The sequence below is a fragment of the uncultured Phascolarctobacterium sp. genome, assembly GCF_934190775.1.
GTDB lineage: Bacteria > Bacillota > Negativicutes > Acidaminococcales > Acidaminococcaceae > Phascolarctobacterium_A.
On sequence record NZ_CAKPTG010000009.1, the window covers coordinates 1 to 56,290 of the forward strand.

58 protein-coding genes, 1 tRNA gene, 1 CRISPR repeat array and 1 riboswitch (1 of these 61 cut by a window edge) are annotated in these 56,290 nt (G+C 45.8%); of the genes, 42 read left to right on the top strand and 17 right to left on the bottom strand.

Annotated elements, in window-relative coordinates; all coding sequences use genetic code 11:
* Positions 1-60: 60 nt before the first annotated feature.
* From Q0G26_RS06205 to Q0G26_RS06270, 14 genes are all read right to left on the bottom strand, one after another.
* The gene (locus Q0G26_RS06205) at positions 61-840 is read right to left on the bottom strand and encodes an Rpn family recombination-promoting nuclease/putative transposase (RefSeq protein ID WP_293829200.1); all 780 of its coding nucleotides are present in this window, start codon (positions 838-840) and stop codon (positions 61-63) included.
* 335 nt (positions 841-1,175) lie between these two features.
* Positions 1,176-2,201: a CRISPR direct-repeat array (repeat unit 36 nt; unit sequence GTTGTAGTTCCCCGGTGGTTCTTGGTATGGTATAAT).
* A 99-nt stretch (positions 2,202-2,300) separates the two neighbouring features.
* Positions 2,301-2,621, bottom strand: a complete 321-nt coding sequence (gene cas2 / locus Q0G26_RS06210) for a CRISPR-associated endonuclease Cas2 (protein ID WP_293829201.1) — start codon at positions 2,619-2,621, stop codon at positions 2,301-2,303.
* A complete protein-coding gene (gene cas1 / locus Q0G26_RS06215) occupies positions 2,614-3,516 on the bottom strand; it encodes a type II CRISPR-associated endonuclease Cas1 (RefSeq protein ID WP_293829202.1) in 903 nt (300 codons plus the stop codon). Before cas1 ends, cas2 begins: the two co-directional genes overlap by 8 nt.
* Positions 3,517-3,529: 13 nt before the next feature.
* Positions 3,530-6,784: a type II CRISPR RNA-guided endonuclease Cas9 gene (gene cas9 / locus Q0G26_RS06220; protein ID WP_293829203.1), complete on the bottom strand. Its 3,255-nt coding sequence runs from the start codon at positions 6,782-6,784 to the stop codon at positions 3,530-3,532.
* Positions 6,785-7,149: 365 nt separating this feature from the next.
* Entirely contained in the window at positions 7,150-8,349 is a 1,200-nt protein-coding gene (locus Q0G26_RS06225) for a 2-hydroxyacyl-CoA dehydratase (RefSeq protein ID WP_293829204.1), read from the bottom strand.
* Between the two features lie 58 nt (positions 8,350-8,407).
* Positions 8,408-11,347, bottom strand: a complete 2,940-nt coding sequence (locus tag Q0G26_RS06230) for an acyl-CoA dehydratase activase-related protein (RefSeq protein WP_293829205.1) — start codon at positions 11,345-11,347, stop codon at positions 8,408-8,410.
* A gap of 381 nt (positions 11,348-11,728) precedes the next feature.
* Positions 11,729-13,336: a Na/Pi cotransporter family protein gene (locus Q0G26_RS06235; RefSeq protein WP_293829206.1), complete on the bottom strand. Its 1,608-nt coding sequence runs from the start codon at positions 13,334-13,336 to the stop codon at positions 11,729-11,731.
* A gap of 220 nt (positions 13,337-13,556) precedes the next feature.
* Positions 13,557-13,796 (bottom strand): thioredoxin family protein, encoded by a 240-nt coding sequence (locus tag Q0G26_RS06240; protein ID WP_009146386.1) that lies wholly within the window; start codon positions 13,794-13,796, stop codon positions 13,557-13,559.
* 123 nt (positions 13,797-13,919) lie between these two features.
* A complete protein-coding gene (locus tag Q0G26_RS06245) occupies positions 13,920-14,681 on the bottom strand; it encodes an amino acid ABC transporter ATP-binding protein (RefSeq protein ID WP_293829207.1) in 762 nt (253 codons plus the stop codon).
* 14 nt (positions 14,682-14,695) lie between these two features.
* Complete coding sequence (locus tag Q0G26_RS06250) at positions 14,696-15,340, bottom strand: amino acid ABC transporter permease (protein ID WP_293692675.1); 645 nt, start codon at positions 15,338-15,340, stop codon at positions 14,696-14,698.
* Positions 15,341-15,410: 70 nt separating this feature from the next.
* Positions 15,411-16,187 (bottom strand): amino acid ABC transporter substrate-binding protein, encoded by a 777-nt coding sequence (locus Q0G26_RS06255; protein WP_293829208.1) that lies wholly within the window; start codon positions 16,185-16,187, stop codon positions 15,411-15,413.
* 165 nt (positions 16,188-16,352) lie between these two features.
* Positions 16,353-17,183 (bottom strand): MetQ/NlpA family ABC transporter substrate-binding protein, encoded by an 831-nt coding sequence (locus tag Q0G26_RS06260; protein WP_293829209.1) that lies wholly within the window; start codon positions 17,181-17,183, stop codon positions 16,353-16,355.
* 113 nt (positions 17,184-17,296) lie between these two features.
* Entirely contained in the window at positions 17,297-17,956 is a 660-nt protein-coding gene (locus tag Q0G26_RS06265; protein WP_293829210.1) for a methionine ABC transporter permease, read from the bottom strand.
* Complete coding sequence (locus tag Q0G26_RS06270) at positions 17,946-18,983, bottom strand: methionine ABC transporter ATP-binding protein (protein ID WP_293829211.1); 1,038 nt, start codon at positions 18,981-18,983, stop codon at positions 17,946-17,948. Before Q0G26_RS06270 ends, Q0G26_RS06265 begins: the two co-directional genes overlap by 11 nt.
* Positions 18,984-19,176: 193 nt before the next feature.
* Positions 19,177-19,276: riboswitch (SAM riboswitch) on the bottom strand.
* 309 nt (positions 19,277-19,585) lie between these two features.
* On the opposite strand from Q0G26_RS06270, the gene Q0G26_RS06275 reads away from it, so the two are divergent.
* The 16 genes from Q0G26_RS06275 (at position 19,586) to Q0G26_RS06350 (ending at position 31,603) form a co-directional block, all read left to right on the top strand.
* The gene (locus tag Q0G26_RS06275; protein ID WP_021719150.1) at positions 19,586-19,891 is read left to right on the top strand and encodes a YerC/YecD family TrpR-related protein; all 306 of its coding nucleotides are present in this window, start codon (positions 19,586-19,588) and stop codon (positions 19,889-19,891) included.
* Complete coding sequence (gene hisZ, locus Q0G26_RS06280) at positions 19,884-21,053, top strand: ATP phosphoribosyltransferase regulatory subunit (RefSeq protein WP_293829212.1); 1,170 nt, start codon at positions 19,884-19,886, stop codon at positions 21,051-21,053. Before Q0G26_RS06275 ends, hisZ begins: the two co-directional genes overlap by 8 nt.
* A gap of 62 nt (positions 21,054-21,115) precedes the next feature.
* A complete protein-coding gene (gene hisG, locus Q0G26_RS06285; RefSeq protein ID WP_293829213.1) occupies positions 21,116-21,766 on the top strand; it encodes an ATP phosphoribosyltransferase in 651 nt (216 codons plus the stop codon).
* A gap of 1 nt (position 21,767) precedes the next feature.
* A complete protein-coding gene (gene hisD / locus Q0G26_RS06290; RefSeq protein WP_293829214.1) occupies positions 21,768-23,111 on the top strand; it encodes a histidinol dehydrogenase in 1,344 nt (447 codons plus the stop codon).
* 11 nt (positions 23,112-23,122) lie between these two features.
* Complete coding sequence (locus tag Q0G26_RS06295; protein ID WP_293829215.1) at positions 23,123-24,319, top strand: aminotransferase class I/II-fold pyridoxal phosphate-dependent enzyme; 1,197 nt, start codon at positions 23,123-23,125, stop codon at positions 24,317-24,319.
* A complete protein-coding gene (gene hisB / locus Q0G26_RS06300; RefSeq protein WP_210685388.1) occupies positions 24,316-24,900 on the top strand; it encodes an imidazoleglycerol-phosphate dehydratase HisB in 585 nt (194 codons plus the stop codon). Before Q0G26_RS06295 ends, hisB begins: the two co-directional genes overlap by 4 nt.
* A gap of 59 nt (positions 24,901-24,959) precedes the next feature.
* Positions 24,960-25,565 carry an imidazole glycerol phosphate synthase subunit HisH gene (hisH, locus tag Q0G26_RS06305; protein WP_293829216.1) on the top strand — a complete coding sequence of 202 codons (606 nt, stop codon included), beginning with the start codon at positions 24,960-24,962 and terminating at the stop codon, positions 25,563-25,565.
* A gap of 10 nt (positions 25,566-25,575) precedes the next feature.
* Positions 25,576-26,310: a 1-(5-phosphoribosyl)-5-[(5-phosphoribosylamino)methylideneamino]imidazole-4-carboxamide isomerase gene (hisA, locus tag Q0G26_RS06310; protein WP_293829217.1), complete on the top strand. Its 735-nt coding sequence runs from the start codon at positions 25,576-25,578 to the stop codon at positions 26,308-26,310.
* Between the two features lies 1 nt (position 26,311).
* Complete coding sequence (hisF, locus tag Q0G26_RS06315) at positions 26,312-27,070, top strand: imidazole glycerol phosphate synthase subunit HisF (RefSeq protein WP_021719142.1); 759 nt, start codon at positions 26,312-26,314, stop codon at positions 27,068-27,070.
* Positions 27,070-27,702 (top strand): bifunctional phosphoribosyl-AMP cyclohydrolase/phosphoribosyl-ATP diphosphatase HisIE, encoded by a 633-nt coding sequence (hisIE, locus tag Q0G26_RS06320; protein ID WP_293829218.1) that lies wholly within the window; start codon positions 27,070-27,072, stop codon positions 27,700-27,702. Before hisF ends, hisIE begins: the two co-directional genes overlap by 1 nt.
* Positions 27,703-27,881: 179 nt before the next feature.
* Positions 27,882-28,124 carry a type II toxin-antitoxin system HicA family toxin gene (locus Q0G26_RS06325; RefSeq protein ID WP_293389878.1) on the top strand — a complete coding sequence of 81 codons (243 nt, stop codon included), beginning with the start codon at positions 27,882-27,884 and terminating at the stop codon, positions 28,122-28,124.
* Complete coding sequence (locus Q0G26_RS06330; protein ID WP_293829219.1) at positions 28,121-28,483, top strand: toxin-antitoxin system HicB family antitoxin; 363 nt, start codon at positions 28,121-28,123, stop codon at positions 28,481-28,483. Before Q0G26_RS06325 ends, Q0G26_RS06330 begins: the two co-directional genes overlap by 4 nt.
* A gap of 204 nt (positions 28,484-28,687) precedes the next feature.
* Complete coding sequence (locus Q0G26_RS06335) at positions 28,688-29,263, top strand: tryptophan transporter (protein ID WP_293692665.1); 576 nt, start codon at positions 28,688-28,690, stop codon at positions 29,261-29,263.
* On the top strand, positions 29,263-30,132 hold the full coding sequence (locus Q0G26_RS06340; RefSeq protein WP_293829220.1) for an ABC transporter ATP-binding protein: 870 nt from the start codon (positions 29,263-29,265) through the stop codon (positions 30,130-30,132). Before Q0G26_RS06335 ends, Q0G26_RS06340 begins: the two co-directional genes overlap by 1 nt.
* On the top strand, positions 30,132-30,938 hold the full coding sequence (locus Q0G26_RS06345) for an energy-coupling factor ABC transporter ATP-binding protein (protein WP_021719138.1): 807 nt from the start codon (positions 30,132-30,134) through the stop codon (positions 30,936-30,938). Before Q0G26_RS06340 ends, Q0G26_RS06345 begins: the two co-directional genes overlap by 1 nt.
* A complete protein-coding gene (locus Q0G26_RS06350; protein WP_293692662.1) occupies positions 30,935-31,603 on the top strand; it encodes an energy-coupling factor transporter transmembrane component T in 669 nt (222 codons plus the stop codon). The genes Q0G26_RS06345 and Q0G26_RS06350 overlap by 4 nt, the downstream gene beginning before the upstream one ends.
* An 82-nt stretch (positions 31,604-31,685) precedes the next feature.
* On the opposite strand, the gene Q0G26_RS06355 is transcribed toward Q0G26_RS06350, so the two are convergent.
* Both Q0G26_RS06355 and Q0G26_RS06360 read right to left on the bottom strand, forming a co-directional pair.
* Complete coding sequence (locus Q0G26_RS06355) at positions 31,686-32,273, bottom strand: TetR/AcrR family transcriptional regulator (protein WP_293829221.1); 588 nt, start codon at positions 32,271-32,273, stop codon at positions 31,686-31,688.
* A gap of 411 nt (positions 32,274-32,684) precedes the next feature.
* Complete coding sequence (locus Q0G26_RS06360) at positions 32,685-33,266, bottom strand: hypothetical protein (RefSeq protein ID WP_293829222.1); 582 nt, start codon at positions 33,264-33,266, stop codon at positions 32,685-32,687.
* Positions 33,267-33,497: 231 nt separating this feature from the next.
* On the opposite strand from Q0G26_RS06360, the gene Q0G26_RS06365 reads away from it, so the two are divergent.
* The 19 genes from Q0G26_RS06365 to Q0G26_RS06455 all read left to right on the top strand — a co-directional run bounded on the left by Q0G26_RS06365 (position 33,498) and on the right by Q0G26_RS06455 (position 48,322).
* Complete coding sequence (locus Q0G26_RS06365; RefSeq protein ID WP_293829223.1) at positions 33,498-34,196, top strand: response regulator transcription factor; 699 nt, start codon at positions 33,498-33,500, stop codon at positions 34,194-34,196.
* A complete protein-coding gene (locus tag Q0G26_RS06370) occupies positions 34,189-35,751 on the top strand; it encodes an ATP-binding protein (RefSeq protein WP_293829224.1) in 1,563 nt (520 codons plus the stop codon). Before Q0G26_RS06365 ends, Q0G26_RS06370 begins: the two co-directional genes overlap by 8 nt.
* Positions 35,744-36,523, top strand: coding sequence for an SDR family oxidoreductase (locus Q0G26_RS06375; protein ID WP_293829225.1), 780 nt, complete (start codon positions 35,744-35,746; stop codon positions 36,521-36,523). The genes Q0G26_RS06370 and Q0G26_RS06375 overlap by 8 nt, the downstream gene beginning before the upstream one ends.
* Positions 36,524-36,643: 120 nt before the next feature.
* Positions 36,644-37,447 (top strand): glutamate racemase, encoded by an 804-nt coding sequence (gene murI, locus Q0G26_RS06380; RefSeq protein ID WP_293829226.1) that lies wholly within the window; start codon positions 36,644-36,646, stop codon positions 37,445-37,447.
* A gap of 264 nt (positions 37,448-37,711) precedes the next feature.
* Positions 37,712-38,287 carry a Na+/H+ antiporter subunit E gene (locus tag Q0G26_RS06385; protein WP_293829227.1) on the top strand — a complete coding sequence of 192 codons (576 nt, stop codon included), beginning with the start codon at positions 37,712-37,714 and terminating at the stop codon, positions 38,285-38,287.
* Between the two features lie 2 nt (positions 38,288-38,289).
* Positions 38,290-38,553 (top strand): monovalent cation/H+ antiporter complex subunit F, encoded by a 264-nt coding sequence (locus tag Q0G26_RS06390; protein ID WP_021720122.1) that lies wholly within the window; start codon positions 38,290-38,292, stop codon positions 38,551-38,553.
* A complete protein-coding gene (gene mnhG / locus Q0G26_RS06395; RefSeq protein WP_293829228.1) occupies positions 38,550-39,011 on the top strand; it encodes a monovalent cation/H(+) antiporter subunit G in 462 nt (153 codons plus the stop codon). Before Q0G26_RS06390 ends, mnhG begins: the two co-directional genes overlap by 4 nt.
* Position 39,012: 1 nt before the next feature.
* Positions 39,013-39,255 (top strand): hydrogenase subunit MbhD domain-containing protein, encoded by a 243-nt coding sequence (locus Q0G26_RS06400; protein WP_009146418.1) that lies wholly within the window; start codon positions 39,013-39,015, stop codon positions 39,253-39,255.
* Positions 39,255-39,581 carry a hydrogen gas-evolving membrane-bound hydrogenase subunit E gene (gene mbhE / locus Q0G26_RS06405; protein WP_009146419.1) on the top strand — a complete coding sequence of 109 codons (327 nt, stop codon included), beginning with the start codon at positions 39,255-39,257 and terminating at the stop codon, positions 39,579-39,581. The genes Q0G26_RS06400 and mbhE overlap by 1 nt, the downstream gene beginning before the upstream one ends.
* Positions 39,578-40,030, top strand: a complete 453-nt coding sequence (locus Q0G26_RS06410) for an MnhB domain-containing protein (protein WP_021720124.1) — start codon at positions 39,578-39,580, stop codon at positions 40,028-40,030. The genes mbhE and Q0G26_RS06410 overlap by 4 nt, the downstream gene beginning before the upstream one ends.
* Positions 40,014-40,388 (top strand): cation:proton antiporter subunit C, encoded by a 375-nt coding sequence (locus tag Q0G26_RS06415; protein WP_009146421.1) that lies wholly within the window; start codon positions 40,014-40,016, stop codon positions 40,386-40,388. The genes Q0G26_RS06410 and Q0G26_RS06415 overlap by 17 nt, the downstream gene beginning before the upstream one ends.
* Positions 40,385-41,878 carry a monovalent cation/H+ antiporter subunit D family protein gene (locus tag Q0G26_RS06420; protein WP_293723653.1) on the top strand — a complete coding sequence of 498 codons (1,494 nt, stop codon included), beginning with the start codon at positions 40,385-40,387 and terminating at the stop codon, positions 41,876-41,878. The genes Q0G26_RS06415 and Q0G26_RS06420 overlap by 4 nt, the downstream gene beginning before the upstream one ends.
* The gene (locus Q0G26_RS06425) at positions 41,875-43,380 is read left to right on the top strand and encodes a monovalent cation/H+ antiporter subunit D family protein (RefSeq protein WP_293692320.1); all 1,506 of its coding nucleotides are present in this window, start codon (positions 41,875-41,877) and stop codon (positions 43,378-43,380) included. Before Q0G26_RS06420 ends, Q0G26_RS06425 begins: the two co-directional genes overlap by 4 nt.
* Positions 43,380-43,622, top strand: a complete 243-nt coding sequence (locus tag Q0G26_RS06430) for a hypothetical protein (RefSeq protein ID WP_293692322.1) — start codon at positions 43,380-43,382, stop codon at positions 43,620-43,622. Before Q0G26_RS06425 ends, Q0G26_RS06430 begins: the two co-directional genes overlap by 1 nt.
* On the top strand, positions 43,615-45,354 hold the full coding sequence (locus tag Q0G26_RS06435; RefSeq protein WP_293829229.1) for a Na(+)/H(+) antiporter subunit D: 1,740 nt from the start codon (positions 43,615-43,617) through the stop codon (positions 45,352-45,354). Before Q0G26_RS06430 ends, Q0G26_RS06435 begins: the two co-directional genes overlap by 8 nt.
* A 139-nt stretch (positions 45,355-45,493) precedes the next feature.
* Complete coding sequence (locus Q0G26_RS06440) at positions 45,494-46,366, top strand: DMT family transporter (RefSeq protein ID WP_293829230.1); 873 nt, start codon at positions 45,494-45,496, stop codon at positions 46,364-46,366.
* Between the two features lie 73 nt (positions 46,367-46,439).
* Complete coding sequence (gene larA, locus Q0G26_RS06445; protein WP_293829231.1) at positions 46,440-47,711, top strand: nickel-dependent lactate racemase; 1,272 nt, start codon at positions 46,440-46,442, stop codon at positions 47,709-47,711.
* A gap of 98 nt (positions 47,712-47,809) precedes the next feature.
* Entirely contained in the window at positions 47,810-48,235 is a 426-nt protein-coding gene (locus Q0G26_RS06450) for a helix-turn-helix transcriptional regulator (RefSeq protein ID WP_293829232.1), read from the top strand.
* A gap of 11 nt (positions 48,236-48,246) precedes the next feature.
* A tRNA-Thr gene (locus Q0G26_RS06455) sits at positions 48,247-48,322 on the top strand.
* Between the two features lie 216 nt (positions 48,323-48,538).
* Here the strand turns inward: Q0G26_RS06455 and Q0G26_RS06460 are convergent.
* On the bottom strand, positions 48,539-49,159 hold the full coding sequence (locus Q0G26_RS06460) for a helix-turn-helix transcriptional regulator (RefSeq protein ID WP_293829233.1): 621 nt from the start codon (positions 49,157-49,159) through the stop codon (positions 48,539-48,541).
* A 184-nt stretch (positions 49,160-49,343) separates the two neighbouring features.
* On the opposite strand from Q0G26_RS06460, the gene Q0G26_RS06465 reads away from it, so the two are divergent.
* The 7 genes from Q0G26_RS06465 to Q0G26_RS06495 form a co-directional block, all read left to right on the top strand.
* Entirely contained in the window at positions 49,344-49,547 is a 204-nt protein-coding gene (locus Q0G26_RS06465) for a helix-turn-helix domain-containing protein (protein WP_293829234.1), read from the top strand.
* Positions 49,548-49,630: 83 nt separating this feature from the next.
* The gene (locus Q0G26_RS06470) at positions 49,631-50,770 is read left to right on the top strand and encodes a site-specific integrase (RefSeq protein WP_293829235.1); all 1,140 of its coding nucleotides are present in this window, start codon (positions 49,631-49,633) and stop codon (positions 50,768-50,770) included.
* Between the two features lie 131 nt (positions 50,771-50,901).
* Positions 50,902-51,798 (top strand): phage replisome organizer N-terminal domain-containing protein, encoded by an 897-nt coding sequence (locus Q0G26_RS06475; RefSeq protein ID WP_293829236.1) that lies wholly within the window; start codon positions 50,902-50,904, stop codon positions 51,796-51,798.
* Positions 51,799-52,121: 323 nt separating this feature from the next.
* Positions 52,122-52,373 carry a hypothetical protein gene (locus Q0G26_RS06480; protein ID WP_293829237.1) on the top strand — a complete coding sequence of 84 codons (252 nt, stop codon included), beginning with the start codon at positions 52,122-52,124 and terminating at the stop codon, positions 52,371-52,373.
* A gap of 18 nt (positions 52,374-52,391) precedes the next feature.
* The gene (locus Q0G26_RS06485; protein ID WP_293829238.1) at positions 52,392-52,565 is read left to right on the top strand and encodes a DUF6290 family protein; all 174 of its coding nucleotides are present in this window, start codon (positions 52,392-52,394) and stop codon (positions 52,563-52,565) included.
* Between the two features lie 658 nt (positions 52,566-53,223).
* On the top strand, positions 53,224-53,844 hold the full coding sequence (locus Q0G26_RS06490; RefSeq protein ID WP_293829239.1) for a recombinase family protein: 621 nt from the start codon (positions 53,224-53,226) through the stop codon (positions 53,842-53,844).
* Positions 53,841-56,290 carry the 5' portion of a DUF499 domain-containing protein gene (locus Q0G26_RS06495; RefSeq protein ID WP_293829240.1) on the top strand. It continues 820 nt past the right edge of the window, so 2,450 of the gene's 3,270 nt are visible here — the first part of the coding sequence; its start codon is at positions 53,841-53,843; the stop codon falls past the right edge of the window. Before Q0G26_RS06490 ends, Q0G26_RS06495 begins: the two co-directional genes overlap by 4 nt.

Consider the following 56,290-nt stretch of genomic DNA (forward strand, 5'->3'; position numbering starts at 1 on the left):
GTTTTTATCCCTTCTTCTTATGTCCATTTTTTAGGAACCCTTCTTCTTATTATGTCCACTTTATGGGGTATATTTTACAGTGTTGGCATTAGTAATGCCCATAGCTTCGCCTTCAACAAGACCGATGTCCTTGCCCTTAACAAAACCAACAGCTTCGCCTTCACGCCGTTCGTCTAACAAACGAGCCTCCATAAGCATATATTCTCGCCTCACTTTCGTATCAAGTTTCAAGTAACTGATTTCATCGTCAATCTGCTTGGTAAAATCAGTAGTTACAATGTGATTATTGACGTAATCATAAAAACTTTTAAGATCCTTAGAGATTTCGCCATGCGTACCTTTGGTGTTCAAAAGCATCGTAGTTGCTTCATCAGGAAGCTCCAGCTCCAGGTTTTCCAGGCAACGCTTTTTAAAGGTGTAGACATAGTTACCCTTTTCAAAGAAATCAAAAACACAGATGAAGATGATAAATGTTGGCAGTAGCAAATCATAAGGCTGTCCCGCCTGCAGCAAATCAAAATCAAGCAGCGCCTGATAATAGCGCGAGCGTTTGGGCAGAACGTGAGTGTTCGTATTGGGATTCTTATTGTTCTTTACCTGCATCTCCAGATTATAATGCGTATTCTTGTCGTCTGCTACAATGATATCCAGGCGGATGCCGTGGCTCGTGTAGTTAGGGTCAATAGTTTTTTCTGCCTCAATGTAGTTGATGTCCGCAATCTCAATCTGCAGCAGCTCCTCCAGCAGATGCTTGCAGATGCGCTTGCGCGACATAACCTTCTTGAAGATGAAGTCGCTTTGGATTGTCAGGTTTGCAAATTTTGTTGCCAGGTCTTGCATGGTTTCTCTCCTTTCATTTTAACACAGATGTTATAAAAAATACATAAGCAGTGCAAAAACAAAAAAGAGTAGTACCCTGGCGATTAAAAAATCGTCAGTTCGTACTACTCTTAGAATGTACCAGATAAATATAAATGGCCTTGCTTAAGCTTCTGCAGAAAAGTTAGATCTGCAGGATATACTGCTTATTTTTTTGTCCGTAGGTAAGGTAGCTGGAAGCGTAATGTTACCTGCAGTTTTGGAAGAACATGGTTTAAGTTTACTTGAAATTTTGGGAAATGTCAAGAAGATATACTTTTTATGAGAGCTTCTGTTGATATGTTGAGATTTTTTGAGTATGATATAATATTTCCAGATACATATGGTATAATGCTTACACCGAAAATATTACAGAGTGTGTAGTTGTAGTTCCCCGGTGGTTCTTGGTATGGTATAATAACTGCCACCTGCTGAATATAAGTATCAAAGTTGTAGTTCCCCGGTGGTTCTTGGTATGGTATAATAAAAGAGAAATCAGCGTTATTGCAACGCAGGTTGTAGTTCCCCGGTGGTTCTTGGTATGGTATAATTTCATCAAGCTTTGGAACTCCATAAGTTAAGTTGTAGTTCCCCGGTGGTTCTTGGTATGGTATAATGAAAAAATCCAACTGTTAGAAAAACTGTTAGTTGTAGTTCCCCGGTGGTTCTTGGTATGGTATAATAATATATAATCAAAAAAAAACGGAATTACAGTTGTAGTTCCCCGGTGGTTCTTGGTATGGTATAATACAGTACAGGCGGTATAGGCTTGCATGTTGAGTTGTAGTTCCCCGGTGGTTCTTGGTATGGTATAATCCATGAATTCATCAAGGTGGAGGCGACGACGTTGTAGTTCCCCGGTGGTTCTTGGTATGGTATAATTTGCGCCGAAGACAATACATAATAAGGGAGGTTGTAGTTCCCCGGTGGTTCTTGGTATGGTATAATAATCGGCTGCTGCAGGAACAACTTGCTACGGTTGTAGTTCCCCGGTGGTTCTTGGTATGGTATAATAACAGAGTGTTACATTTAGGAGGAACTAAAGTTGTAGTTCCCCGGTGGTTCTTGGTATGGTATAATTACGTAGCAAAGTATAGTTTAAAGAAGCAAGTTGTAGTTCCCCGGTGGTTCTTGGTATGGTATAATCTTACCTCACTTTCTGATATTATTATACCTGTTGTAGTTCCCCGGTGGTTCTTGGTATGGTATAATCGTATTCTTGTTTCTGATACTATCATTGTTGTTGTAGTTCCCCGGTGGTTCTTGGTATGGTATAATGACGAATTCATATTTAATTGCTATAATATGTTGTAGTTCCCCGGTGGTTCTTGGTATGGTATAATAGACCACTGCAAAAAGCCCTTGAAGCTTGGCTTCAAGGGCTTTTTGGTATTGAGAAAAAATAATGAAAAAAGCATTAAATGAGCAGTAAAGTTAGTTTTTTAGAAAATTGAAAGCTGTTCGCAGACAAATGGTGTATCATCTTCGTGATAGTTACCAACCAATATTTCAATAGTTTCATATTGCTTTTCTGTTATGACTAATAAGCGTACAGAGCCATTATCAGGCAAAGCTGTATTTAATCTGCTGCGATGTTTTTGTACTGCATCCATGCCGTTGCAGACACGAGCATAAACCGAATATTGTACCATATGGTAGCCGTCCTTAAGCAAAAAATTACGAAACGCTGTAGCAATGCGTCTTTCTCTTTTGGTTTTGACAGGGATATCAAAAAATACCAGCATTCGCATAAATTTATTCATATGTGTGCTGCCTCAAGGCTACTAAGGTAGGAAGCAGCAGTTCCTTGGATGTTTTTTGGCAACAGCGGCTGAAGCTTTGAATCATTTTTTCAGCTGCATATGCCACAGAATGATTTTGCTGTGCTATTTTGATATCCATGTTCAAAAGATTATAGAGCTTTTGCTTAAGCTGTGGTGTTAATGCTTCAAGGGCTTGTGCTTCTTGTGCTACAAACAGGTCAACTACAGGACGGAATGGTTCTATGAAATCATCTGCCAGATTATATGCATTTAATTCGCTTTTGTGATGAATACCTTTCATGGGCAAAAAGCCATAGCTGGCAATCAGTCGTGCAATATGTCCGCGTATAATAGCATATCCGTAATTTAAGGCTGCGTTACGCAGGTCATCGTCATTGCTTCTGATAAAGTCTGGGCCAAATAGAGCTTTGAAATAAACAGCGGCAGCAACGGCTTCTGTGTTATTGCTATCTCCGCTTGTTACCTTTTTTGCCAATGAACGAAGCTGCTGTGCGACATTGTCTTGCTTATTGAATTCCAGACAACTGGCCTGATTGTTTATTTTGTACTTCACAATCTGTTGCCAGAGCTGTTTTTGTAGAGGCAGAGATAGGCTTTCCTGCAATTTAACAACACCGTATTGTCTGGCATTTTGCGCAAAAGGCATCATAATAGCGCAAGGAGTATGCTTTTCGTCGCAGACAAAAATTGTTACGCCGTCTTGCGCTAATTTGGCTAAGGTGGCAATGGTTATCGTGCTCTGATGGTTTTCAACGAGTACGGAATTAATATCTTCAATGGGAACACTGTGAGTAGTATCTGTTTTGATCAGAAGCTGCTCATTTTTTATTTTTAATTGCGCATTGCTGGCAATCATCAGATTACGATAAGCCATTTTTTATCACCTCTTAACGAAAAGGCTTGCGTACTTCCTTTTTTACTTTGGTATAGTTACCGAGAATATCGACTTGATATTTTTCAAGTTTGGAGAGTGTTTTTACTCCTAATCCTTTAACTATATATGTATTATCGTTTGTGATTATTCCGATAGCGCCGGTAGTTATATTGCTCGTCTTATAATAAACAAATTCGCTGTTTGAAGAATATATTTCAGCAAGACTGCTCTCTTTATTTACTTTGGCAAACTTAACGCTGTTTTTGTGTTCGAATTTTATTAAATCATTAGGATACAACGAGAAAATAAAGTTGTTGTCATCCATTACAGGCCAATCAGTATAGGGTTTGTAAGCAACAATTGCTTTATTTGGCAGCTCTTTTTTCAGAGTGTCTGCTATGTAAATAGGCACAAGATAATAACCGTCACCTTTGATATGGAACACATCTACACGCACCATGCTGTCATTATCGGCAACAGCGGTATTTTGCTGTACTGCGACATTTAAGGTAGATTTTTCGTATACCTTGACCTTTTTTACCAAAGGACCCGGTGTACCGTCTGCTTTTGGCTTGTAAAACGGTTCGGCAAAAGCTTTTGCCGGCTTGTTATTGTAGGCGCGTAAGCGTTCCTTTAAAGCATTGTACAGAATGGTGTCGCTTTCAGGTGCGTAATAGTTGGCGATTTCGCCTTCTTTATCAAGCTTCAGGTTTTGCAGGCTTGTTTTGCAGATTACAATACCATTATTTAGGCAGCGTGCGCTTTTGATGGTTGCCTTGTGCGCAGCACCGGTAACCTTGTGACGTGGCATGCGTGATACGAAAATCGGCTTGATGGTACTTAAATCGGTTCCGTGGTAGAAAATCAAATTAAGCTTGCGTAAAGCATCGGCTGGATTATCAGATAAACGCGCCATTAGTTCGGGACGAAAATCTTCCCATGGGTAGGGGAAACGTTTTAAGATTTCGCCGGTTAAAGAATTAACCAAAAGGCTTTCAGTGTCTGTATGCGTATATTCCAATTCATGGTATTGGGAAAAAGAAGAAAGGTCTTTAATCATCTTGTCGGTAGTACAGGCAATTACAACTGCATCTACAGCGTGATGTTTATCACCGTTTGCTCTGATTTTATTTATGCCCCATCTTTTTCGCAAATAAGCTGTAATAGTACCATTGACTGCGGTAACTCGTTTTTTCTTGCCTGTATCTGAAGGAGCGAACAGCAGATAATCATTAATGTAATTATAAAGAAAACGAGAGATAGTTTTGGTATCTTGCAGATTACGTTCTTTAAATTTATTAATATCTTCTTCCGTAATTTCACGTTTCAATAACTTCTGACGTTTTTTATAATCTTTTATATTGCTTTGCACCCAAATAATAAAATTCTCAGCTGCTTTTACACCAAATTTACTTTGGAGGTAGACAACAGGAAGTCTGTTGCCTTTGTCGCGGTTTTCATCAGAAAAAACGAGAACCTTATTTTTGAAACTGTCATCAAAGCTTATGCTGTAGGGAACGATGTGGTCAATATCTACATAACCAGGCTCAAAAAGACGGTTTATGCTTATTGCTTTCTGGCTATAGGGGCTTCTGCCATCCTGTTCTTCCCAAAGCTTTAACTTAATTAAATCCATACCGGTTGGATTTGCTTTATGGAATTCGGTGCGGATACGTTCCATGATACGCTCGTTTTTAGCTTGGTTTTCTTTATTTGTTTTATCAATTTGAGTACGTTCATCAAAGCCTTTGGCCATTTCGCGTGCTAATTCGATGTTAATATAAACAGGAGAACATTTTTGTTCTCTGATAATAGCGTTAATGACCTTAATGCTTTGAGCAATAGCTCGTCTTGCCACCGGACTGGTTATATCATCCATTTCTTCTTGGTATGCAGGTAAAAACTCCGCTTTTTGTTTATTAGTATGACCTTTGAAATCATAACCGGCAGCAGCGCATGCTTCATTGTAATTTTTACCTTCTTCAAGATAGGGATTTATTTTGCGTAAGGCTTTGAGAGAAAGATGGGCAAATTTTGATAAGCCGTTAATGCTAAGTAATGCATCAATAATTTTCTTTTCTAAGCCTAGTGCAGAAAGTTCCTCGATACGTTTGTTATCGCTTTTGTATGTGGAAAGGATCTGACCGATATTGTCGAGCTGTTCAGTTGTGAGTTTCTGCATGTCTTCTGCCAAGGCTTTTTTGATTTGATGATAGGCTTGGAGAAAATTAAATTTTGTTTTCTTTTCTATTACGTTTACAGCTTCGTTATATGTTATGGCATTGAATAACACTTTTTCGTCTAAGCCTAACGCCTTACGGATATGGGAATATCTTAAATCTGCCTTGTCGTGCGCTAATGCTATTATTTTTTTGCGCTGTTCGTTATCAAGAGCAATAGATTTTCCTTCAAGCAATAGGCGCAAATGATTAACTTTTTGCAGTAAGTTAAAGCGTTCAAAAGAATAGCTTGCTTTGGCTGCTCTATATTCACTCGGTTCAAAGGTACATTTGCCGATCATATTTGCTATCTGGTTGCCTGCATAGGGACTCGGTTCGCCGGGACCTTCATCAAATTGCCTTTGGCTTAAGAGAATAGATAAATATTTGTCTATAAAATTTTGAGTACAGATATCGTTGCCTAGAGCAAATTGCTTTTCAAGAATAGTTCTGGCTTCGGCAGCAATCATATCTCTATGCACTGTAGTAAGGTAGGTGCCACCTTTATTGCGTTTGTATTTTGAGAACAAATCATCTTTATAAAACATTTCGCCTACAGTACGATAATGGTTTTCCTGCATACGTTTTGCGTTTGCAGAAACTGCTTCTAAAAGCTGGCCTGCCTCTTTGTCATTGGTATCAGATTTTCTGTTGGATTTAAAACCACGTCTTTGCGCGAGATGTAATAAGATTCTTGTAAGCTCTGCGTTAGTTACAGAATAATCGAGGGCCTTTACGCGTAATTCGTATATATCAGAGAGATTACCATCATATAAATGCAACAGCTCATCTTTTGTTATAAGCTTGGTAGTAATCAGAAGATTTTTTATACGCTCCAAACGATGATGATGTCTGCGCAGGCGTCTGCGGATGCTGCGGGCTTCACGACGTGGCAAGGCTAAGGAGGCACCATCCTTGGGATTTTCTGCTACGTCAAAGATGCGTGAACCAAGTCGAATAATTCCCCAAGGATTTTCTTCATGATCTAACGCTAAAACGGCATAGCCGACAGATGCAATTCCGATATCAAGACCTATTGCATATTTCATTCTCAACATCCTTTCTTAGTTGGGCGTATAAAAAGATAACGCCCTGCCAGATGGCAGGGCGTTAGAGCTTTTCGGTGTGTTACCTTATCATAGTAACCCGATAATCCTTGGTATGGTATAAGGATTGATTTAAGTATAACACGTCTGCCTCAAATTGTAAATCTCAAAATAAAATATATTTTTATAATTCTAGATGAAGCTATATAAATCCTGCTATACTTATGAAAAATAACGCAATATTTTAAGCGAAAATGAAAAACAAAAAGTTAAGATATTTCATAAAGAAACTCACCTGCTGGAACAAGAATATACTGTAAGTAATAAAATACAGCAGGCAGTTCGCGACTTTAGCATTTAAAAAAATTTTACTTCGCTGTCGCCAGCATCAGCTTAATACGGTTTTCCTGATTAACGCGGGCGGCGCTGGCATCGTAATCCAATGCCAAAATGTTGGCCTCTTCAGCAATCTCCTTGATTTTGTTAATCATGCCGCGGCCTGCGATGTGGTTAGGCAGGCAGCCGAAGGGCTGAGCGCAGATGATATTGGTGTAGCCGCTGTGAACCAGCTCCAGCATTTCGGCAGTCAGCAGCCAGCCTTCGCCCATATTGTTGCCGTAGCCGATAACACCCTTGGCCATAGCCTTGGTTTCCTCATAGGTAGCGGGGGCGCTGAAGGGCGCAATACTGAGAGCCTGATGCAGGATGCCTTCCATATATTTCAAATACCACATAGCGCCTTTGTTGACACTGTATTTGAGCAGGCTACCGCCGTAGAGCTTATAGTCCGTAAGATAAGTATCAACACAGTACATGATGAAATTCATCAGACCTGGCAGCATATATTCACAGTTCTGACGCTGCAGGAAGGCTTCCAGATTGTTGTTGCCCAAAGCTGCATATTTGATGTAGATTTCACCGACAATACCAACCTTGATTTTTTCCTTATTGGTGATAGGCAAATCCGCGAATTCGTGCGCAATAGCCTTTGTGAGCTGTTTGATGGTACCCAAAGCCTGCGCCTTACCGCTCTTGAAGGCTTCGCTCAAGCGTGCCAGCCATTTTTGCGCCAGTCTGTCGGCAGCACCGTGTACAACCTCATAGGGACGTGTTTTATTCGTCAGGTACATCAGGGTATCGCCATAAACGACGGCAGCCAAAAACTTATGCAACATGGATGCATCCAGATGGAAGCCGGGTTGCTGCTCCAGACCGTTGACGTTGAGGCTGATGACAGGGATGTGCGTAAGGCCGGCTTTTTCCAAGGCCTTGCGCAGCAGATAGATATAGTTGGAGGCACGGCAGCCGCCACCGGTTTGGGTGATAATCAGCGCAGTGTGCTCCAAGTCATATTTGCCGCTTTCCAGAGCGTTTATCAGCTGGCCGATAACCAGCAGTGCCGGATAGCAGATATCATTATTGACATATTTCAGACCGGTTTCGATTACCTCGCGCCCGGTGTTGTGCAAAACCTCGGCCTTGTAGCCACAGCTTACGAGTGCTGCCTGCAGCAGTGAAAAATGCATAGGCAGCATGCCGGGTATAAGTATAGTATGCGTTTTTTTCATATCCTCCGTGAAGGGGGTAAACTTAACGTTAGCTGCTGGTAGCATATGCAAATCTCCTTTAATTATTGTCTATATCGAAAAGCTGGGCTGCGGAGAACAGACTGCGGATGCGGATTTTGGCAGCACCTAGGTTATCGATATCGTCTATTTTTATTTGTGTATAGATGCGTCCGCGTTCTTCGAGGAGGCGGCGGCATTCATCGGCCGTAATCGCATCGCAGCCGCAGCCGAAGCTGACGAGCTGAATCAGATGCATATCAGGGTTTTGAGCAACATATTCGGCTGCCGCGTACAGGCGGCCGTGATAGGTCCATTGGTTGAGCACCTGCAAATCGCGGTTGAGCTCCTTGGTCTTGATATGACTGCTTACGGCATCCTCACTGACGAGGGCAGCGCCCATGTTGGTAATCAGGCGGTCGATGCTGTGGTTGACCTTGGGGTCGATGTGATAGGGGCGGCCTGCCAGTACTACGATAGGCTTATGCAGTTCGCGTGCTTTGCTGATGATTTGCTGTCCTCTTGTCTTGACCTGCGCTTCATATTCATAGAAGGCAGTGAAGGCAGCATCAACGGCCTTGCGGATTTCGTCCTTGGTGATGTCAGGGTAAGCCTTGGCAAACATTTCCTGCAGCTTCTTGACTAGCTTCTTTTTGTGCAGCAGGCCAAGATAATCGTAAAAGAAATGGATTTCCGGCTTATTCAGCTCGCGGACGTTGGCGTGCAGTACTTCCGGGTAATAGGCTACGACAGGACAGTTGTAGCAGTTTTCCGTGCCCTGTTCATCTATATTGTAGGTCATGCAGGGATAGAAGATGTTGGTGATTCCCTGATGCAGCAACCATTTGATGTGGCCGTGCATCAGCTTGGCCGGATAACAGACGGTGTCGCTGGGGATGGTTCCCTGACCAAGACGGTAAATAGTTTTGTCTTCAATCGGACTATGGACAACCTTGAAGCCCAGGCTGGAGAGCAAAGCGTTCCAAAAGGGGAGCAGCTCATACATATTCAGGCCCATAGGTATACCCATAATGCCGCGTTTGGGTGTTTCATTAACCGGTAATTCCTTGAGCAGCTGCAGCTTCTGGCGGTACAGGTTCAGCTCATCCTTGGGTGCCATGTGGGTGATGGGGCGCTCGCAGCGGTTGCCGCTGATAAAGCGTTTGCCGCCGGCAAAGGTGTTAACAGTGAGATGGCAATGGTTATTGCACAGGCCGCAGGTCATGCCCTTGACTGTGTGGACGAATTCACCCAGCTGCTGCAGGTTGAGCAGCGTTGTCTGATGCGGTGCGTCCTTGTAGCGGCGTTGTGCGTACAGGGCAGCGCCGTAGGCTCCCATAAGGCCTGCAATGTTGGGACGGATAACGTTCAAATCCATCTCCTGCTCAAAGGCGCGCAGTACGCAGTCATTGAGGAAGGTGCCTCCCTGAACAACGATGTGCTTGCCGATGGCCTCCTTGCTGGCCGGACGGATAACCTTATATAAAGCGTTTTTTACGATGCTAATGGACAGACCGGCGCTGATGTTGGCAACGGAGGCACCGTCCTTTTGGGCCTGCTTGACGCTGCTGTTCATAAACACGGTGCAGCGGCTGCCTAAATCTACCGGCATATCTGCTTTAAGACCGATTTGTGCGAACTGCTCTGCTGTGTAGCCAAGAATTTCGGCAAAGGTCTGCAAAAAGCTGCCGCAGCCGCTGGAGCAGGCTTCGTTCAGAAAGATATTGTCGATGGCGCCGTTGTGGATTTTCAGACACTTCATATCCTGGCCGCCGATATCGAGAATAAAGTCTACCTCCGGCTCCAGATATTGGGCAGCATAAAAGTGCGCCATGGTTTCTACGATACCATAGTCAACACCAAAGCCGTGGCGAATCAGTTCCTCGCCGTAGCCGGTGACTGCACCTGCCAACAGGTGGCAGTTAGGATATTTTGTGTAGAAATCGGTAAGATAATTGCGGACGGCAACAACAGGATTACCCTTATTGCTTTGATAGAAGGAATCAAGCAATTTGCCGTCAGGACTCATAACAGCGATTTTAATAGTTGTGCTGCCGGAATCGATACCGATAAAGGCTTCGCCAGCCTCCGCAGGGGTACCTATAGCGACACTTTCTTTAGAGTGACGCATCTTGAAAACAGTATATTCACCTTCGTTTTTAAAAAGCGGCGGCAGATGCTCAAAGCTGTGCTGTGCTGCTGCTGTCTGCAGTTTGTCGGGCAGCGTGGTAAGATCCACCTCATGCTCGGCGCAGAAGGCTGCACCCATTGCTACATAAAGCAGACTGTTTTCCGGGCAGATGCCCTTGATATTCAGAATACTGTCAAAGGCATCACGCAGACAGCTCATAAAGGTGAGCGGTCCGCCAAGATACAGCACATTGCCGCTGATGGGACGCCCTTTGGCAAGACCTGTGATGGCCTGGCTGGCTACAGCGTGAAAGATGCTGGCTGCCAGGTCGCTTTTTTCTGCTCCCTGATTTAGTAGCGGTTGAATATCGCTCTTGGCAAAAACGCCGCAGCGGCTGGCGATGGTGTAGGTGTTATGTGCCTGCTGTGCCAGCTCGTTCATTTGGGGTGTTTCTACATTCAGCAGGGAAGCCATCTGGTCGATAAAAGCACCGGTGCCTCCGGCGCAGCTGTCGTTCATACGTGCGTCAAAATGGCGGCCTAAGAAGAGGATTTTGGCATCCTCGCCACCTAATTCGATAACGGCGTCGGTTCCGGGATTGAGCTTTTCGGCGCAGATTTTTTCCGCAAAAACCTCCTGCACAAACTGCAGTCCGCAGCTGTCCGCTACACCGATACCGCCGCTGCCGCTGATGGCTAGACGTGCGCTATGCAAGGTAGGGAATTTAGTCATCAATTCTTTATGTAAGGCCAGAATTTTTTCTGCTATCTGGCTGTAATGTCTTTCGTATTTATGGAATAGCAGATTGCCCGCATCGTCGAGTACGGCGATTTTAATGGTAGTACTGCCAACATCTAATCCTATCTGCATAGTAACCTCCTGCGAATATGACTTTCAGACTTGTGCCTGATGCCTGTTCACATTCTTTTTTATAATCTAGGCTGAAAATTCCTCAGTTTATATTGTAATACTTTAGCTGTAATTAGTAAAAGGTGCCAACAATATTTAAAGTAAAAAAAGTGTGAAACCTTGTGGTTTACTTTTATTGTGTTCAATATGTAGCATATATTTGCTAAGCATGTACATGATAAAAAAACTTTTTAGTAATAAATATAATAAAAAACCGTAAAGCCATATGTGGCTCTACGCATAACAAAAGGACTGCGCTAAGACTGTAGCAGTCGGAAGCGCAGTCCTTGCTTATCTAAATTATAGCAAAGATTTTGTGAAAAAGTTGTGATTTTATAGCTCTTAGAATGTTCCCTGCACCAGCTGGGCAATGTTCTTGGAATGATCGGATACACGCTTCATATTAATCAGCAGCTCCATCATAACAAAGCCTGCAGTAGGATTGCAGATATGTTCGTTAAGGCGCGTGATATGATTCTTACGGATTTCCTTCTGGTATTGCTTAACCTCACGGCACAGACGCACAGCGTCCTCCGCAATAACCTTATCATTTTTCTCTAGGGCCTCCAATGAACGTCCGGAGGCACGCAGTACCATTTCGCTGAGCTGCAGCAGCTCGGCCTTAGCCTCATCAGAGAATACCACGTCCTCCTCAACAAGCTTGCGTGCGCGTTTAGCCAATGTTTCACCATGGTCACCGATACGTTCGATATCCGTGCAGGCGTGCAAAAGACCGGTGTGGCGTGTCGTCAGGCTTTCACTCATTTCTGCGGAGCTCATCTGCGTCAGGTAGTCGGTAATATCTCGCTCCAACGCATCGACAACAGGCTCGTGCTCCAGAACATATTTTACCTTGTCGGCATCAAAGCTTTGAATAGCCTCCATGCCAAGACGCACGTCCTTGCGTGCCAGCTCGCCCATACGCACAACCTCTTTGACAGCAAGGCTGATGGCGATAGAGGGAGTGTTCAGCATATTTTTGTCAAGATAAACAGGGCGCATGGAGATGATTTCTGCCTTGCCGGGCACAATCTTTTCTACCAGCTTGATGAAAGGGTTAACAAAGGGCATAAAGAGCAGCGTGTTCAAAATGTTGAACGCCGAGTGCGCATTCGCAATCTGACGCGCTATGTCGCCGTCAGGTGATACGAGCAGCACGAATTTAATGAAGAACGGCATCAAGATTACGAAAATTATACTGCCGATAACATTGAACATTACGTGAGCTGCAGCTACACGCTTAGCCGTAAGGTTAGCACGCAGCGAAGCGAGTACGGCAGTAATACATGTACCGATATTGTCGCCGAGCAGTACAGGAATCGCACCCTCCAGCGGAATCAGTCCCTGACCGGCCATAGCGATAAGAATACCGATGGTAGCACTGCTGGACTGAATCAGTACCGTCATAATCATACCGATACCGATGCCAAGCAACGGATTGCTGGAGAAAACCTCGATGAAATGCACAAAGCCGGGATAGTTACGCAGAGGCATAACCGCCTTGCCAATCATATCCATGCCCAGCATCAAAATACCGAAGCCCAGCATAACCTGGCCAAGATATTTGGTGCGGCTTTTTCTCGCCAGCAGCTGCATCAAAAAGCCGATGAAGATTAAAATTGTGATATAGTCGGAAAGCTTGAAGGCGATGAGCTGTGCCGTCATAGTGGTACCGATGTTGGCACCCATGATAATGCCGAAGCCCTGCTTCAGCGTGAGCAGGCCCGCATTTACCAGGCCTACGGTCATAACGGTGGTAGCACCGCTGGCCTGCAGCACTGCAGTAACAACTGCGCCCAACAGAATGCCCATGGCGAGCACACCGGTCATGGCCTCTAAAATCTTTTGCAGCTTGGCGCCGGCAGCCTTTTGCAGACCGTCACCCATCAGCTGCATACCATACATAAATAAGGCGATACCGCCTAAAAATGCCAAGAAATAAGCAAGCATAAAAAATAAGTCCCCTTTTTTAATTTGTATGCATCCATGATTGCTGTAAAAACAGCATATACCTATACTTATTATACTCGAAATTTTATGATGTTAAAAGTGCGTAAGGAACTTTACATAAATTTTACATTAATCAAAATGCTTTCAAAATAAAAAAATACACCGCACATTTCGGACAGTGCGGTGTATTTAAGGAGAGGTGTATGATGAAAAGATATGTTTAGGAGAGTTGCTTTATAAGAGTCATGGCTTCATCTACCGAAAGCGTGCTGCCGACAGCAACTAACTTTTCGTCGATGACTAAAGCGGGGAAGGCCATAACTCCATAGGCTACTACCTTTTGGAATTCGGAAACTTTTTCAAACTCAGCCTTAACCTTGAGCTTCTTTAAAGCAATAGCAGTATTCTGCAACAGCAGCTCTGCCTGCTTAGTCATGGGGCCAAGAATTTTAACGTGCATTGAAATCACCTTTCTTTGCTTGCCTTGTTCAATAGGTTCCTTTCATCCTCGAGTATTATTGTAACAAACATATATGACAAAGGTAGGTGTAATCTGTGAATTAATTTAGAAACCTTTATCTGATTACTTTAAAATTACTTTTAAGAAGGATTTCAGACGTTCGTTTTTAGGGTTAACAAAAATTTCTTCCGGACTGCCCTGCTCCTGCACATGACCGTCAGCCATGAAAACAACCTTGGTAGCAACCTCACGGGCAAAGCCCATTTCATGTGTTACGACTACCATGGTCATTTTTTCGTCTGCCAGCTCGCGCATAGTGCGCAGTACTTCACCAGTCAGCTCCGGATCCAGAGAAGAGGTAGGCTCGTCAAAGAGCATGATGGCAGGCTTCATTGCCAGAGCGCGGGCGATAGCTACACGCTGCTGCTGGCCGCCGCTGAGCTTACGCGGATAAACATCGCGCTTGTCGGAAAGTCCGACCTTCGCCAGTAAAATCTCTGCTTCCTTGATTACTTCTGCTTTATCGCGCTTTTGTACGTTGACAGGTGCTTCAATAAGATTTTCCAGAACAGTCATATGCGGAAAAAGGTTGAACTGCTGGAATACCATGCCCATTTTGCAGGCAATGCGGCGGACATCATTGTTCTTGACATATTCCGTGCCACCGGAGGTTTCACGGCACAGCTCTTCGCCGTCGATGGTGATGCTGCCCTTATCAATCGTTTCCAGCTTGTTGAGGCAGCGCAGCAGGGTGCTTTTGCCGCCGCCGGAAGGTCCGATAACGGCAACAACCTCGCCCTCGTTTACTTCCAGGTCGATGCCCTTGAGTACTTCCAGGTTATTGAATTTTTTCCAGATATTGGTTGCTTTGATTTTAGTTGTCATGTTGGTTACTCCTCCTATTGGTCATATCTGGAGAAGCGTTTTTCCAGACGTTCAAAAACAAGGGTTAAAATCAGAGTTGCCAGCAGGTAGAAGACAGCTGCAACGATGAAGGGAGTGATAGAAAAGTCGCGCTGTACCAGATTACGTGCGGTACGCATCAGATCGTTCATCGCCAGAACGTATACCAGGGAGGTATCCTTTACCAGAGTAATGGTTTCGTTGCTGATAGGCGGCAGGATAATGCGGATAACCTGCGGCAGAATAATGCGGCGCATGGTCTGCACGTAGTTCATGCCCAAAGTGTGCGCTGCTTCGTATTGGCCTGCAGGAATTGCCTGGATGCCGGCGCGGAAGATTTCACAGAAGTAGGCAGCGTAGTTTAATACAAAGGCTACGATGGCCGATTCAAAGTCCGGCAGGCGAATGCCTACGGACGGCAGTACGAAGTAAACGAAGAAAATCTGCAGCATCAGCGGGGAGCCACGCAGAATCCAAACGTAGCCGCCGATGAGGGCCTGTAGGGGTTTAATGCCGGAAACACGGCCAAGGCTGAGCAGAATGCCCAAAGGAATGCTCAGGACGATGGTGATAATAAAAACTTGAAATGATACCAGGCAACCATCAATCATCTGAGGAATGATATTTAAAACGTAATCCATAAACTATTTCTCTCCATATAATTATAATATGGGCTGCCGCTAAATGCGACAGCCCTCAAGTGATAACAAATTAATATTTTGTGATATCTGCGCCCATCCATTTTTCGGAAATCTTTTTGCAGGTACCGTCTTTTTTCATTTCGTCCATAGCTTTGTCGATGCGGTCTTTGAAGTCTTTGTCATCCTTACGGAAGGCAACTGCTACAACCTCATCTCCCATGGTCTGTTCAAGAATTCTGTAGGCACCGGGTTTCTTTTTGTCATAATAGCCGCGAGCAAGAACTGCGTCTACGATAGCAGCATCAACACGTTTGTTGTCTATTTCCATGTAAATAGCTGCGAAGTCGGGATATTTGCGAACTTCCTTCATGGAAGCTGCCAGCTCTTTGTGTGCAGGCTGCTCGAGGAGGTAAGAGCCGGTGCTGTCATCCTGCACTGCTACGACTTTACCTTTTAAATCTGCAATAGTTTTAATCGGAGAATCCTTAGGAACAACAATCAGCTGGGCGTTGGTGATGTAAGGCTTGGACATGCCATATACCTTTTCACGCTCCGGGTTAACAGTGAAGCAGTTCCAGATAGCATCAATGCGTTTCGATTTGAGCTCTGCTTCTTTTGCACCCCAGTCGATAGGCTTGAATTCTACTTCCATGCCGGCACGTTTGCAGGCTTCGCGTGCAAGGTCAATATCCATGCCGACGATTTCATTCTTTTCATTGCGGTAACCCATAGGAGCGAAGTTATCGTCCAGGCCGATTACCATTTTTTTCGGGCCATCGCTGCCGCAGCCGGCAACCATCATGAGCATCATCATCAGGCCCATTACTAAAGCAACTAATTTTTTCATTTTCCACACCTCATTTGTTAATTAGCATTTAACTATGTACCCATTATACTTTAGTATGCTAAATTTGTAAAGTACTAAACGCAAAATTTTTTTAGAAATTGCAGTAAGGTAAGAAATAAGCTCCCACAGAAGTCTGCGGGAGCTTTTGTGCTATACTTTGGCAAATCAGAATGCCGGAGTAATGGAGCCTTTGAAGTGATCCTCAATGAATTTTTTGTTTTCAGCGGAGGTGTAAATCTTCTTCAGCTGTTCAATGCGCGGATCCTTTTCGTTAGCCTTGGTGGTTACGAAGATGTTGACAAACGGGTTGTCAGCGCGTTCAATCAGCAGGCTGTCCTTAGACGGGTTCAGCTTGGCAACCAGTGCATAGTTGGCATTGATTACGGCAATATCAAGGTCGCCCATTGCTTTAGGAATAGAAGCAGCGTCCAGCTCTTGAATCTTGTAGTTTTTCGGATTCTTGGTGATGCTTGCTACAGAGGTGGAAACATCGTTTTTATCCTTAACTTCTATGAAGCCTTTGTCAGCCAGAACCAGAAGTGCGCGAGCACCGTTGGACGGATCGTTAGGAATGCCGATGGTTGCGCCTGCCGGGATATCCTCAACCTTTTTATATTTGGTGGAATAGATAGCCATCGGGAAGTTTACGGTTTTGAAAGCTTCAACCAGCTCGAATTTAGGCTCTTTTTTCAGAGTTGCTGCCAGATACGGAGCATGTTGCATGGAGTTGGCAAACAGCTCGCCCTGTGCCAGGGATACGTTCGGGGTTACATAGTCGGAGAATTCGACTACTTCGATTTTCAGGCCTTGTTTTTCAGCCAGCTTTTTAACGTTGTCCATGATTTCAGCGTGCGGACCTGCGGTTACGCCGATTTTAACAGGTGCGTTCGGGTCAGCCTTTTTATCGGCTGCTTTGTTGTCGCCACCGCAGCCTGCGGCGATGATGGTCAGTGCGCAGAGCGCAACGGTGAGTAAAAGTTTGGTAATCTTCTTCATAAGTTGTTCCTCCCTAAAATAATGGTGGTCTGCTGTCAGACAGCAGCGGCTTTTTTCTTTATTACGTCGATGAAACTCGCTTCATCGTTGTAAACCCTCATTTGGCCTGTAGATTACAGTTTGTTTTTGTTAAGCTTTTTGGATGCGTAGTCGCCTAAGGATTGCATTGCCTGTACCATGACAATGAGCACGACAACGGTGGCAATCATAACATCCATCTGGAAGCGCTGGTAGCCGTAGCGGATTGCCAGGTCACCAAGACCGCCGCCGCCTAAGGTGCCGGCCATTGCGGAATAGCCGATTAAGCTGATGATGGCAAGCGTTACGCCCAGTACGATGGAATGCATTGCTTCGGGAAGCAGTACCTTAGTGATAATCTGCATCGGGCTTGCCCCCATAGCCTGTGCTGCTTCGATAATGCCGGGGTTGATTTCCAGCAGAGAAGATTCAATGATACGTGCAATGAACGGTGCTGCGGAAATAGTCAGCGGCACAATTGCTGCGGTAGTACCGATGGAAGAGCCGACAATCATACGTGTCAGCGGAATAATTGCTACCATTAATATAATGAAAGGAGTGGAACGTGTTGCGTTGACAATCGCGCCCAGAATAGTGTTAAGCGGCTGGTTCGGCAGGATGTGGTCCTTGCGGGTTACGGTAAGGATTACGCCCAGCGGAATGCCGATTAAAGTGGAAAGTGTGGTAGAAGCGAAAACCATGTAGCAGGTTTCCCAAAAGGATTTTATTAAAAGGTCAATCATATCAGGACTCATAGCCAATTACCTCCGTTTTCAGATGCTGCTGATGCAGATATTCCAATGCATTTTTAATGCGCTCGCGGTTACCGGAAATCTCAATCAGCAGGGTGCCGAAGAGGACATCCTTCAGCTGGTCGGTATTACCGGAAATAATGCTTACGTCAACATCAAAATGTTTTACCATGCCGGAAATAATAGGCTCGCTGGCACTGTCACCGATGAAGGAGATACGTACCAGCAGCTTGCTGCCATCGGTATAGGTATCGCTTAATTTCATCTGCTTAACGATGTCAGGCAGCTCGGCGTTGATAACGCTCTTGGTAAATTCCTTGGTAGTGGGATGCTGCGGATTGGTGAAAACATCAATCATCGGGCCTTCTTCAATGATGTCGCCGCTTTCGATAACAGCAACGCGGTCACAGATAGTTTTTACAACCTCCATCTGGTGTGTAATAAGCACGATGGTCAGATTCATCTTTTTGTTGATGTCCTGCAGCAGATGCAGAATAGATTTGGTAGTCTGCGGGTCGAGGGCGCTGGTTGCCTCGTCGCACAGCAGTACCTTAGGATTGCTTGCCAGGGCGCGGGCAATGCCTACACGCTGCTTTTGGCCGCCGGATAACTGACTGGGATAGTAGTTGGCACGGCTTTCCAGCTGTACCAGCTCCAGTAACGGGCGAACGCGCTTATCAATTTCGCTCTTGCTCAGACCTTGGATTTCCAGTGGAAAAGCGATGTTATCATAAACAGTACGACTTGCCAGCAGGTTGAAGTGCTGGAAAATCATGCCGATGCTTTGACGTGCTTTACGCAGCTGTGCTTCGCTCATGGCGGTCAGCTCCTGGCCGTCAACGAATACCTGGCCTGCGGTCGGTTTTTCCAGCATATTGATGCAGCGCACCAATGTGGATTTGCCGGCACCGGAAAGACCGATGATGCCGAAAATTTCGCCAGCCTTGATGCTCAGGCTTGTTTTGTGCAGAGCATGGATGTCGCCGGCTTTGCTGTAGTAGGTTTTTTCTACATTAACTAGTTCTATCATTCTTGTGTTCCTTTCTAATGTGACCGCAAGTTTCAGCAGTCCTTATTTTAGTGTGAGAGATTATTTTCCAATAGAAGTCAGCGGATGCTGCTTGAGAGTCGCATTCTCCGGTGTACGTCTGTCGCCGGGTGATTGACGGCCGGCGTAAAAAAAATCCTTCACCGGCACGGCGAAGGATACGTTGCATCTGTAATCTTCATCTGCCGGAATTATCCGTTGGAATTGGCACCGTTCACTGATGTGTGGTTGCCGTAGCTTCATCGGGCCAGTCCCTCAGCTACTCTTGATGAAATCTCTGTTAAGTTGGAATGAGATAATCATACATCTATTTTAAGTTGTTGTCAACAGTTTTGTGTAAAATTTACGAAAAAACTGTAAAGCTGTAAAGCTGCGTCCAATGGAATTCGGGAATTTCTCAAATTATATCAAAATACTAGGTAATTGTAAAGCGAAATGCGAAATTTTTTACAAAACTTGCGGAAAAAAGATTTTTTGTAAATTTTTCTTGACTTTCGTAAGATAAAGTATTAAAGTATTTTTACGAGTTAGTGAGTTAAAGTACTATCGTTATATGCACGTAACGCACAGGAGGAAACTAAAAAATGGCAGCAAATATTCATGATCATTTAACAGACCAATTATTCAAAGCGATTCTCAGCTTAAAGGATGAGGAGCAATGCTATAAATTTTTTGAGGATATCTGTACTATCAGCGAGCTGAAGGCCATGGCACAGCGCCTGGAGGTGGCGCGCATGCTGGATGAGGGCTGTATCTATGAAACTATCGTAGAGAAGACCGGTGCCAGCACCGCAACCATTTCACGCGTTAAGCGTTGTCTTGTTTACGGCGCTGATGGTTATAATTCAGTCATGCAAGTTATAAAAGAGGGGAAGAAAGAAGATGACTAATAAGGTATACCAGGTTCCCTACGGAACCAAGGATATTCTGCCGGGAGAGATGAAGACACGCCGCGGAATTGAAAATGCAATTATCAACGTTTTTGACAAATGGGGCTATGATGAGGTAAAAACACCCGATTTTGAATATGTTGAGACCTTCGGCGCTGCCGGTTCCAAAGGTGACTTTCGTTTCTTTGATCGCAGCAATAATCTGTTGGCACTGCGCAATGATATGACGGCACCGATTGCCCGCTTGACAGCAACACGCTTGCAGGGCGGCGAAAAGATTAAACGTCTTTGCTATCTGGCAAATCTTTACCGTTATGAAGAAATTCAGGCGGGACGTCAATGCGAATTTGAACAGGCCGGCGTAGAAATGCTGGGTGCCAGCGGCGCTGCTGCCGATGCCGAGGTTATTGTGCTGGCAGCTGAAGCATTGCAGGCTGCGGGCTTGCAGAAGTTCGCTATCAGCCTGGGCCACGTTGATTTCATCAATGGTCTGGCGGAGGAAGCAGGCTTCGATAACGCGCAATTGCAACAGCTGAAGGATTGCCTGCGCCGTCATGATGCTGTGGGCATGCAGCAAATGGCAGATGCGATGGAAAATATCCGTCCGGAAATCAAGCAGCTTTTTGCCGATTTCCTCTTCCTGCAGGGCGGCATAGAGCTTTTGGACAAGGTTGCTGCAATAGTAACTAACGCCAAGTGCCAAGGCGCGCTGAATGATTTGCGCAAAATCTATAAGCTGGTGGAGGCTTACGGTGCAGCAGGTTATTTGAGCTTTGATCTTGGCTTATATCGTTCGCTTGACTATTACACGGGCATGCTTTTTGAAGTGTATCTGCCGGAAATGGGTTATCCGGTGGCCGGCGGCGGACGCTACGATAAGATGATGCAGCGCTTCGGCCTGGGATGCCCGGCAACAGGCTTTGCCGTTGGCGTGGACCGTGTACTGCTGGCTTTGGAGCGCAACGGCGCTGCTACCAATAACCGCACCTGGGACGTGCTGGTAGCCTGGAGCGAAGGCAAGCTGCCGGAGGCAATTGCCAAAGCGACAGCATTGCGCCGCGAAGGCCGCAGCGTGAAGCTGCTGACTGAGGCTGCGGACCTGCAGGGAGCAGCGCTCGCAGTAAAGGAATATGGCTGTAAATCGTTAGTATATGTAGAATAAGCTTAACAGAAAAACATTAGACGCATTAAGCTTATAGCTGGGAAATATAGAGGGGTATTTTTATGGACGAATACATTACTATAGCATTGCCGAAGGGCAAGCTGTTCGATAAGTCTGTACGCCTGCTGGCGAAGGTAGGCTACAGCGCCGAAAACGTTACCGAGGATTCGCGCAAGCTGGTTATCAGCAACGAGGAAACCAAGGTGCGCTTCATTATTGCCAAAACCGTTGATGTGCCGACGTATGTTGAATACGGTGCGGCAGATATCGGTATCATCGGCAAGGATGTGCTGCTGGAGCAGGATAAGGACGTAGTGGAGCTTTTGGATTTGGGCTTTGGCCGTTGCCGCCTGATGATGGCAGTGCCGGAGGCTAAGCGACGCGCCAAGCTGACGGATTACGCTCACCTGAGGGTAGCAACGAAGTATCCTAACTGCGCCAAGGCTTATTTCAATAAGCTGGGCATTCAGACAGAAATCGTCAAGCTCAACGGCTCGATTGAGTTGGGCCCTATCGTAGGCCTGAGCGAAATGATTGTAGATATAGTAGAAACAGGGCGTACCCTGAAAGAAAATAAACTGGCGGAGGTTGATTCTGTTTTTACCGCTACCGCCAGACTGATTGCTAACCGCGCCAGCTTTAAGCTGAAATTTGCGCGCTTGCACAAGCTGGTTGAGGATTTACGTATTGTTTTAAATGAGGAGGAAAAATAAAATGCAGGTTACAGACGCAAGAAAGATGAGCGCAGCAGAGATTGCTGCTTTAATGAAAAAGAAGGCTTTTGACGAGGTAGAATTATCCCCGCGCATTCAGGCAGGCACGGATGCTATGTTCGGCAGACACATGACGGCAGCACAGGTTGTTGACCAGATTGTCGCTGATGTGCGCAAAAATGGTGACGAAAGCCTTTTTTACTATACTAAGCTGATTGACCGCGTAGAGCTGACGCCGGAAAATATCCGCGTAACCGAGGAAGAATTTGCGGAAGCGGAAGCTATCGTCAAACCGGAAGTAAAGGCTGCTTTGGAGCGTGCTATTGCTAACGTAATGAAGTTCCATGAGGAGCAGATGCCGAAAACCTGGCTTACGAACCGTCCTTACGGTTCACTGCTGGGCCAAAAGGTTACCCCGGTTGATTCCGTCGGTATTTATGTTCCCGGCGGCACTGCTGCTTATCCTTCGTCTGTAATGATGAATGCCTGCCCGGCAAAGGTAGCAGGCGTTCCCCGCATTGTGATGGCCGTACCGCCCGGAAAGGACGGCAAGGTTAATCCGAATGTACTGGTAACGGCAAAATTAATCGGTGTTACCGAAATTTATAAAATGGGCGGCGCACAAGCAATTGCTGCACTGGCCTTTGGCACCGCAACCGTACCGAAGGTAGAAAAAATCACCGGCCCCGGCAATATCTTCGTAACCTTGGCTAAAAAAGCCGTTATCGGTCATGTTGATATTGATATGCTTGCCGGTCCGAGCGAAATCCTGATTGTAGCAGATGACAGCGCTAACCCGACTTATCTGGCAGCAGACCTGCTGAGCCAGGCAGAGCATGATCCGCTGGCCTGCGCTATTCTGATTACCGACAGCGAGCGCGTGGCTAACGCTGTGGGCGAGGAAATCGAAATGCAGCTGGCACAGCTGCCGCGTAAGGAAATCGCCGGTACCTCTCTGCAGCAGGCAGGCAAGATTATCCTTGCCAAGGATATGCCTACCGTTATCGAAATGGCAAACTTGTCCGCACCGGAGCACTTGGAAATCATGACAAAGGCACCGTTTGAAATTATGCCGTATATCCGTAATGCCGGCGCAATGTTCCTGGGTGCTTATTCACCGGAGCCGCTGGGCGATTACTATGCAGGACCGAACCACGTTCTGCCGACAGGCGGTACGGCGAAATTCTATTCCGTACTGAACGTAGAAACCTTTATGAAGAAAACAAGCATTATTGCCTACACTGCTCCGGCATTGATGGCTGCTGCCGACGATATTATTACCTTGGCTGAAGCAGAGGGACTGCAGGCTCATGCCAACGCTATCCGTAAACGTGTGGGTAAATAAGGAGGCAGAAGATGAGTAGCTTTACTGTTCGCCAAAGTATTGAGGCGATGGAAGAATATGCCGTAGAAAGCGTGGCTGCGGATATTATTGTTAACGCCAACGAAAGCAATTACCCGCTGCCGCAGGAAATTGCGGAAAAGATTACCCAGCGCACCGCACGCTTCCCGTTTAACCGTTATCCGCCGATTAAATCGGAAAACCTGTGCGAGGTTATTGCCAAAGAGCTGGATGTAGATATTGACTGTGTAAAAATCGGCAACGGCTCCAGCGAGCTGTTGGAAAAGGCCTGCTATGTTTTTGGCGGGCCCGGCAAAAAGATTGCCGTACCCTGGCCGTCATTTTCTATGTACGGCGAATACGCTGCCCTTTCCGACAGCGAGGAGGTGCGCTATCCGCTGACAGCCGAAGGCTTTGTTGATGCTGACAGCGTTATCAGCTTTTGCAAGGAGCAGCAGCCGTCGCTCTTAATTGTCTGCAATCCAAACAATCCTACCGGCAACTATAACAGCCTGGCAGCTATGGAAAAAATTCTTGCTAATGTAGATTGCCCTGTTATCATGGACGAGGCCTATATGGAATTTGCCGATGGCAAGGAGCTGGCACCGAATGATTTGCGTCCGATGAATAAGCTGTGGCTGGTAGCAGGCTCTACGTTGAGCTTAGTCGGACGCTACAGCAATCTGATGGTCTTCCGCACCTTTTCTAAGGCCTATGGCCTGGCAGGCTTGCGCTGCGGTTACGCAGTGGGTGCGTTGGGGTTGGTGCGTCAGCTGGGCAAGGCGCTGCTGCCGTATCATGTAAATGCCTTTACGCTGATGGCAGCCAAGACCGTTTACGAAAACAAGGAATTGTATAAAGAACGCATCAAAACCATCCGCGAGGAACGCGATAAATTTGCGGACTGTCTGAAAACCTTAGGCTTTAAGGTATGGCCGACGGCAACTAATTTCGTTACCTTCCGTGCGGAGGGAGAACTGATGCAGCAGCTCGCTAATGCTTATGCGGCGAAGTTTAGCGAAAGATTGCCGGAGCAGGCTGCAGGAGGCAAGCTGATATTTAAATATCTTTTGGCCAACAGTATTCTAGTGCGTGATTTCAGCACGCATCCGGTGCTGCAGGGCTGCTTGCGTATCACTATCGGCTTACCTGAAGAAAACAAGCAGATTATTGCTAAAATCACCGAGCTGTGTGCGGAGGTAAGAGCATGAGAAGCGGTAATGTAGAAAGAAAAACGCTGGAAACAGGCATCAGCGCCGAATGGTGTCTTGATGGCAGCGGCAGCTGCGAAATAAATACAGGAATCGGCTTTTTTGACCATATGCTGACGCTTTTGGCTAAGCACAGCTTCAGCGATCTTGTGGTGCATGCTGTGGGCGACTTAGATGTCGACAGCCATCATACGGTGGAGGACTGCGGTATTGTGTTAGGCCAGGCGCTGAAGGAGGCTGTGGGCGATAAGGCAGGCATTCACCGTTACGGCAACTGCTTTTTGCCGATGGATGAAGCGTTGGTGCAGGTGTGCCTGGATTTCAGCGGTCGTCCATATCTTGTCTTTGATGCGGATATTCCTAAGGTGCAGCTGGGCATTTACGATGCCGAGATGACGGAGGAATTTTTCCGCGCTTTGGCAATGCAGGCAGGCCTCACGCTGCACATCCGCGTGCTTTACGGCAAGAATACGCATCACATCATCGAAGCAATTTTCAAGGGCTTTGCTAGAGCGTTGGCCGAGGCGGTAGCCTTTGACAGCCGTGTACATGGTGTTATGAGCAGCAAGGGTACACTTTAAGACACACTATAAAGCACCGTTGCTTCACATGTGTTGTAAGTTAGCATGAGGGAAAATATATGAGTAAAAAAATAACGATTATAGATTATGGCATGGGCAATCTTTACAGCGTGCAGAATGCACTGCGCTCCATCGGCGCAGAGCCTGTGGTGACAAGCGATGCAGAGGTTATCGCGAATGCTGAAAAAATTTTGCTTCCGGGCGTGGGTGCCTTTGGCGATTGCATGGCTAACCTGGAAAAATCAGGCCTGATTCCCGTGATTATGGACAGCCTGCACAGCGGTAAGCCTTTTCTCGGCATCTGCCTGGGCATGCAGCTTTTATTTGAGGGCAGTGACGAAGCACCGGGAGTTAAGGGCCTGGGCTTCTTTAAAGGACAAGTGCGTTTGCTGCATACCGAGCTGAAAATTCCGCATATGGGCTGGAATAAGCTGGAGCTGCGCAGTCCGTCCCCACTTTTAGAGGGTGCGGAGGGTGAATACGTTTACTTTGTGCACAGCTTTCATGCAGAGCCGGAGGACAGAAGCATTATTACCTCGGTTTGCGACTACGGTATGGAGGTTACTGCTTCCGTAGGACGCGGTAAGGTACAGGCCTTTCAGTTCCATCCGGAAAAGTCGAGCAGAGTCGGCATGCGCCTGCTGAAAAATTTTGTTAAATTATGAGGGAAAAATTATGATTATATATCCTGCAATAGATATCCGTGGTGGACGTTGCGTGCGTCTAACAGAGGGACGCTTTGATGCGGAAACCGTTTTTGCCGATGATCCGGCGGAGATGGCAGCTAAATGGGCGGCCTGCGGTGCCGAATGGCTGCATCTTGTTGACCTTGACGGTGCGCTGGCGGGCGAGGGCAAAAACCTGCCTGTGATTGAGCGTATCCTCAAAACTGTAAAAATTCCTGTGGAGCTTGGCGGCGGTATCCGCAATCTGCAAGCGATTGAAAAGCTTTTGGAGCTGGGCGTGGAGCGTCTGATTCTTGGCAGCGCTGCTGTAAAGAATCCTGAGCTAGTCAAGGAGGCCTGCGCCAAATATCCCGGACATATCGCTGTCGGCATTGATGCGAAGAACGGCGATGTAGCTATCGAAGGCTGGGGCGAGGGCAGCGGCGTTGCCGCAACCGAGCTTGCCAAAAAAATGGCGGACTACGGCGTGGCAACGATTATCTTTACCGATATCAGCCGTGACGGTATGCTCAGCGGCGTAAATGCCGAAGCGACAGCGGCGCTGGCGCGTGCCTGCGGCGTGCCGATTATTGCTAGCGGCGGCGTGGCTTCGCTCGATGATATCCGCAATGTGAAAAAATACGAAAAGGATGGCGTAGCAGGCTGCATTATCGGTAAGGCAATTTATACCGGTGCCGTTAATCTGCCGGACGCTTTAAAAATTGCTGCGGCAAAGGAGGAATAAGATGCTTACGAAGAGAATTATTCCTTGTCTTGATGTTAAGGAAGGACGTGTGGTCAAGGGCACGAACTTTGTCGGTCTGCGTGATGCCGGTGACCCGGTGGAGCGTGCGGCAGCTTATGACGCCGAGGGTGCCGATGAGCTTGTTTTCCTTGATATTACTGCGACATTTGAGGAGCGCAAGGCGATGCTGGATGTTATCAGCAGAACTGCGGCCAAGGTTTTTATGCCGCTGACAGTCGGCGGCGGTATCAGCAGCGTGGAGGATATCAAAAATGCTTTGCGTGCCGGTGCTGATAAAACCTCGCTCAATTCCGCTGCCGTAAAAAATCCGCAGCTGATTGCCGACGGCGCTAAGCTGTTTGGTAACCAGTGCATTGTTCTCGCAATTGATGCACGTAAATGCGGTGAGAACAAGTGGGAGGTTTATGTGCAGGGCGGGCGTAAGCCGACGGGCCTTGATGCCGTAGAATGGGCTAAAAAAGGCGTAGCGCTCGGTGCCGGAGAAATCCTGCTGACAAGCATGGATGCCGACGGCACAAAAAACGGCTATGACATTGCTCTGACGAAGGCCGTGAGTAGTGCCGTAAATGTGCCTGTTATCGCCAGCGGCGGTGCAGGTAAGCTGGAGGATTTCTATGATGTGCTGACAGAAGGTGGCGCTGACGCTGTGCTGGCGGCCTCTGTTTTTCACTATAAAACCTTCACTATTAAGCAGGTGAAGGAGTATCTGCGTTCTCGAGGTATAGAGGTGAGGTTATAATGCAGATCGATATTTCTAAAATCAAATTTGACAGCAGAGGACTTGTTCCTGCTGTCATTGTAGATGTACGCACGAACGATGTTGTTATGCTGGCGTACATGAATGAGGAGTCACTGCTCAAAACATTGGAAACAGGTTATACCTGGTTCTGGAGCCGCAGCCGTCAGGAGCTGTGGAACAAGGGCGCAACAAGCGGCAATCTGCAGAAGGTTGTGGAGCTGTTCTATGATTGCGATGGTGACGCATTGCTCGTAAAGGTGGAGCAGCAGGGAGTTGCCTGCCACACAGGTGAATATTCCTGCTTCCATAATCCGCTGTGGCATACTTCCAATTTGCCGGTGCCTGAGGTAGAAGGTTTGCCGAAGGTTATCAGCGAGCTGTACCGTATGATTTTGTACAAGCGTCAGGCTGATGATGCAGAGATGAAGTTCCTTATGAGCGGCAGTCAGGATAAGCTGCTGCAAAAGCTGGGCAACGAGATTACGGAAACGATTATCGCGTCCAAGAACGGCGAGAAGGATAAGGTGCTGCACGAAATGGCAGATTTGTGGTATCACTGCCTGGTGCTTCTGGCTTATCACAACATTACGCCGGAGGAGCTGCTGCGTGAGCTTGGGGGCAAGAGAGCGTAAGGAAAATTTTACAAAACCCAATATGTATGGTAGACTATAAACAGTTGCATGGTTATTTTCACTTAGCGAAAAGATCGTGCCTGACTGTGTGAGTCAGTGGCATCTGTCGAGCTTTCGGCAGATGCCTTTTTTATTGACACCACATATGACACCAAGTATAATGGAGGTAGAAAGAAGCTATGTCACAATGGGAAAAGCTACTGTACAAGCTGAAAAAATTATCACCTGATATGCGCTTTGAGGAATTGCAGAAAATATTGGAAAGCTATGGCTACGAAATGCAATCTCCGAGAAGTGGCAGCAGCCATTTTTCGTTTCGTAAAAAGGGCAGAGCTGTTATTACTATTCCTAAGCATAAGCCAATCAAAAAGGTGTATATTAAGTTAGTGAAAAATATTGTGGAAAGCGAGGAAGAAAAATGAAAACTTTAGAAGATTACATGAAGCTGAATTATCGTCTTGAGTTTGAACCTGATGAAGATGAAGGCGGTTATGTTGCTTATTTTCCTGAGCTTCCCGGCTGTATTACTATGGGGGATACTATTGAAGAGGCAGCGGCAAATGCAGTTGACGCTAAGCGTACATGGCTGAAAGCTGCCTTGGAAAATGAAATGGAAATTCCTCTGCCTGAAAAAAAGGATAAGTATTCCGGTCAGTTTAAACTTCGTGTGCCCAAGGCTTTGCATAAGCTTTTGAGTCAGCATGCTAAGCAGGAGGGTATCAGTATGAATCAGTATTGTGTGTATCTGCTCACACGTAATGATGCTTTAAATGCCAAATAGAAAAGACGGCGCGTAACCTATCATAAAGTAAAGAATCTGCTGTGCGAAAGCGTGGCAGATTTTTTATTACCTTTGTAACAATTTTCTTCTCCTGCTATAACCTAAGATACTTTTTTTCGCTAAAGCATTACAAAAGCATTTAAATATAGTATAATGATAACATATTATTTTCTGGCACTATTTTAGGGAGAGGTGTAATTACTCATGGATGAAAGAAATAATAAGCCTGTGCCGCAGCTGATAGAGGTTGAGCCAATGCAGGATGGCTACCGCTGGGTCGCAATTACAGCGATGCTGCTGGCAATCGGTATTATTCTGCACACTGTAAGTCCTAACGTCGGCGGTGTAACGCCTAACTGGACCATTGCTATGTATTCTATTGTTATCAATCTGACGCGTCCTAAGCTGTCTCAGGCTATCGGTATCGGTTTTATCGCCGGTCTGACGCTGGTGCCGTCCTCCAAATCGGCTTTCCCGCTGGGCAATGTTGCCAGTGAGCTGGCCGGTGCGACTGTCTGCTGCCTTTTGGTTGAGGCTATGTTCAAAACCGGTATCAGCGAATGGAAGCTGCGTCCGTTTATCACTGGCTTTGTTGCTACGATGACCAGCGGCGGTCTGTTTACTTTTATTCTGAAGCTTATTTTAGGCCTGCCGCTGCACGTATGGATTTATGCTATGCTGCCGGTTGTTGCGATTGTAGGCCTGCTTAACGGTCTTATAACCTTCTTCCTGTATGCTCCCGTGCGGAAGCTGTTTTACTTTCAGGAGGATGAAAAATAATGGAAAGCGTAATCAACTTAGAGAATTTTTACTTTGCCTATAAAAAATCGGATTTGGTGCTGCGTGATATCAACTTTGAAATCAAAAAAGGCAGTTTCACCGTTATCACCGGACCGAGCGGTGCCGGCAAGACAACGCTGTGTAAGGCTATGACCGGTATCGTCCCCTATTACATGGGCGGACGCTACAGCGGCGATGTTAAAATTAATGGCGAAAGCACTAAAGGCAAACGCGTTAGTGATATTGCCATGCGCGTAGGCTTTATTATGGAAGACTACGAAAGCCAGCTGGTTTCCCTGACTGCCGGTGAGGAAATTGCCTTCAGCCTGCTGAACCACGGCTTTGCGCCGCATGAGGTTGAAGAGCGCACCAGACAGGCGCTCGAGGATGTAGGTCTGCCGGGGCGCGAAAGCTATCAGCTGGACGAGCTCAGCGGCGGTCAGCGTCAGCGTCTGCTGCTGGCTGCAACGCTTGCCGTGCATCCGGAGATTATTGTGCTGGATGAGCCTGTATCCGCAATGGACCCGGATGGTGCACGTTCCCTGTATAAGCTGGTAGATAAAATCCATAAGCAGTATGGTACAACAATTATTGCTGTTGAGCATCGCGTGGATTATGTGCTGCCTTATGTAACGGATATGATTGTACTGAATGAGGGCGAGCTGGTGGCGGCTGATACCTTTGAGGCTGCAGCTCCTAAAATGTATGAAAATCCCGTATTACGTCCGTTGCTGCCGTCACTGTGGCAGATTAAGCTGGGCCTGGAGGAAAAGCTTGGCGTGGATTTGGGCGATTGGCGCAGCGAAGAGGATGCGCTGGCTGATTTTCGCACCTATGGGATTGTTGCGGCAGAAGGGAGAGCTGACTGATGTTAGAAGCAAAGGATGTCAATTTCGCTTACATGCGTGGGCAGCCTGTAATCAAGGATATGGATTGCAAGATAGAGGACGGAGAATTTGTGGCGCTGCTGGGACATAACGGCAGCGGCAAAACAACCTTGAGTCGTCTGTTTATGGCACTGTGCCATCCGCGCAGCGGCCAGGTTTTTGTTGACGGCGAGGATATCGTTAAGCGTGAGCCGGCAGATTTAGCCGACAAAATCGGTTACGTATTCCAAAACCCGGACCTGCAGATTTTAGAGGATACAGTATTTGATGAGGTTGCTTATGGTCCGCGTGCCAAAAAGCTGACGGAAGCAACTATAGAGCGTCAGGTAAACGAAGCGCTGGAGGCGATGGGGCTGACAGAGCTGAAGGGCGAGTATCCGCGTTTGCTGTCCTTTGGACAGAAGCGCCGCCTTGGCGTAGCAGCGGCTTTGGCGCTTAATCCGCGTACACTGATTCTGGACGAGATTACTAATGGCCAGGATGCGTTGGAAAAGGAAGCTATGATGAGCTACCTGCAGGCAATCAATGAAAAGCGCGGTATTACGATTGTGCTGATTTCGCATGATATGGATATTGTACGCCGTTATGCTAAGCGTGCGATTGTACTGCATTACGGCAAGCTGGTTTACGATGGTACGCCGGCGAAGCTGTTTGACGGCAGCCAGCCTGTAGAGCGCTGGGGCCTGTGCCGTCCTACGGTAGCAGCGTTAGCTGCTTCTTTGGGCATTGAGGCCGCAACTGCCGAAGAATTTTGCAAGCAAGTTATTTGTAAGGAGGGAAGCAGATGAAGCTGACAGCCTTTACACAGATTATAGTTACTCTGGCAGTTACTGCCTGGGTTTTCATTCTGCCGGTAGAAGCGGTAGCTACGATTCTTGTTCTGGAGCTGGCGCTGCTGCTATACATTAAGCATGACAGAATGACGATGGCTGCTATCGGCGGCCTGGCAGTTTTCACCGGTATGATGATTTTACTGCAGCTGCTTTTCGGCTCACCGCTCGATGTATCGCTGATCGGCGGCCTGCGCATGCTTGTTATGACGATGGCGTTTTTGTGCCTGTTGGCAGCGAGCCGAATTCAGGATATTGCCAAGGCTTTGGTAGACCGTTTCCATATGCCCTGCGAATATGCCTTCATGCTGACTACGGCACTGCGCTTTGTGCCTAACTTTCTGACCGATAGCGGTATTACGCTGGATGCACAAAGCTGTCGCGGCTATTCTAACCGTGGCAATATGTTCAAGCGCTTCTTCGCTTATCTGGTTGTTATCCGTCCGCTGGTTATGCGTGCGGTAGCCAAATCGGAAACACTGGCGCTTTCTATGGAGCTGAAGGGCTTTGGCGGCAACACCTATAAGAATATGCCGCCGGCACCGCTGCGCTTTGGAGATATTTTCGTACTCCTTCTGGTAGTAGTGCTGAGTACCTATCCGCTGTGGATTAAATACCTTTAAAAAAATAAAGAACTGCGAAAGCTCTGTGCAGTGTATTGCTGTACAAAGCTTTAGCAGTTCTTTTTTGTTGCGTAAACAAGTTTTATTCTCCCTTGGTCTGGAATTCGGCAATGGCAGGATTAATCAATGCCATATAATAACCGGCGACAACCTCGGGACCGGGATGCATTTTGTTTTTTAGCCACCAGCGTATCATGCCGACAAAGCTGCTGGTGAGGCTGTTGATTAAGAAGTCCTCCGGCACTCTTTGAGAGTATTCATTATAGGAGCCGCTCATCTTGATGCTGACATTCTGCAGCATGTAATCGCGGAAGAAGCCTAAGAACAGCGTACCGTCATCGTAATTGATGATGCCAAGGTAGTATTCGCGCTTGTCGCGCAGGTGGTAAAGAATGTGCGTAATACGTGTTTCTGTGTTTTGCGGCATATCGGAAAAATTATGTGTGGAGCAGGGAGGAACAACCGGACTGAAGATATGGTCGAAAAGCTCAAAGCAGATTTGGCGTGCCAGATCATCCTTAGTTTCGAAGTGGCTGTAGAAGGTGCTGCGTCCGACGTTGGCTGCATCAATAATTTCCTTAACGCTGACTTTTTCATAGCTCGTTTTGGTAAGCAATTTGACAAAGGCATCGATAATTGCCTGCCGGGTCTTTTTTTGTCTTCTGTCCATGGTATGCAGTGCTCCTCTCCCGATAATGTACAATTTATGAAAAGTGTTCATTAAAGTACGAATTTCGATTTTTGTAGATAGATTTTTTACCCAAATTAGATTATCATATACATAAAGTTTAGTCAAGAACTTGACTTCGCTTCATGATATACTCATACTCATCAAAAAACGTAAAAGGCGTCCGGCGGCAAACGGACGCTTTTTGCGTTGTGCGCAAAAATACAAAACCCCGCGGTCTGACGGACTGCGGGGTTTTGCTTTTGATGAGTATTGAGTAGAAAAAAGGGTTGAGCTATGCTTTGCCTTGCCGCGCAAAGCATGCGTATATAGAAAAAGCTCAAAGGGGATGATGCTTTTTACTATCGAAAATGAAAGGGAAAAGGTTTAAATAAAAATTAAAATATTGTTATATCAGAAGTGTCTGTGAAGATGGTGATGATGCAGGTGCTTAAGGTGAATATCGCCTTTGTAATGCTTGTAGCCGCGGAATTCACCTTTGTGATGTTTGGGCGGCTTCGGCGGCAGCGGTTTGTTAGCTCTTACTGCTTCGCGTTGCTCGGGAGTCATGTTCTGCAGGCGTTCATGACGAGCCCGGCGGTTCGCCATATCGTCTTTAATGAATTGCTGCACTTCGGCCTTTTGCGCCGGGGTGAGCTTAGCCATGGTTTCCTTAGCGTATTTTTTGTGTGCTTCCTTGCGATCTTTACGCATTTTTTCTACAGCCTTTTCACGCTGCTCGGGTGTCATGCTTTTCCATTCCGCGCGCAGCTTCTGGTGCTCGGCACGTTGCTCAGGTGTAAGCTTAGGACCTTGACGGTGCATCCTGTGAGCCGGTGGCGGGCAGGGACGGTCGGCGTCATTTTCGTATAAAATGGTATTTACACGCTCTTTCATAGTAGGTTGTACCTGATTTTCGGGTGTAGCTGCAAAAGCACTGCTGCAGAATGCTGTCAAAACAGCACCGGCGATGAGAATCTTTTTCATGTTCAACATTAGAATCACTCCTTGTATCTTTAAATCGTTTAGTGAAATATTGCCTTGATTAAGGCTCGGCTTTTAGCTGTTCCTTAACTTTGATTACATTGTACAGGCATATTATGACTTTTTTATGTTTTTTTGACTTAATTTAGGCTGAAAAATATCTTTTTTTGCGTCATACTTTTAACACACATAGACGTTAAAATGTAATATAATGAAAGAAAAGCAGCTTAAGGAGGTTTTGCGATGAAAAAAATACTTATCGCTGATGATAATAAACAGATTACGACAATTTTATCCGGCTATGCAAAAAAGGAAGGGTTTGAGCCGGTTATTGCGCTGGACGGAGCAGAGGCGTTGGATAAATATCTGCAGTATGAGCATGAAATTGCTGTCGTACTGCTGGACGTGATGATGCCGGAAATAGATGGCTTTGAGGTTTGCCGTCGTCTGCGCAAGGAATCCATGGTGCCGATTATTATGATTACGGCGCGTGGTGAGGATTACGATAAGATTATGGGTTTGGATATCGGTGCGGATGATTATGTGATTAAGCCGTTCAGCGCACCGGAGGTGATGGCCCGCGTGCGTGCGGTCCTGCGCCGCCTGGGTGCGCAGGAGCCGGCGAATGCTCAAACGCTGACTTACGCAAATCTGTACATTAATCTGGAAAAGTATGCAGTGCAGATTAACGGTGAAGAGGTACCGCTGACAAAAAAGGAAATCGAGCTTTTATGGACACTGGCGAAAAATTCTACGAAGGTTTTCAGCCGTGATAATCTGCTGGACAGCATCTGGGGTTACGATTATTTCGGTGACAGCCGTACTGTCGATTCGCATATCAAGCGCCTGCGTGCTAAGCTGGATAAGTACGAGCATCCGTTATGGGAAATCAAAACTATCTGGGGCGTAGGCTACCGCTTTGAGGGACACAAGGATGAATAATAAAATTGCGTTAAAGCTGACACTGTATTTTTCTGCGGTGCTGCTTGTTTTTGCATTGATTATCGGCGGTGTTTTTTACCAGTTCTTCAAGCAGCAGACGATTGAAATCAAGGAAAAGGAAATGCGTCTGCGGGCGGAGAAAATTGCCGAAGTGCTGAGTGATAATATGGAGCGTATGGAAAGCCGTCACGGTGACGGTATTGCCAATAGCAAATTTATCAGCTATCTGGATAATGTGACGCAGGAAATCGTCTGGGTGGTGGACAGCAATCGTCAGCTGAGCATCAATAAGGACAGGGTACAGCGTCAGCGTCGTGAGGTACAAAAGCATCATGAGCATAGCGGCTTTGGTCTTTTTAAGCGTCCGCTGCCGCCGATTGCCTGGAAGGAACAGCCTAAGACTTCTAAGGAAGCCTATGAAAGACTCCCTGCACAGGTAAGAGAAAAGGTTGAAGAGGGCTTTACCGGAAAAGAATTTATTTTAGAAGAATATAATCCTGTTCTGGATGGCATTATGCTGACTGTAGGCAGACCGATTTATGACAGCAAGGGACAGGTAAAGGCTGTGCTTTTGCTGCATTCTCCGGTAGCAGGATTGCAAGATGCTATCTGGTCCGGTCTGCGCATTCTGCTTATTAGTCTGCTGGTGGCAATGGCTTTGGGCATGTTGCTTTCGGTAGTGCTCAGCTGGCGCTTTACCGGCACGATAGAAAAAATGAAAAAAATTGCCGAGCGTCTGGCGGAACGTGATTATAGCGCCCGCACCAACATTAAGCAAAATGACGAAATTGGCGAGCTGGCACGTACACTTGATGTTTTGGCAGAACGTCTGGAGCTGGCAGATGCCGAAAGCCAGAAGCTGGAAAAGCTGCGCCGCGAGTTTATTGCCAACATTTCGCATGAGCTGCGCACGCCTGTAACGGTTATCCGCGGCAGTCTGGAGGCCTTGCGCGACGGTGTAGTTACGGAAAAGGCGGATGTAGAGGAATTCCATGAGCAGATGTATAAGGAAAGCCTGTTTTTGCAGCGACTGATAAATGATCTGCTGGATTTGTCGCGTTTGCAGAATACAGATTTTCCGATTGAAAAGGCTCCGTTGAACCTTGTCGATGTTATGCATGATGCAGTGCGCAGCGGCAGGCAGCTCGGTGCTGATAAAAAGCTGCAGATTACAGGCAGTGCGGATAAGGACATGTACATGCTGAACGGTGATTACGGACGCTTGCGGCAGATGCTGATGATTTTTTTGCATAACAGCATCAAGTTTTCACCCGAAGGCAGTGGAATTAAGCTGGAGCTGGCAGGCAACAGGCTGAAGCTGATTGATCATGGCTGCGGTATTAAGGAAGAGGATATTCCGCATGCCTTCGACCGCTTTTATAAGGCGCGCAATGAGCATAATAAGAGCGGCAGCGGTCTGGGACTGGCGATTGCCAAGCAGATTGCGCAGCGTCATGATATGCAGCTGGAGCTGCAGAGCAAGCTGGGCGAGGGGACAACGATTATTATCAGTCTGCCGCCTGAGCTGAAGGAAAAGGAGTATGCGGATGAATAAGATGAATTACGGCTGTGAAGGACTTTGCGTTGCTATCAGCGGCGGTACGTCAGGCATCGGGCTGGCGGCGGCGTTGTGCTTTTTGGCAGATGGTGCGCGGGTATATATTTTGGGGCGCTCCGTGGAACGTGGTGCGCAGGCATTGCGTTATCTTGAGGAGCAGACAGGAAAGCAGGCAGTATATATTTCCTGTGACGTGACGAAGCAGGCTGAATGCAAGGCTGCAGTGGCAAAGATTGCTGAGCAGGAAGCCAGGCCTGACTGGCAGCTGGATATTTTGGTCAACAGCGCCGGCTTTTATCGTGAGCAGCGTCTGGAGCAGCTTGCGGAAGCAGATTTTGATGCGATGATGAACGTCAATGTTAAGGGTATGATGTTTTTGACGCAGGCAGCACTGCCTTATCTGCGCAGTAAAAGCAGCGTGGTGAATATTGCGTCGGATGCTGCTGTCAGCGGCAATTACGGCTGTGCGCTTTATTGTGCGACTAAAGGCGCGGTAGTTGCGTTTACCAGAGCGCTGGCGCTGGATCTGGCGCCGAGCGTGCGCGTGAACTGCGTCTGCCCGGCAGACGTTGATACGCCGCTGCTGGCGCAGCAGCTTGCGGATGCGAACGGCGGTTATACATTGGCGGATGTAGCTGCAGCCTATCCGCTTCAGCGGATTGCTGCAGCAGATGAGATAGCGCACGTAATCTGCAGTCTGGCGTCTCCTGCCAACAGCTTTATGACCGGCAGCATTGTAACTGTTGACGGCGGCCTGACAGCCGGATAAATAATATATAGCAGTAAAACAGGTAAAGAAAGTTTTCTTTGCCTGTTTTTTATATACGCAAACGTATATAAGTGATATAATTAATGTATTAAAGTATAAAAAATACGGGAGGGTATTTTTATGGATAAAATGCAGCCCATTGGCGTACTTGATTCGGGAGTCGGAGGTCTGTCGGTTTTGAAATGCCTGCATCAGATGCTGCCGCACGAGGATTTTATTTATGTAGGTGATACTGCACGTACGCCTTACGGCACACGCAGTGAACAAGAAATCCGTGGTTTTGTGGGAGAAATAATCGATTGGCTGGCAGCAAAAAACGTTAAGCAGGTAGTTATAGCCTGCAATACTTTGACGATGCTTGGTGTAGACAGTTTGCGGGGGACGCATCCGTTCAGTGTTGTCGGGATGTCCAAGGGGGCGCAGCAGCTGCTGGCGGCCAGTCCTCATAAAAAAATCGGCGTGCTGGCAACGCAGTTTACTATTGCCAGCGGTTTGCATAAAAAAGCTATTCTTGCTGCAGACCCGCAAGCGCAGGTTTATCCGGTGGCTTGCCCGAAGTTTGTACCGTTGATTGAGGGAGAGCAGTTTGACAGTCCGGAGCTGCGGCAGGCTATCGCCGAGTATACCGAGCCTTTTAAAAAAGCGGGCGTTGAGGCAGTGATTTTATCCTGCACGCATTATCCTTTTATCAAAAAACAAATCGAAGCCGATTTAGGACCTGCTGTAAAGGTGCTTGACCCGGCGGCTGCCACCAGTGCCGACGCTATTGCAGCACTTAAGGAGGAAGGCCTGCTGCGTACAGAAGGCAAGGGACGTCTGCAGGTTTGCTGCACGGCTGATCTGGCAAGAGTTGAGCGCTTGGCCGGCAGAATGTTGCCTGTAGACGAGTGCGATTTTTCTTTAATCGATTTAAAGAAGAATTGATTGCATAACTTTTATTCCTTTCAAAAAAGAAGCAGGAATTTTCTTTTTAATGTCTAATTTATAGTAATTAAGAGCGAGAAAAGATTGCTTTTTTGGTGGCTTGCTATGAGAGCTGCCTAATAGGTGTTTATGTTACTAAATGCCGGTTTCATGATACTGTGAAAGTTGTATTTATATTTTCGCAGCTATGTCATCTGTATTGACGGATGACTGGTTACGCAAATGCTATTATATTCAAAAATAATATAAAGAAAGGTGGTAGCTGTGGAAAAGCAGGGAGTATTAAACGATAAAAAAATTGTAGGCTCGCCTATGGTGCATATGACATGTCTTGCTCTGGTGCTGTTTGCATTCTGGATGGTTTTGTCAGGCAGAACAGAAACAAAATTTGTCATATACGGTATCCTCACAGCTGTAGTGACGACTTGGGTTACATACCCGCTTCTGCTGGTCCCGAATAAGGACGGCAGTAAAAAGTATTATGTTTTCGGTTTTTCAATTCCGAAAATGATTATGTACTTTTTCTGGCTGATGTGGCAGCTGGTGCTCGCCAATATTGACGTGCTGCTGGCAACTACAGGTCAGGAGCTGAACATTGATCCTAAGGTTGTCCGCTTCCGCTTCAGGGCCGATAATCCTATGGCATCTGTTATTTTGGCGAACTCAATTACGCTGACACCGGGTACAGTAACAATGAATGTTACCGACGACGGTGTGTATGAGATTCATGCACTGACCGTTGGTGCGGCCGCAGGCGTGCTTGACGGCGGCATGCAGAAAAAGGTTGCTGATTTATACGGCGAAAAATTTGATTTTGCAGTAGTAGAGAGTGAGGAATGATTATGCAGATTATATTTTATATTATGATGGTAGCCATTCTTCTGATCATCGGCACAATGCTGCAGCGCTTGTTTAACGGACCGACAATTTTTGACAGAATGAACGCCTTGGGCGTTATCGGTGCCGATACAATTCTATTATTGGTACTTTTCGGCTATATTGACAAACGTCCGGATATGTATGTTGATATAGCGATTTCTTATGCAATTTTAGGCTTTATCGGCTCGTTGATTGTAGCTAAATTTATAGGAGGTAAAAGGATATGATTGAACAATTCGGTTTTACCTCCCTGCGCGAAGTTATCGCTGCACTGTTCCTGCTAAGCGGTCTGGTATTCTTCGTCGGTTCAGCTATCGGTATGCTGCGCCTGCCGGACTTCTATTCCAGAATCCATGCCTCCGGTAACAGTGAAACTCTTGGCTGTACGCTTTCCTTTATCGGTCTGATGATTTATGAAGGACCTACACTGACAGCGGCAAAGATGGCTTTTGTGTTTTTACTTGTTTTTATGGCGAATCCGATCGGCTCGCATATTCTGAGCAAGGCAGCCTATAAATCCGGACATCCTGTCTGGACACTGCAAAGCAAGGGCGCCAAAAAGCTTGTCGGTCTGGAAAAGGCTGACCACAGCGCTGACGAGCCTGTTGGTCATATCCGTAAGAAGACTGTAAAAACAAATCGTAATCAGGTACATAAATATCATAAGAAGAAAGGAGATAAATAAAATGGAGATTTATACTATTGAAGCTCTTTTACTTGTCTTCCTGATTCTCATTACCTGTGCAGTTATTTTCTGCAAGGATATTTTAAGTGCTGCGATTATCTACAGTGCGTTCAGCTTCTGTGCTGTGCTGCTGTATCTGATGATGGGCTCCCCCGACGTAGCCTTTACGGAGGCTGTTATCGGTACGATTTCTACCATCTTCTTCGTAGCTTCGTTGAAAAAAATTGATAGGTGGTGTAAATAATGCGTGGATTAGTTGCTGTTATCCTGGCGATTATGACAGGCATGTTTTGCTCTGTCGTAACCTACCTGCCCGAAATTGGTGACGCGAACACTGCGCCTAACCAGCATGTTACTCCGACCTATATCTCCCGTAGTGCGGAGGATACAGGCTCGCCCAATATCGTAACGGGCGTCATCATCGACTATCGTGGCTTCGATACTATGTGGGAAACCTCGGTAATGTTCCTCGCCGGTCTGACAACGGTGCTGGTGCTGACCAGCAATCCGGTAGGACGCAGACCTGAGGAAGAGCCGGAGGATCCGGAGGAAGGAGAGATTATCAAATGAAAGAACCATTTGGCGGTCTTATCCTGAATGTGGCCTTCAGAATGCTGGTGCCGTTCACGATTACCTACGGCATTTACGTTCTCTGCCTGGGTGAGTTTTCTCCGGGCGGCGGCTTCCAGGCAGGCGCATTGCTTTCTGTAGGCGTGCTGCTGGCACGTCTTATCCTGGGCTTTGATACAAAGTTCAATGTCTTAGGCAAAACTTCTGTTGTTCTTGCCGGCGTGGGTACCTTCCTGTATGCTTTTACCGGTTGGCTGACATTGTTCGGCGGTGCAGACTTTTTCCTGAACTACAATTATATGCCAATTCATATGGAGCCTCAGCACGAAATGCATGCCATGGGCATTTTCCTTATTGAAATCGGCGTTGCCATCTGCGTAATGATGACAATTATTAATCTGCTTGATGCAATTGTGAAAAGGGGTGACGAAGATGGAAGTGCTCAATGAGTTTTTGAAAACAAAAGGCATTTATTCCCTGGTCATGATTCTTTTCTTCCTGGGTGTATATGGCATGGTCCTCAGCAAGAACTATATGAAGAAGCTGATGGCGATGAATGTTATGCAGGTTGCCGTTATTTACTTTTATCTGTGCTTCGCACAGAAGGATGGCGCAATGATTCCTATCCAGAACGGCCTGACAACAGATCCTAATGCTTACATTAACCCTCTGCCGCATGGTCTGATGCTGACGGCAATTGTTGTAAGTCTTGGTACTACAGGCGTAGCAATTGCACTCCTCATGCGTATTAAAGAAATCTACGGTTCTGTTGAAGAAGTAGAGGTATTGAGGAGGGCTAGTAAATGACACAGCATGCTCCCGTCCTAATTGTACTTTTACCTTTAACAGCATCGTTGCTGTGTATGTTATTTTCCCGTATCAGTAAAAACTTAGGCTCCTGGATAGTTATGGCTTCTATCGCCGGTGCCTTTGCCAATGCCTGCATCGTACTGCAAAGAGTGTTGGAATCCGGCGGCAAAACCTGGCATTACTGGATGGGTGGTTGGGAACCGCCAATCGGTATTGAATTTGCTCTTGATCCGCTGAACAGTATTCTGGCAGTAGTGGTAACGTTTATTTCCCTGATGGTTTCGCTTTACAGCCGTCCGTTCGTCAAGGATGAGGATTGGCTGCATGTAGGCGGCTATTATACATTGTTCGGTCTGCTGACGGTAGGCCTTTCCGGTATGATTATCACCGGTGACGTTTTTAACCTCTATGTATATCTGGAGATTATGTCACTTTCCGGTTACGGCCTGATTGCCCTCGGCGGCAGAAAGTCAATGCTGGCAGCCTTCCGTTACCTGTTAATCGGTACCATCGGTGCTTCTCTGTATCTGCTTGGTGTCGGTTATCTGTACGCTATGACCGGTACTCTGAACATGGCTGACCTTGCTGCACGCGTAGTGCCTCATCTGAATTCACCGCTGTTTGCGATTGCTGTAGCCTGCTTTATCATCGGCTTCGGTATCAAGATGGCGCTGTTCCCGCTTCATGGCTGGCAGCCTGATGCCTACACCTTCGCTCATCCGGGCGCTGCTGCTTTTATCGCAGGCTGCATGAGTAAGGCTCCGGCATATGCTTTAATCCGTTTTGTATATTATATCTTTAAGGTTGATAACCCTGTCATGCAGAGTGCGCTCAACGTTTTGGGCATTCTCGGTGTAGCAGGCATCCTTATCGGTTCTATTATGGCGATGGCTCAGTATGACTTCCGCCGTATGCTGGCATATTCCTCTGTTGCACAAATCGGTTACATTGCAATCGGTCTGGCTATGGGCAACATGTACGGCTTCATCGGCGCAGTGCTGCATGCTATCAACCATGCTTTCATGAAGAGCAGTCTGTTCCTCGTTATCGGTGGTATTGAGTATCGCTTCGGTGAGGTCAATCTGTATCGCTTAGGCGGCATGAACAAAAAGATGACTATCAGTACGATTACCGTGCTGCTGGCTTCTCTGTCTATGATCGGTTTGCCTCCGACCTGCGGCTTCTTCAGTAAATGGTATCTTATGCTGGGTGCTTACACCGGTGCACAGTATTTCTACATCGCTGTACTTGTTATCAGCTCTCTGCTGAATGCAATTTATTTCTTCCGTATTATTGAGCAGATGTTTATACAGCGTGAAGCTTCGCTGACTGAGGTACATCCGCATAAGGGCAAGCTGGGCTTACCGCTTTCCATGGTTATCCCGATTCTCGTCGGCGGTATCATGATTCTGGTACTTGGCTTCTACAGTGTTGACATCGTTACCGATGTTGTTAAGTTAGGATTGCCGGAGGTGTTTCTGAGATGACTATTTTAGATTGCAGACCATTTCTGGCGGTTGGTGTATCCTTTATAGCTGCTGTACTTATCGCGTTCAGCAGACGTTGGCCTAACCTGCGTGAAACCTGGAGCGTTATCGCTTCCGTACTTAAATTCGGTATCATCCTGTCGATGCTGCCTGCTGTTCTTGACGGCAACCAGTATCAGTGGACGCTGTGCCAGATTACAGATACTGTGGGCCTGACGCTGCGTACCGATCCGGCCGGCATGATTTTTGCGGTGCTGGCTTCGATGCTGTGGGTACCGATGAACTTCTATTCCATCGGCTATATGCGCTGCAATAACGAAAGCGAGCAGACCGGTTACTTTGCTGCTTTTGCTATCTGCATGAGTGCCGTAATGGGCATTGCGATGGCCGAAAACCTGTTGACCTTCTTTATCTTTTACGAGCTGCTGACTTTGGCAAGCTATCCGCTGGTACTGCATAAGCGTAACCAGGAAGCTTTGATGGCCAGCCGTAAGTATTTGATTTACACCTTGATTTCCGGTCAGCTTTTCCTGGCCGGCGTTATCGCCGTTTACTGCATCAGCGGTACGATGGACTTTACTCCCGGCGGCTTCCTGACTACGGACATGGCTCCGAGATGGGTGCTGCAGGCTATCTTCGTACTGATGATTTTGGCAGGCTCCGTAAAGGCTGCAGTTATGCCGCTGCATGGCTGGCTGCCGGCAGCAATGATTGCACCGACTCCGGTATCTGCATTGCTGCATGCCGTTGCCGTTGTTAAAACCGGCGTTTTCGCCGTACTGCGTATCATCGGCTTCGTCTTTGGTCCGAAGCTGCTGGCGGAAATCGGTGTCGTTGACGTATTGGCATGGGCTGCTGCGGCAAGCATTATCATTTCTTCGCTTATCGCTCTGCGTCAGGATCATCTGAAACGTCGTCTGGCGTTCTCCACTATCGGTCAGCTTTCCTACATCGTGTTAGGTGCTGCGCTTATTTCTCCGCTGAGCATTAAGGGTGCTTACCTGCATCTGGTAGCTCATGCTGTTATGAAGATTACCCTCTTTATGTGCGCCGGTCTGATTATCGCGCGTACACACAGAAATAATATCAGTGAGCTTTATGGCATAGGCAAGAAGCTGCCGGTAACTATGGCCTGCTTCACGATTGCTTCCCTGGGTATCGCCGGTACGCCGTTCCTCGTTGGCTTTGTCAGCAAATGGAATCTGGCACTCGGTGCTTTGCAGGCAGGCAAGCCTCTGTACATTCTTGTTTGGGTTGCCAGTGCACTTTTGGCTGCCGGCTATCTGATGCCTGTTGTACAGATGGCATACTTCCGCAAGGACCCGCAGGAGGAGTTCCGTGAATATGGCGACATCAGCTACTCGATGCTGATTCCTATCTGCATTACAACGATTATTGCTGTTGTCCTCGGTATCGTGCCGGATATTTATCCGCACTTCTATGAGCTGGCAACAATGGCCTCCAACGCTATTTGCGCAGGCTGGAATGGAGGTTGGATGTAATGAGCAAGAAAACTGTTTACATGATAGCTGCTGCCGTGCTCGTACTTTCCGCAATCGGAGAGCTTTGCGGCGTACATCTGCACAGTCCTGCGTGGTGGCCGCTGCCGTTTGGCTACGATATTTTCTTCGGCTTTGTCGGCTGCTGGCTGCTGATTATTCTGGCAAAAATTATCATGACGCCGCTGCTGCAGCGTGATGAAACCTACTATGATGATCCTAAGGGAGGTGAGGACGATGAGTAATCTGCTTCATCCCGGTCTGATCCTCATTGCCGTGGGTGTGATTGCAATGATCGTGCCGAAAATGCTGCGCAAGTTCGTTTTGGCTGTAGGCCCGTTCTTTGCCCTCTTTGCTGCACTTTCTATGCCGGTTGGCACAGATTTGAGCATTGAATTTTTGGGTACAGGCTATCACCTGGGCTACATGTTTGTAGATAAGCTCAGCTATGTATTCTGCATGATTTTTGCGCTGATGGCTTGCATCGGCGGCATTTATTCCTGTCATAACGAGAACCGCATGGAAGCATTTTGCTCCATGTCCTATGCCGGCTGTGCTCTTGGTGTAACACTGGCTAAGGATTGGCTGACGCTGATTTTCTTCTGGGAAGCACTTGCCGTAACCTCTCTGTTCTTGATCTGGTGCCGCAATACTCCTCAGTCCCGTCGCGCAGGCCTGCGCTATCTTTTGGTGCACATGCTCGGCGGTAACCTGCTGCTGCTCGGTATTTTCCTGAAGGTTGGCAGCGGTGATTCTCTGATTGCAAATCTGTCTAAGGCTCCGCATGACCTTGCTTTCTGGGCAATTTTAATCGGTGTAGCTGTTAATGCGGCAATTCCGCCGGTTAATGCCTGGCTGGTTGATGCTTATCCCGAAGGTACGATTACAGGCAGCGTATTCTTAAGCTCCTTTACTACGAAGGTTGCTGTTTACGCTTTAATCCGTATCTTTGCCGGAACAGATTTCCTGATGGGCTTTGGCTGCTTTATGGCGCTTTACGGTGCTGCCTATGCGATTATGGAAAACGATATGCGCCGTCTGCTCGGTTACCATATTATCAGCCAGGTAGGCTTCATGGTTGCCGGTGTAGGCGTTGGCACGGCAATGGCCCTGAACGGTGCTGCGACCCATGCCTTCTCGCACATCCTGTATAAATCCCTGCTCTTCATGTGTGCCGGTGCAATTATCTATGCAACCGGTATCCGCAAGATTAACCAGCTCAGCGGTATGGCGAAAAAGATGCCGTTCGTGGCTGTGTGCTTCTTTGTAGCGGCGTTCTCCATTTCCGGTGTACCGTTCTTCAACGGCTTCATCAGCAAAACGATTACGATTGCCGCTGCATCCGCTGCCGGTTATGATTGGGTATATACACTGCTGGAGCTTGCCAGCATAGGTACATTCCTGTCCATTACCTTGAAGATGGGTTACTTCATCTTCCTGCGTGATGCCGATAAGAATGTAGAAATTAAAAATCCTCTGCCGAAAAATATGTATATCGGCATGGGCTTTGGCGCAGCGCTCTGCTTCCTGTACGGCGTATATCCGGATTTGCTGTATCGCTATCTGCCGTTCGGTTATCCCGATTACCAGCCGTTCACTGCAGCACATATGCTGAGCTACGTAGAAATTCTTGTCGTAACTATGGTACCGTTTATGATGTTCCTGCCGCGCATGGAGCCTCATACAGCGCTCAGCCTCGATACAGACTGGTTCTACCGTAAGCCGATTGATTTTGTCATCGTCCGTATCAGCATGTTGCTGTGTGCAATCAGCGGCGGCTTGGGCGGTGCCTGGGGCGTTCTGTACGAAAAGTTTATGGATCTTACGAGCAATCCTATGGATTTCCTCGATGCTAAACCGTTCCGTAAACGCACGCATTATAATCCTGAAAACTACCGTACATCTATCGCTGACCCGATGATGATTACCTTAACGGTGCTGGTAAGCAGCATTGCTTACTTCATTGCAACATTGTAAAATGCTTTTGAGAGCTGTCGCACGCAGGTGCGGCAGCTCTTTTATGTAGTCTTTTTAAAGTATAATTTATCTGTCTTGTAAATATTCTTATCAGGTGTTATATTATTGATAATCATCATATATGAAAGAGGTTATCGGTATGCTTAAGGGTATATTTTTAATTATAGGTGCCGCAACCTGCTGGGGCATGGGCGGTGTAGCAGGACAGTATTTGTATCAATATCATCAGGCAGATATGATCTGGCTTTGCATGGCGCGTCAGATTCTGGCTGGCTGCTTATTCCTGCTTTTTGCGTCCTTTGTGCAGAAGCAGAATATCTTTGCTATTCTCAAGGCAGATACCTGGAATATTATTGAGTTTTCGTTTTTAGGTATTTTAGGAGCGCAATTGGGCTTTTATTACACAATCAGCCTGTGCAATGCGGCGACGGCGACGGTTTTGCAGTACATGGCACCGATTTATGTAATGCTGTGGATGAGCTATAAGTCAAGAAAAATTCCTGACGGACGTGAACTGATAGGCATTGTCGGCGCACTTGTCGGTGTCTTTCTTATCGCAACGCACGGCAGTCTGGATAGCCTGGCGATTTCGCCAATGGCATTAACAATCGGTGTATTGTCTGCGCTTTCCTATGCATATTACAGCATTAAGCCGGGGCCGATGCTCAAAAAATATACTGCGGCAACGCTTATCGGCTGGGGCCAGCTTATCAGCGGCGTGGCATTGATTATCTGGCGTAATCCCTTTACGCCCGCAGGTCATTGGGATATGAGCGGCTATCTGGCGTTTGCGTATCTGCTGTTGGGTGCTACTATTGCGAGCTATGCCTTATATTTGGCAGGCCTGAAAATTGTCGGACCTACCAAGGCGAGCCTGATTTCCTGCGCCGAGCCTTTGGCTTCTATTATCTCCGTAGTTTTGCTGCTGAACACAAAATTGGCAATGGCTGATTATATCGGTATGGCGTGCATTATTTTTACGGTTTTATTACTTTCATTGCCCAAAAAATAAACATTTTTCATAGCAGATATGATAGAATAGAATTAAGTAAAATAGCTTAAGCCAAGCAGGAGGAGGTACGGAGATGACTGATTATAAGTACAAATATGGTCATGGCTACAAGGAGTTTTCTCTGCCGGAGGAGCATGTTCTGGGCGAACTGAAAATGAAGCAGATGCCGCCGCTGGAGAATTTAAAAGCAGCTGTTCTGGATGCTTTGTATCATCCTATCGCCAGCGCACCGATTAATGAGCTGGTGCAGCCCGGAATGAAAATTGCCTTTATCTGTAACGATTCAACCCGTGTTGCCAACACGCATTCCTTTATGCCCATTTTGGTTAACGAAATGAATAAACTGGGCGTTAAGGATGAGGATATGCATATTGTCTTTGCGTTAGGCACCCATCGCTGCATGAGCCACGAGGAAATGGTGGAGCAGGTTGGCGAGGACGTTGCCAAACGCCTGAAAATGTATAACAGTGACTGCCACGTGCAGGATGATTTTGAATATTTTGGTGAAACAGAGCATGGTACGCCTGTATGGCTCAATAAGCATGTCTGCGATGCTGACCTGGTTATTTTGACCGGTACCGTTGTTTATCACTTCTTCAGCGGCTTTGGCGGTGGACGCAAGGCTGTGCTGCCCGGTGTTGCCGCTATGGAAACGGTACGCAAAAACCATAGCCTGATGATGAGCCCGGAGGCCAAATTAGGCAAGCTGCATGGGAATCCTGTATACGATGATCAGGTTGCGGGCGTGCGTCTTTTTGCCAAAGAGCATAAGATGTTCCTGTTCCATTCCATTTTGGATGCGCAAAAGCAATTCCTGAAGGTTTTTGCCGGTGATTGGTATGAAGCACATCTTGAGGCCTGCAAATTTGTCGAGCAGGTTTATGGCGTGCCTATCAACGAGCCTGCAGATGTAGTTATTGCCAGCTGTGGTGGTTATCCTAAGGATATCAATATCTATCAGCTGCAGAAGACGATGGATAACGCCTGGTGCGCTGTTAAGGACGGCGGCGTGATTATTATTCTTGGCGAATGTGAAGAAGGCAGCGGCAGTGCTGCTTTGGAAAAAGCTTTGGAAGAAAATCCTTCGCCGGATGCTATTAAAGCTGAGCTGGAAAAGAATTTTGTTATCGGTGCGCATAAGGCATTTGCTATCACCCGCCTGATGAAGAAAGCGCATTTTATACTTGTTTCTGCTTTGGATAAAGAGCTTGCTAAGAAATTGCTGTTTGAATCAGTGGACAGTGTAGAGGAAGCAATACAGCTGGCAGAAAAATATGTTGGCAAAGATTATAAGGTTTTGTTGATGCCGCGGGGTAGTTTGACAGTGCCTGTGTTGAAAAAATAAAATTCTATAAAAAAATAAATGGCTCTTGCCTTTTACGATGATATCAGATATAATTGTAATGTTATTAGTATGTGATTAAGTAGAAGGGGAGAACGTTTGTGAAGTTAGATATTGATTACAAGGCTATTGGACTGAGGATAAAGGCCGCTCGTGCCAGAAAAGGATTAACTCAGGGAAATATAGCTAATCTAACTGGTCTGTCAACTCCGCATATCAGCAATATAGAAACCGGTAATACTAAGCTTGGCCTGCCTACAATTATTCATCTGGCTAATGTACTGGATGTTTCTGTGGACGAGCTGTTGTGTGACAACATTCATCACAGTGAGCAGATTTACTGCAATGAGCTGGCTGACCTGGTTAAGGATTGCTCTGTAGACGAGCTGCATATTATTTCTGAATTGGCTAAGGTCATCAAAAAGGCTGGTATTAACAGTGCCAAGAAGGCCAGAAAGCGCCGTACTAAGGCAGAGATGGCAGCAGCTAAGGCAGCGGAAGAGGCTGCAATGCAGCAGGAAATTTAATAGGCTTATGTGCTACTGTAGCTCAGCTGGTAGAGCAACTGATTCGTAATCAGTAGGTCGCAGGTTCAAATCCCGTCAGTAGCTCCATTAAAAAACCGCCCCCAGACGTAAGTTTGGGGGCTTTTTGTATGCTTAGGTAGCCCATTTGGGAGCCCTTTTATGAAAAAGAATAAAGAGGCTGGGATAAAACCACTCTGCTATCAAAGCTCGGTGCAATATATTGAAATTTGTTTATACTATTTTCAATATGTTGTGGGCTTTAGTACAGAGTTTAGAGTTTTATCCCAGCCTCTTTTGTATATATTATTTTGCTATTGATTCTAGAACGCGAGCATACTCGTATGCTTGGCTCGTGATATATTCAAAGTCTATTGGCTTGGGTGCCTTTGATGATTGGCCAAGTAAGTTAAGCATATCATTTTTTAATCTAAAATAAGGATACGCTTTGAATGTGGACTTACGTGGATCGTCTTCGTAAGGAGCATGGATTTGAGACAGCATAAAGAGGGAATAGTAAAATACTATTGTAGCCCTTTCTTCTAAAGAGTATAGTGACTTTCTAGAACTATCTAAAGCATACTTATCAGGTAAAGATATGGTGTGTTTATCATTGGAATCTCCGTTGTAGAATTCGAATACACCTGCACCTGATTGATCACATGCTATCATAGAGGCTTCAAGTTTAGAAAGTAAGCTATCTGATAGAGGACTATCTGCATTACCGGTGAGCCAATCAAGTGTGACACCAAAGAATTTTGACATATTAAGCAACATGTCAATCTGTGGCCAGTTATTACCTTTTTCCCATTTTGACACAGATGCTTTATTGGTAACATTAATGGCGAATGCCAATTCTTTAGATGCAACCTTATATGAGTCACGAATATGTTTTAGGCGGGCAGAAAAAATAAAAATATTTTGCATAGACTACTTGCACAAAACGGAACCTTGTGGTACAATAAGGTTGAAATAAATTCAACTAAGATGATGATAAATCAACAAAGGTATATAAAACGAATGCGTTTTACTGATGCATTTGTACCGTAAGGATACCGTAAATCCTTTCTGCGAATTTGTTTCATTATATCACAAAAAGGAGGAAAAAACCATGAATGATCAAAAATTGTACTACACGATTGATGAAGTGCGTAAGCTCATCTATGCAAATGGGGTAAGCAAGTCTACGCTGCACAACATGATCAATAGCGGAGATATCCCGTCTCGCAGGCTAATGAAACGAGTATTTGTGCCTCGTTGGTGGGTTGACAAGGAAATTGCTATTGCAACGCACGCTCCGCAAGAGGTTAACTAATGGCTGGGTCGCGAGGTGGTAATGGCGAGGGATCGTACTACTACGATGAGCAACGAAAACGATGGATATGGCGACGGCGTATTGTGGATGCAGATGGAACGCATAGGAGGATAACGTTAACGGCGTCCAAAAGAGCCGATCTCGTCAAAAAGGTAAGACAGTACCAGGACAATTATGAATTAACCAATGGATTGTCTGGGAATCAGCGAATTACGGTAGAGCAATGGGTAAAAAAATGGGAGCAGAGTACTGAGCTTGTGCTTAAGCCTAAAACCAAAGAATATTATCATAGGTTTTGCGAAAATTATATTATACCTGGCTTAGGCAAAAAGAAGATTGTAGATCTATCTATGATTATTATCCAGGATTTTTTGACTGTTACAAGCAAAAATCCTGGAAAATCAGGTAAAATGCTGTCTAACAGTAGCATTAATGGTATCAGGATTACGTTAACAGCCTGCTTAGAGGCCGCGGTAAGAGCCGGACTGATAAGCAAAAATCCCGCAAAGCATACAAAGCGTATGCGTAACAATAAAAGAGCTATAGTGGTGTTAACATCAGAGCAGTTAAGCAATTTTTTGCAAATTGCGGAGGAGGGAGCATACTTAAAAGATACGCCATATTTGCTGAGTCATTGGACACAAGCACATGATTATCTTGCTCAATGTTTTGCCACAGCGATTATTTTAGCCGCAGAGACCGGTATGCGTTACGGTGAGGTATATGGCCTACAGTGGGATGATGTCAATTTGGATGACGGCAGCATATTTGTACGGCACAATCTGTCAGAGAGTGGGAGCAGCATTGTGATAGATACGCCCAAAACAGCTAACTCCATGCGCAAAATATCGCTTACTAAGCGGAGTATATCAAAGTTAAGATTTTGGCAATCTTACCAGACTACGTATGCTAATGATGTTGGTGATTATTATCATAACAAGGAGATGCTTGTATTTACTACGTCCGTAGGTAGTGCTATCCGAGTGAGCAATTTCCGGCGGAGTTGTTGGAGCAAACTGTGCGCTGCTGCGGATATACCTGATGGTTTTACATTCCATGCGTTGCGTCACACCCATGCTACATTGCTTTTGCAAGCAGGGGTTAACCCTAAGGTGGTGTCCGAGCGGCTAGGACACGCGAGCGTGCAAATAACATTAGATGTGTATGCGCATGTGCTACCGGATATGCAAAGGACAGCCGTTGAGGCTTTTGAAAAATTGTAGAATTATAAAAAGTAAAAAGGGACAAAAAAATAAGCACTGTAGCAACAGTACTTAAAAATAAATGGTATAACATCGCACTATTATTATACCATATTGTCCCAGATAAATCTAGATGTGTAAAGGAGACAATCATGGGCTCGAAAAAAAAGACGTATTATTATATAATGCTTGCGTCTGAGTTCTTTTCGGACGAAATAGTATCAAGGCTTAGAGCTATGGATAACGGAGATTCTTTGGCGCTGGTATATATCCATATGTTAGCTTATTATGTAAAAACTGAGGGTGTAATAGTTATCGAGGTCGATACTGACGAAAGTATCGCAGAACAAATGCATTGGCAAATCCACGAGGATGTTGCGTTAATTGCAAAAGTGATAGAAACCTTGGAAAAACATAAAAGGTTAGTAGTAGAAGAGGAAAATGTGTATGTGCTCAAAGGCATTGATAAGCTGATTGGGCAGGATACTAATTTTGCTGTGCAAAAAAGATCAGAGCGTGAGCGCAAAAAAAATAATGACAATAATGGCGACAATGTCAATGATAGTGTCGACAGTAGTAACGACAATGCAAGTGATATTGTCGGTAATAGAGGCGACAAAGATAATAATGATGTCGGTGCTAGTGTCGACGATGGCGACGATGGCAATAATAGTGGGCCTTTGGCGGACGTTGTCAAAAATATTAAAGCCAAATCAGAGGCGAGCCATCAAAAAAAGATGGCTAGTGCTAGATTGGCAGAGATTGGGGTAGTTGGTAAAGTGGTAGATGAGATCGCAGATTGGGCTACGGTACAGCAGATTAATGATGTGTATCGTAGCATAGATGGGGCTGCCACCATCAATAACAAACCGGGTGCGCTTGTGGTTGCATTGCGCGCAAGTAAGGCACAATTAACAGCGCCTCGACCCCAAAATATTACATGTCTTAATTGTAATGGGCAGGGAGTAGTATTAGATGCAGACCGGGATGACGGATCTATGTGTACGTGCCCTATTTGCAATGGTAGCGGACAAATTACCCAAGTATAGGCATCAATATTATATTTTGACCACCCTCTCTACCTATGTAGTGGAGGGTGGCTTATGTGTCGAGGCACAGTACGACGGAAGAGTATTATCGGAAATGTGTCGGCGTATAGTACGACATAGAAAAAACTAGCGTCGGTAATTGGTCGGTACATGGGACGACAGAATAAAAAAGTTGTCGGTAATATGTCGGGATAATTACAACAACAAATAGAGTTAAAGTTACAAATACAATAACAATCAAAGGCAGAAAAATGTTAGTGCTGTTGTTCTTATTAAAGTAGGATTAATTGGTTTAATGGTGAATACTAAAAGTGAGGTGTATTATGACGATAGCTGATTATTTAGACTCTGCTACCTCACCTGAGATGCGGGCGTATATGGAGCAATGCAACGATGTATGGAGTAATGATGCAGTAATAGGATATGTATTACTGGCTGCTAAGGCTGCTGATATCAGTGATAGTGATGTGCAGAGACTGTTGACGTATCTGTCAGATGCGTTTGATGGCTATAGCGTAGATGACGCTGTAGCAGTCACACTAACTAGTCATAGTCTAATTACTGATATACGGTAATGCAAAGGAGTGAGCAAAATGGATGTTGTTATTGAGATGACCGACGAGGAAAGAAAACTTGCAGAGAAGTATGCTGAAATACAGGGTAGCACATTGGAGGCGTTGTTTAAGCGCGCTTTGTTTGAGCGTATAGGGGGAGAAAAGGCTAAAGGAAGAGCAAGAAATGGGAAGATCCAAGTTGCCCAAGAATAGAAAACGATGTTAAAAAGGACGCACCTCTTTGTACTTTGTGCAGAAAGGTGCGTTTTGTGTCAGTATATGGTACGACAGAAGAAAATGTATTGTCGAAAATGTGTCGGCGTACAGTACGACACAGAAAATATAAAGTCGAAAATATGTCGGCATATAGTATCACAGGAGAAAAAAGTTGTCGGAAATATGTCGGGATATATACAACAACAACTATAACAAGAGTTATAATCAAAACAACAGCAAAAGCAAATAGTCATTGTTGGTGGTGTTGTCGCCAAAAAAATGGAAGAAGTGATTTGTTTGTATTGTACTCGGTTAGTGCTGTTGCTGAAATTTATAACATGCTAAAAATTGGCAAATTTTTTAATTTAAGTGAGTCCGATGAGGATAATACCACAATGGACGCTACGTTTTGAAAAAAGCTGAATTTTTAGCTCGGAATGGGCTAAAAAACGCAGGTTAATCATTTCATATACTCATTAGTTAGTGCGTAGGATGTATCCCATAAGCATACTTTCTAAATAGGGTTTAAGTAGTGTTCGGTAATATGGACACATTCGTTTTTGAAATGTTTTGAAATTGTTTTGGCGTTTTTGAAACAAAATGGTATAATATTATTAACTAAAAACGGGTTGTATTACGCGACTGGAGGTGGCGTATGGCTAATGTATTATATGTCCGTGTATCAAGTCAACAGCAAGATCTCGGACGGCAGAAGTATTTATTTTCCGAGAGGAATATAAAAATTGACAAGGTTTTTGAAGAAAAAATTTCTGGCAAAAACATGGATCGAGAAGTGTTTAAGCAAATGATGGATTGGGTTCGCGAAGGAGATGTGCTTTACATCGAATCTTTTTCGCGCTTGGCAAGGAATACCAGAGATTTGCTGGATATAGTGGAAAGACTAAAAAGTAAATCGGTTAAGCTTGTTTCTCTCAAAGAAAATTTTGATACTACTACTCCGCAGGGAAAGTTAATGCTTGGCGTTTTCGCCTGTCTTTATGAATTTGAACGGGAGTGCATGCTTGAACGCCAAAAGGAATCTTATGAGGCAAGGCGATCTGCCGGACTTCCGGTTGGAAGACCTAAAATAAAAATTTCTAAGACTTTTAAGAAAAATTATGAGAAGTGGGCCGCTGATCCCAAGGCTTATACAGCTACTCAATTTATGAAGGATGAGAAGCTGTCTAGGACGACTTTTTATAGATTGCTCAAAGAATACAAGGAATCATTAAACTCTTCTAAAAATAATTTGTTGTGGGGAGGAAGCTCTTTATGAAAAATGTTATTGCGTCTTGCGTACCTAGAAAAAGCATTGTTGAAGGTACATTTAATCCCGAAGTTTTCACAGCGACTTTGGGACCTGTTGTAAACTATTACCGTAATGGTAGCAGCACTTTGGACAGCGTTTATACCAATGCAGAAACTTTTTTTAGAGATGCCACTTATGTTACTGATGGCTTAAGAAGTACTGTAAACAATATTTTTCGTCGTATAGCAGGTGATACAACTGCTCCCTCTATTCAACGCTTGGAAACCGCTTTTGGTGGTGGTAAAACCCATACATTAATTGCATGCGTGCATATTGCTAATAGGGGCAAAGACATTGCGGGAGTAGTTAGCAATATTATTGATAGCCAGTATCTGCCTGATCCTGGTACTGTTACTGTTGTTGGTATTGCTGGTGATGAGATTAAGACTAGCCAAACTATTGCTGGTAAGGTTGTTCCATATACCCTTTGGGGCGAAATGGCTTTGCAGATTGGTGGGCAGGAACTTTATAACGCAGTAAAAAAGGATGCTGAAAGCTATTCTGCACCTGGCAGTGATTATTTTGAGACGGTTTTAGGCAACAGAAAACTTTTGATTGTGTTTGATGAGTTGGCTCAATATGCCTCCAGATTAGAGGTGCTTAATAACTCTAGCGACCAGCTTGCTGCATTCCTAATGACGTTGAATACCTATGTTCGTAACAGACCTGGTATAGCTGTTGTAGTAACCCTTGCCGGTAGTGTTGACGCTTTCGCTAAGGAAACAGAAAAGATTGGTAAAGTCCTTAATACTATGACGAGTAAACGATTGACACAAGATGATGTTATGGGCGTTACTGCTACTGCAACCAAAAATCTTAAAAGCGTTGTAATGCGTGATGCCAGTGCAGTTACTCCTGTACAAGCCAATGAAATTTCTGCGGTGCTAGCTAAGCGTCTATTTGAAAGTGTTGATACAGATAATGCTAAAGAAGTAGCTAGAGCATATAAGGATACATATACTAAAAACAAAGGCATGCTGCCTCAAGAAGCAACAAGCATGAATTTTGAAGACCGGATGGTGCAATACTATCCGTTCCATCCGACTTTGATTGATTTCCTCAATAACAAGCTTGCTTTAGCAGAAAACTTCCAAGGCACTCGTGGCGTTTTGCGTACTCTTGCCATGGCGGTACGTAGCATTTGGAAAGCTCAAAAGAATATTTTGCTGATTCATGTTAGTGATATAGATTTGCATAATGCGAGCATCGTTGATGAAATCTTGGGCAGAACCGGTAGCAGTGATTTAAAACAAGTGCTGACTGCAGATGTTGGATCTGTGGAAACGGAAAGCTATATTAAGGGCGGTAAGAGCAATGCTCAATATGAAGATGAAAACAATCCTCATCCTGATGGAATAGCCATGTTTGAAAATACATGGAAAGTAGTTTTCCTAAATAGCTTAGTTGGTAGATCCCAAGGTTTAAGCTCTAACGTATTTGGCGTGTCTGAACAGGATGCTATTTTCCAAACTGCCACGCCGGAACTGCTTCCTTCCCAAGTACGTATGGCACTGGAGAAGATTACCGATGTAGCGTATTACCTCCGTTGCGAACATGGCAAATATTTTGCACATCTTGAGCCTACAATCAATAGTGTCTTAGCGCGTATTCGTGGAACTATAGAATACAGCAAGGTTCTTGGTAAGCTGAAAAGTGTTGCCAATAACTTAGTTACTAATGCAGGCATTTTTGCTGTAGAGCATAATGTAACGAAGCCCGATGACATTAGGGATGATTATGAGAAACCTGTTGTAGGTGTAGTTAGCCTAGAGGTAGAAGGCACGCTTAATGTAGAAAACTTCTATAAATTTAAGGCTGGAGGGCAGTTCCGCACAAGAAAGAATTTGCTGATGCTGCTTGTTCCTAAGACTATCAAGCTGCAGGGCTTATCTCAGTCTGAGTATGAGAATGTAGATCTTTTTGATGAATTTGCTAATAACCACAATGACGAAAAGGAAAAAGAAAGAGTAGAAGATTTGGCTCGTCAAGTTTTAGCAATTAATATTCTGCAGGATAATCCTGAAGAGTATGGTATTAGTTCCTCTAAGCTGCAAGATCCTGATTTTCGTAACCGCCAAAGCAGTAGACCGCAAGAATTAGCTATTGCTGTTGCCAATCTGTATACTAATTTCGTTTACTATAGTGTTGATGGTATTGTGCGCAGAGAAATTAAGACTGGTTCTGGCGAAAGCACTTTGACTTTGATTCAGAAAAAACTTGTTGATGACAATGAGCTGATTCTACAAAAAACAGATAAGTATGGTACTGCTATTCTCAGAGATCTTTCTGATAACTATATCTTTAAAACAGCTAAAACCGTTGAATGTAAGTATATTCTAGATAATTTCTATAGCATCGGTAATTGGCCGGTATTGGCTAATAAGAGCATCTTGGATAGCATGCTTCGCGAAGG

Excerpts from the sequence above, each read along its gene's own strand:
- cas9 (WP_293829203.1), bottom strand. The coding sequence starts at position 6,784 with ATGAAATATGCAATAGGTCTTGATATCGGAATTGCATCTGTCGGCTAT.
- Q0G26_RS06335 (WP_293692665.1), top strand. The coding sequence starts at position 28,688 with ATGGATGAAAGAAATAATAAGCCTGTGCCGCAGCTGATAGAGGTTGAG.
- Q0G26_RS06250 (WP_293692675.1), bottom strand. The coding sequence starts at position 15,340 with ATGGATTACGTTTTAAATATCATTCCTCAGATGATTGATGGTTGCCTG.
- Q0G26_RS06375 (WP_293829225.1), top strand. The coding sequence starts at position 35,744 with ATGAATAAGATGAATTACGGCTGTGAAGGACTTTGCGTTGCTATCAGC.
- Q0G26_RS06435 (WP_293829229.1), top strand. The coding sequence starts at position 43,615 with ATGAGTAATCTGCTTCATCCCGGTCTGATCCTCATTGCCGTGGGTGTG.
- hisZ (WP_293829212.1), top strand. The coding sequence starts at position 19,884 with ATGACTAATAAGGTATACCAGGTTCCCTACGGAACCAAGGATATTCTG.
- Q0G26_RS06480 (WP_293829237.1), top strand. The coding sequence starts at position 52,122 with ATGACGATAGCTGATTATTTAGACTCTGCTACCTCACCTGAGATGCGG.
- Q0G26_RS06420 (WP_293723653.1), top strand. The coding sequence starts at position 40,385 with ATGACACAGCATGCTCCCGTCCTAATTGTACTTTTACCTTTAACAGCA.
- Q0G26_RS06400 (WP_009146418.1), top strand. The coding sequence starts at position 39,013 with ATGGAGATTTATACTATTGAAGCTCTTTTACTTGTCTTCCTGATTCTC.
- hisG (WP_293829213.1), top strand. The coding sequence starts at position 21,116 with ATGGACGAATACATTACTATAGCATTGCCGAAGGGCAAGCTGTTCGAT.
- Q0G26_RS06345 (WP_021719138.1), top strand. The coding sequence starts at position 30,132 with ATGTTAGAAGCAAAGGATGTCAATTTCGCTTACATGCGTGGGCAGCCT.
- Q0G26_RS06425 (WP_293692320.1), top strand. The coding sequence starts at position 41,875 with ATGACTATTTTAGATTGCAGACCATTTCTGGCGGTTGGTGTATCCTTT.
- Q0G26_RS06350 (WP_293692662.1), top strand. The coding sequence starts at position 30,935 with ATGAAGCTGACAGCCTTTACACAGATTATAGTTACTCTGGCAGTTACT.
- hisA (WP_293829217.1), top strand. The coding sequence starts at position 25,576 with ATGATTATATATCCTGCAATAGATATCCGTGGTGGACGTTGCGTGCGT.
- Q0G26_RS06230 (WP_293829205.1), bottom strand. The coding sequence starts at position 11,347 with ATGCAGATAGGATTAGATGTTGGCAGTACTACCATTAAAATCGCCGTA.
- Q0G26_RS06465 (WP_293829234.1), top strand. The coding sequence starts at position 49,344 with ATGAATGATCAAAAATTGTACTACACGATTGATGAAGTGCGTAAGCTC.
- Q0G26_RS06265 (WP_293829210.1), bottom strand. The coding sequence starts at position 17,956 with ATGAGTCCTGATATGATTGACCTTTTAATAAAATCCTTTTGGGAAACC.
- Q0G26_RS06205 (WP_293829200.1), bottom strand. The coding sequence starts at position 840 with ATGCAAGACCTGGCAACAAAATTTGCAAACCTGACAATCCAAAGCGAC.
- Q0G26_RS06330 (WP_293829219.1), top strand. The coding sequence starts at position 28,121 with ATGAAAACTTTAGAAGATTACATGAAGCTGAATTATCGTCTTGAGTTT.
- hisD (WP_293829214.1), top strand. The coding sequence starts at position 21,768 with ATGCAGGTTACAGACGCAAGAAAGATGAGCGCAGCAGAGATTGCTGCT.
- Q0G26_RS06325 (WP_293389878.1), top strand. The coding sequence starts at position 27,882 with ATGTCACAATGGGAAAAGCTACTGTACAAGCTGAAAAAATTATCACCT.
- hisH (WP_293829216.1), top strand. The coding sequence starts at position 24,960 with ATGAGTAAAAAAATAACGATTATAGATTATGGCATGGGCAATCTTTAC.
- Q0G26_RS06295 (WP_293829215.1), top strand. The coding sequence starts at position 23,123 with ATGAGTAGCTTTACTGTTCGCCAAAGTATTGAGGCGATGGAAGAATAT.
- Q0G26_RS06370 (WP_293829224.1), top strand. The coding sequence starts at position 34,189 with ATGAATAATAAAATTGCGTTAAAGCTGACACTGTATTTTTCTGCGGTG.
- Q0G26_RS06475 (WP_293829236.1), top strand. The coding sequence starts at position 50,902 with ATGGGCTCGAAAAAAAAGACGTATTATTATATAATGCTTGCGTCTGAG.
- larA (WP_293829231.1), top strand. The coding sequence starts at position 46,440 with ATGACTGATTATAAGTACAAATATGGTCATGGCTACAAGGAGTTTTCT.
- Q0G26_RS06460 (WP_293829233.1), bottom strand. The coding sequence starts at position 49,159 with ATGCAAAATATTTTTATTTTTTCTGCCCGCCTAAAACATATTCGTGAC.
- Q0G26_RS06390 (WP_021720122.1), top strand. The coding sequence starts at position 38,290 with ATGCAGATTATATTTTATATTATGATGGTAGCCATTCTTCTGATCATC.
- Q0G26_RS06485 (WP_293829238.1), top strand. The coding sequence starts at position 52,392 with ATGGATGTTGTTATTGAGATGACCGACGAGGAAAGAAAACTTGCAGAG.
- murI (WP_293829226.1), top strand. The coding sequence starts at position 36,644 with ATGGATAAAATGCAGCCCATTGGCGTACTTGATTCGGGAGTCGGAGGT.
- Q0G26_RS06225 (WP_293829204.1), bottom strand. The coding sequence starts at position 8,349 with ATGAAAAAAACGCATACTATACTTATACCCGGCATGCTGCCTATGCAT.
- hisB (WP_210685388.1), top strand. The coding sequence starts at position 24,316 with ATGAGAAGCGGTAATGTAGAAAGAAAAACGCTGGAAACAGGCATCAGC.
- Q0G26_RS06255 (WP_293829208.1), bottom strand. The coding sequence starts at position 16,187 with ATGAAAAAATTAGTTGCTTTAGTAATGGGCCTGATGATGATGCTCATG.
- cas1 (WP_293829202.1), bottom strand. The coding sequence starts at position 3,516 with ATGGCTTATCGTAATCTGATGATTGCCAGCAATGCGCAATTAAAAATA.
- Q0G26_RS06340 (WP_293829220.1), top strand. The coding sequence starts at position 29,263 with ATGGAAAGCGTAATCAACTTAGAGAATTTTTACTTTGCCTATAAAAAA.
- hisIE (WP_293829218.1), top strand. The coding sequence starts at position 27,070 with ATGCAGATCGATATTTCTAAAATCAAATTTGACAGCAGAGGACTTGTT.
- Q0G26_RS06240 (WP_009146386.1), bottom strand. The coding sequence starts at position 13,796 with ATGCACGTTAAAATTCTTGGCCCCATGACTAAGCAGGCAGAGCTGCTG.
- Q0G26_RS06235 (WP_293829206.1), bottom strand. The coding sequence starts at position 13,336 with ATGCTTGCTTATTTCTTGGCATTTTTAGGCGGTATCGCCTTATTTATG.
- Q0G26_RS06430 (WP_293692322.1), top strand. The coding sequence starts at position 43,380 with ATGAGCAAGAAAACTGTTTACATGATAGCTGCTGCCGTGCTCGTACTT.
- hisF (WP_021719142.1), top strand. The coding sequence starts at position 26,312 with ATGCTTACGAAGAGAATTATTCCTTGTCTTGATGTTAAGGAAGGACGT.
- Q0G26_RS06490 (WP_293829239.1), top strand. The coding sequence starts at position 53,224 with ATGGCTAATGTATTATATGTCCGTGTATCAAGTCAACAGCAAGATCTC.
- Q0G26_RS06415 (WP_009146421.1), top strand. The coding sequence starts at position 40,014 with ATGGAAGTGCTCAATGAGTTTTTGAAAACAAAAGGCATTTATTCCCTG.
- mnhG (WP_293829228.1), top strand. The coding sequence starts at position 38,550 with ATGATTGAACAATTCGGTTTTACCTCCCTGCGCGAAGTTATCGCTGCA.
- cas2 (WP_293829201.1), bottom strand. The coding sequence starts at position 2,621 with ATGAATAAATTTATGCGAATGCTGGTATTTTTTGATATCCCTGTCAAA.
- Q0G26_RS06440 (WP_293829230.1), top strand. The coding sequence starts at position 45,494 with ATGCTTAAGGGTATATTTTTAATTATAGGTGCCGCAACCTGCTGGGGC.
- mbhE (WP_009146419.1), top strand. The coding sequence starts at position 39,255 with ATGCGTGGATTAGTTGCTGTTATCCTGGCGATTATGACAGGCATGTTT.
- Q0G26_RS06275 (WP_021719150.1), top strand. The coding sequence starts at position 19,586 with ATGGCAGCAAATATTCATGATCATTTAACAGACCAATTATTCAAAGCG.
- Q0G26_RS06360 (WP_293829222.1), bottom strand. The coding sequence starts at position 33,266 with ATGTTGAACATGAAAAAGATTCTCATCGCCGGTGCTGTTTTGACAGCA.
- Q0G26_RS06270 (WP_293829211.1), bottom strand. The coding sequence starts at position 18,983 with ATGATAGAACTAGTTAATGTAGAAAAAACCTACTACAGCAAAGCCGGC.
- Q0G26_RS06365 (WP_293829223.1), top strand. The coding sequence starts at position 33,498 with ATGAAAAAAATACTTATCGCTGATGATAATAAACAGATTACGACAATT.
- Q0G26_RS06410 (WP_021720124.1), top strand. The coding sequence starts at position 39,578 with ATGAAAGAACCATTTGGCGGTCTTATCCTGAATGTGGCCTTCAGAATG.
- Q0G26_RS06245 (WP_293829207.1), bottom strand. The coding sequence starts at position 14,681 with ATGACAACTAAAATCAAAGCAACCAATATCTGGAAAAAATTCAATAAC.
- Q0G26_RS06355 (WP_293829221.1), bottom strand. The coding sequence starts at position 32,273 with ATGGACAGAAGACAAAAAAAGACCCGGCAGGCAATTATCGATGCCTTT.
- Q0G26_RS06260 (WP_293829209.1), bottom strand. The coding sequence starts at position 17,183 with ATGAAGAAGATTACCAAACTTTTACTCACCGTTGCGCTCTGCGCACTG.